50 protein-coding genes (1 of these 50 running past the window's edge) are annotated in these 57,671 nt (G+C 71.6%); 24 read left to right on the forward strand and 26 right to left on the reverse strand.

The genetic code is table 11. The features are described from left to right. From MMF94_RS06845 to MMF94_RS06880, 8 genes are all read left to right on the forward strand, one after another. Positions 1-960: aromatic amino acid lyase (locus MMF94_RS06845; RefSeq protein WP_241035431.1), on the forward strand; the 960-nt coding region annotated here is incomplete at its 5' end. An 85-nt stretch (positions 961-1,045) separates the two neighbouring features. After that, on the forward strand, positions 1,046-2,713 hold the full coding sequence (gene hutU, locus MMF94_RS06850; protein ID WP_241035432.1) for a urocanate hydratase: 1,668 nt from the start codon (positions 1,046-1,048) through the stop codon (positions 2,711-2,713). Next, a complete protein-coding gene (locus MMF94_RS06855; RefSeq protein WP_241035433.1) occupies positions 2,710-4,140 on the forward strand; it encodes a purine-cytosine permease family protein in 1,431 nt (476 codons plus the stop codon). Before hutU ends, MMF94_RS06855 begins: the two co-directional genes overlap by 4 nt. Next, a complete protein-coding gene (locus MMF94_RS06860) occupies positions 4,137-5,369 on the forward strand; it encodes an allantoate amidohydrolase (protein ID WP_241035434.1) in 1,233 nt (410 codons plus the stop codon). Before MMF94_RS06855 ends, MMF94_RS06860 begins: the two co-directional genes overlap by 4 nt. After that, complete coding sequence (locus MMF94_RS06865; protein WP_241035435.1) at positions 5,366-6,709, forward strand: formimidoylglutamate deiminase; 1,344 nt, start codon at positions 5,366-5,368, stop codon at positions 6,707-6,709. Before MMF94_RS06860 ends, MMF94_RS06865 begins: the two co-directional genes overlap by 4 nt. After that, the gene (hutI, locus tag MMF94_RS06870; RefSeq protein WP_241035436.1) at positions 6,706-7,878 is read left to right on the forward strand and encodes an imidazolonepropionase; all 1,173 of its coding nucleotides are present in this window, start codon (positions 6,706-6,708) and stop codon (positions 7,876-7,878) included. The genes MMF94_RS06865 and hutI overlap by 4 nt, the downstream gene beginning before the upstream one ends. Before the next feature lie 124 nt (positions 7,879-8,002). Further along, positions 8,003-8,470 (forward strand): hypothetical protein, encoded by a 468-nt coding sequence (locus MMF94_RS06875; protein WP_241035437.1) that lies wholly within the window; start codon positions 8,003-8,005, stop codon positions 8,468-8,470. Between the two features lie 174 nt (positions 8,471-8,644). Continuing rightward, positions 8,645-9,202, forward strand: coding sequence for a hypothetical protein (locus tag MMF94_RS06880; RefSeq protein WP_241035438.1), 558 nt, complete (start codon positions 8,645-8,647; stop codon positions 9,200-9,202). Between the two features lie 2 nt (positions 9,203-9,204). On the opposite strand, the gene MMF94_RS06885 is transcribed toward MMF94_RS06880, so the two are convergent. From MMF94_RS06885 to MMF94_RS06895, 3 genes are read right to left on the reverse strand one after another with little or no spacing between them, the layout of a single operon-like run. Continuing rightward, a complete protein-coding gene (locus tag MMF94_RS06885; protein WP_241035439.1) occupies positions 9,205-9,957 on the reverse strand; it encodes an SDR family NAD(P)-dependent oxidoreductase in 753 nt (250 codons plus the stop codon). Beyond that, entirely contained in the window at positions 9,954-10,925 is a 972-nt protein-coding gene (locus MMF94_RS06890; RefSeq protein WP_241035440.1) for a DMT family transporter, read from the reverse strand. Before MMF94_RS06890 ends, MMF94_RS06885 begins: the two co-directional genes overlap by 4 nt. Before the next feature lie 18 nt (positions 10,926-10,943). Beyond that, a complete protein-coding gene (locus tag MMF94_RS06895; protein WP_241035441.1) occupies positions 10,944-13,415 on the reverse strand; it encodes a WS/DGAT domain-containing protein in 2,472 nt (823 codons plus the stop codon). A gap of 109 nt (positions 13,416-13,524) precedes the next feature. On the opposite strand from MMF94_RS06895, the gene MMF94_RS06900 reads away from it, so the two are divergent. Further along, positions 13,525-14,682, forward strand: coding sequence for an MGDG synthase family glycosyltransferase (locus MMF94_RS06900; protein WP_241035442.1), 1,158 nt, complete (start codon positions 13,525-13,527; stop codon positions 14,680-14,682). Positions 14,683-14,696: 14 nt separating this feature from the next. On the opposite strand, the gene MMF94_RS06905 is transcribed toward MMF94_RS06900, so the two are convergent. From MMF94_RS06905 to MMF94_RS06940, 8 genes are all read right to left on the reverse strand, one after another. Next, positions 14,697-15,356: a VC0807 family protein gene (locus MMF94_RS06905; RefSeq protein WP_241035443.1), complete on the reverse strand. Its 660-nt coding sequence runs from the start codon at positions 15,354-15,356 to the stop codon at positions 14,697-14,699. A gap of 133 nt (positions 15,357-15,489) precedes the next feature. Continuing rightward, positions 15,490-16,494 (reverse strand): adenosyl-hopene transferase HpnH, encoded by a 1,005-nt coding sequence (gene hpnH / locus MMF94_RS06910; RefSeq protein WP_241035444.1) that lies wholly within the window; start codon positions 16,492-16,494, stop codon positions 15,490-15,492. Positions 16,495-16,496: 2 nt separating this feature from the next. Next, complete coding sequence (gene ispH / locus MMF94_RS06915) at positions 16,497-17,990, reverse strand: 4-hydroxy-3-methylbut-2-enyl diphosphate reductase (protein ID WP_241035445.1); 1,494 nt, start codon at positions 17,988-17,990, stop codon at positions 16,497-16,499. Further along, positions 17,987-19,909 carry a squalene--hopene cyclase gene (gene shc, locus MMF94_RS06920; RefSeq protein ID WP_241035446.1) on the reverse strand — a complete coding sequence of 641 codons (1,923 nt, stop codon included), beginning with the start codon at positions 19,907-19,909 and terminating at the stop codon, positions 17,987-17,989. Before shc ends, ispH begins: the two co-directional genes overlap by 4 nt. Next, on the reverse strand, positions 19,909-20,934 hold the full coding sequence (locus MMF94_RS06925) for a polyprenyl synthetase family protein (RefSeq protein WP_241035447.1): 1,026 nt from the start codon (positions 20,932-20,934) through the stop codon (positions 19,909-19,911). The genes shc and MMF94_RS06925 overlap by 1 nt, the downstream gene beginning before the upstream one ends. Further along, positions 20,931-22,325, reverse strand: a complete 1,395-nt coding sequence (hpnE, locus tag MMF94_RS06930) for a hydroxysqualene dehydroxylase HpnE (RefSeq protein ID WP_241035448.1) — start codon at positions 22,323-22,325, stop codon at positions 20,931-20,933. Before hpnE ends, MMF94_RS06925 begins: the two co-directional genes overlap by 4 nt. Next, positions 22,322-23,233, reverse strand: coding sequence for a presqualene diphosphate synthase HpnD (gene hpnD / locus MMF94_RS06935; protein WP_241035449.1), 912 nt, complete (start codon positions 23,231-23,233; stop codon positions 22,322-22,324). The genes hpnE and hpnD overlap by 4 nt, the downstream gene beginning before the upstream one ends. After that, complete coding sequence (locus tag MMF94_RS06940; protein ID WP_241035450.1) at positions 23,230-24,171, reverse strand: squalene/phytoene synthase family protein; 942 nt, start codon at positions 24,169-24,171, stop codon at positions 23,230-23,232. The genes hpnD and MMF94_RS06940 overlap by 4 nt, the downstream gene beginning before the upstream one ends. Before the next feature lie 119 nt (positions 24,172-24,290). On the opposite strand from MMF94_RS06940, the gene MMF94_RS06945 reads away from it, so the two are divergent. From MMF94_RS06945 to MMF94_RS06955, 3 genes are all read left to right on the forward strand, one after another. Beyond that, positions 24,291-25,535 (forward strand): PucR family transcriptional regulator, encoded by a 1,245-nt coding sequence (locus MMF94_RS06945; protein ID WP_379660289.1) that lies wholly within the window; start codon positions 24,291-24,293, stop codon positions 25,533-25,535. Positions 25,536-25,947: 412 nt separating this feature from the next. Then, the gene (locus tag MMF94_RS06950; RefSeq protein ID WP_241035452.1) at positions 25,948-26,313 is read left to right on the forward strand and encodes an STAS domain-containing protein; all 366 of its coding nucleotides are present in this window, start codon (positions 25,948-25,950) and stop codon (positions 26,311-26,313) included. A gap of 525 nt (positions 26,314-26,838) precedes the next feature. Then, positions 26,839-30,975: a Pls/PosA family non-ribosomal peptide synthetase gene (locus MMF94_RS06955; protein ID WP_241035453.1), complete on the forward strand. Its 4,137-nt coding sequence runs from the start codon at positions 26,839-26,841 to the stop codon at positions 30,973-30,975. Positions 30,976-30,990: 15 nt separating this feature from the next. Here the strand turns inward: MMF94_RS06955 and MMF94_RS06960 are convergent, their stop codons facing one another. Further along, positions 30,991-31,224 (reverse strand): DUF3099 domain-containing protein, encoded by a 234-nt coding sequence (locus MMF94_RS06960; protein WP_241035454.1) that lies wholly within the window; start codon positions 31,222-31,224, stop codon positions 30,991-30,993. A gap of 195 nt (positions 31,225-31,419) precedes the next feature. On the opposite strand from MMF94_RS06960, the gene MMF94_RS06965 reads away from it, so the two are divergent. From MMF94_RS06965 to MMF94_RS06990, 6 genes are all read left to right on the forward strand, one after another. Next, the gene (locus tag MMF94_RS06965) at positions 31,420-31,698 is read left to right on the forward strand and encodes a hypothetical protein (RefSeq protein WP_241035455.1); all 279 of its coding nucleotides are present in this window, start codon (positions 31,420-31,422) and stop codon (positions 31,696-31,698) included. A 50-nt stretch (positions 31,699-31,748) separates the two neighbouring features. After that, a complete protein-coding gene (locus tag MMF94_RS06970; RefSeq protein WP_241035456.1) occupies positions 31,749-32,390 on the forward strand; it encodes an AmiS/UreI family transporter in 642 nt (213 codons plus the stop codon). A gap of 27 nt (positions 32,391-32,417) precedes the next feature. After that, the gene (gene fmdA / locus MMF94_RS06975; RefSeq protein WP_241035457.1) at positions 32,418-33,671 is read left to right on the forward strand and encodes a formamidase; all 1,254 of its coding nucleotides are present in this window, start codon (positions 32,418-32,420) and stop codon (positions 33,669-33,671) included. A gap of 114 nt (positions 33,672-33,785) precedes the next feature. Then, a complete protein-coding gene (locus MMF94_RS06980; RefSeq protein WP_241035458.1) occupies positions 33,786-34,034 on the forward strand; it encodes a hypothetical protein in 249 nt (82 codons plus the stop codon). A 98-nt stretch (positions 34,035-34,132) separates the two neighbouring features. Continuing rightward, complete coding sequence (locus MMF94_RS06985) at positions 34,133-35,371, forward strand: SLC13 family permease (protein ID WP_241035459.1); 1,239 nt, start codon at positions 34,133-34,135, stop codon at positions 35,369-35,371. Between the two features lie 152 nt (positions 35,372-35,523). Further along, on the forward strand, positions 35,524-36,123 hold the full coding sequence (locus MMF94_RS06990; RefSeq protein WP_241035460.1) for an HdeD family acid-resistance protein: 600 nt from the start codon (positions 35,524-35,526) through the stop codon (positions 36,121-36,123). 116 nt (positions 36,124-36,239) lie between these two features. Here the strand turns inward: MMF94_RS06990 and MMF94_RS06995 are convergent, their stop codons facing one another. The 5 genes from MMF94_RS06995 to MMF94_RS07015 all read right to left on the reverse strand — a co-directional run bounded on the left by MMF94_RS06995 (position 36,240) and on the right by MMF94_RS07015 (position 43,149). Further along, on the reverse strand, positions 36,240-37,601 hold the full coding sequence (locus MMF94_RS06995; RefSeq protein ID WP_241035461.1) for an ABC transporter substrate-binding protein: 1,362 nt from the start codon (positions 37,599-37,601) through the stop codon (positions 36,240-36,242). Positions 37,602-37,681: 80 nt separating this feature from the next. Continuing rightward, the gene (locus MMF94_RS07000) at positions 37,682-38,566 is read right to left on the reverse strand and encodes a carbohydrate ABC transporter permease (RefSeq protein WP_241035462.1); all 885 of its coding nucleotides are present in this window, start codon (positions 38,564-38,566) and stop codon (positions 37,682-37,684) included. Then, positions 38,563-39,495: a carbohydrate ABC transporter permease gene (locus MMF94_RS07005; RefSeq protein ID WP_241035463.1), complete on the reverse strand. Its 933-nt coding sequence runs from the start codon at positions 39,493-39,495 to the stop codon at positions 38,563-38,565. Before MMF94_RS07005 ends, MMF94_RS07000 begins: the two co-directional genes overlap by 4 nt. 366 nt (positions 39,496-39,861) lie before the next feature. Continuing rightward, positions 39,862-41,334 carry a lipopolysaccharide biosynthesis protein gene (locus MMF94_RS07010; protein WP_241035464.1) on the reverse strand — a complete coding sequence of 491 codons (1,473 nt, stop codon included), beginning with the start codon at positions 41,332-41,334 and terminating at the stop codon, positions 39,862-39,864. 108 nt (positions 41,335-41,442) lie between these two features. After that, positions 41,443-43,149 carry a choline dehydrogenase gene (locus MMF94_RS07015; protein ID WP_241035465.1) on the reverse strand — a complete coding sequence of 569 codons (1,707 nt, stop codon included), beginning with the start codon at positions 43,147-43,149 and terminating at the stop codon, positions 41,443-41,445. 312 nt (positions 43,150-43,461) lie between these two features. Between MMF94_RS07015 and MMF94_RS07020 the strand changes: the two genes are divergently transcribed. Further along, positions 43,462-44,220 carry a glucose 1-dehydrogenase gene (locus MMF94_RS07020; RefSeq protein WP_241035466.1) on the forward strand — a complete coding sequence of 253 codons (759 nt, stop codon included), beginning with the start codon at positions 43,462-43,464 and terminating at the stop codon, positions 44,218-44,220. Positions 44,221-44,245: 25 nt separating this feature from the next. On the opposite strand, the gene MMF94_RS07025 is transcribed toward MMF94_RS07020, so the two are convergent. The 5 genes from MMF94_RS07025 to MMF94_RS07045 all read right to left on the reverse strand — a co-directional run bounded on the left by MMF94_RS07025 (position 44,246) and on the right by MMF94_RS07045 (position 48,521). Further along, the gene (locus MMF94_RS07025; RefSeq protein ID WP_241035467.1) at positions 44,246-44,932 is read right to left on the reverse strand and encodes a DUF1707 SHOCT-like domain-containing protein; all 687 of its coding nucleotides are present in this window, start codon (positions 44,930-44,932) and stop codon (positions 44,246-44,248) included. Positions 44,933-44,978: 46 nt separating this feature from the next. Beyond that, positions 44,979-45,302: a nuclear transport factor 2 family protein gene (locus MMF94_RS07030; RefSeq protein ID WP_241035468.1), complete on the reverse strand. Its 324-nt coding sequence runs from the start codon at positions 45,300-45,302 to the stop codon at positions 44,979-44,981. Positions 45,303-45,401: 99 nt separating this feature from the next. Next, on the reverse strand, positions 45,402-46,301 hold the full coding sequence (locus tag MMF94_RS07035; protein ID WP_241035469.1) for a LysR family transcriptional regulator: 900 nt from the start codon (positions 46,299-46,301) through the stop codon (positions 45,402-45,404). 52 nt (positions 46,302-46,353) lie between these two features. Then, positions 46,354-47,244, reverse strand: a complete 891-nt coding sequence (locus tag MMF94_RS07040; protein ID WP_241035470.1) for an ABC transporter substrate-binding protein — start codon at positions 47,242-47,244, stop codon at positions 46,354-46,356. A 143-nt stretch (positions 47,245-47,387) separates the two neighbouring features. Next, complete coding sequence (locus MMF94_RS07045) at positions 47,388-48,521, reverse strand: VIT1/CCC1 transporter family protein (RefSeq protein ID WP_241035471.1); 1,134 nt, start codon at positions 48,519-48,521, stop codon at positions 47,388-47,390. Between the two features lie 599 nt (positions 48,522-49,120). On the opposite strand from MMF94_RS07045, the gene MMF94_RS07050 reads away from it, so the two are divergent. From MMF94_RS07050 to MMF94_RS07070, 5 genes are all read left to right on the forward strand, one after another. Further along, a complete protein-coding gene (locus MMF94_RS07050) occupies positions 49,121-49,996 on the forward strand; it encodes an alpha/beta fold hydrolase (protein WP_241035472.1) in 876 nt (291 codons plus the stop codon). 12 nt (positions 49,997-50,008) lie between these two features. Then, the gene (locus tag MMF94_RS07055) at positions 50,009-51,523 is read left to right on the forward strand and encodes an ABC transporter substrate-binding protein (RefSeq protein ID WP_241035473.1); all 1,515 of its coding nucleotides are present in this window, start codon (positions 50,009-50,011) and stop codon (positions 51,521-51,523) included. A 27-nt stretch (positions 51,524-51,550) separates the two neighbouring features. After that, positions 51,551-52,639, forward strand: a complete 1,089-nt coding sequence (locus tag MMF94_RS07060) for a P1 family peptidase (RefSeq protein WP_241035474.1) — start codon at positions 51,551-51,553, stop codon at positions 52,637-52,639. A gap of 119 nt (positions 52,640-52,758) precedes the next feature. Continuing rightward, the gene (locus MMF94_RS07065) at positions 52,759-53,511 is read left to right on the forward strand and encodes a dienelactone hydrolase family protein (protein ID WP_241035475.1); all 753 of its coding nucleotides are present in this window, start codon (positions 52,759-52,761) and stop codon (positions 53,509-53,511) included. Positions 53,512-53,518: 7 nt separating this feature from the next. Then, the gene (locus tag MMF94_RS07070) at positions 53,519-53,776 is read left to right on the forward strand and encodes a DUF6295 family protein (protein WP_241035476.1); all 258 of its coding nucleotides are present in this window, start codon (positions 53,519-53,521) and stop codon (positions 53,774-53,776) included. A gap of 69 nt (positions 53,777-53,845) precedes the next feature. Here the strand turns inward: MMF94_RS07070 and MMF94_RS07075 are convergent, their stop codons facing one another. The 4 genes from MMF94_RS07075 to MMF94_RS07090 form a co-directional block, all read right to left on the reverse strand. After that, entirely contained in the window at positions 53,846-54,967 is a 1,122-nt protein-coding gene (locus MMF94_RS07075) for an NDMA-dependent alcohol dehydrogenase (protein WP_241035477.1), read from the reverse strand. A 76-nt stretch (positions 54,968-55,043) separates the two neighbouring features. After that, positions 55,044-56,264: an MFS transporter gene (locus MMF94_RS07080; protein WP_241035478.1), complete on the reverse strand. Its 1,221-nt coding sequence runs from the start codon at positions 56,262-56,264 to the stop codon at positions 55,044-55,046. Then, positions 56,257-57,612 carry an LLM class flavin-dependent oxidoreductase gene (locus tag MMF94_RS07085; RefSeq protein ID WP_241035479.1) on the reverse strand — a complete coding sequence of 452 codons (1,356 nt, stop codon included), beginning with the start codon at positions 57,610-57,612 and terminating at the stop codon, positions 56,257-56,259. The genes MMF94_RS07080 and MMF94_RS07085 overlap by 8 nt, the downstream gene beginning before the upstream one ends. Then, a protein-coding gene (locus tag MMF94_RS07090) for an ABC transporter ATP-binding protein (RefSeq protein ID WP_241035480.1) crosses the window boundary here: on the reverse strand, positions 57,609-57,671 show its end. It continues 693 nt past the right edge of the window; the window shows 63 of its 756 coding nt (coding positions 694-756); the start codon falls outside the window, past its right edge; it ends in the stop codon at positions 57,609-57,611. The genes MMF94_RS07085 and MMF94_RS07090 overlap by 4 nt, the downstream gene beginning before the upstream one ends.

A 57,671-nucleotide genomic window follows, 5' to 3' on the forward strand; every position in this document is an offset into this window, starting at 1 on the left:
GCGCTGATCAACGGCACCGACGGGATGCTGGGGATGCTGGTGCTGGCGTGCGCGGACCTGCGGCGGCTGTTGCGCACGGCGGATGTCGTGGTGGCGATGAGTGTGGAGGCGTTGCTGGGCACGGATGCGGTGTTCGCGCCGGATCTGCAGGCGTTGCGCCCCCATCCGGGGCAGGCGGAGTCGGCGGCGAACCTGCGGGTGCTGCTCGCCGGGTCGGAGGTGATGGCGAGTCATCGGACGCCCGAGTGCACGCGGGTGCAGGATGCGTACTCGCTGCGCTGCGCCCCTCAGGTGCACGGCGCTGCCCGCGACACCCTGAGCCACGCGGAGCTGGTAGCGGGCCGGGAGTTGTCCGCAGCCATCGACAACCCGGTGGTCACGGAGGACGGGCGGGTGGAGAGCAACGGCAACTTCCACGGTGCCCCGCTGGGTTACGTGCTGGACTTCCTCGCGATCGCGGTAGCGGACCTCGCATCGATGAGTGAGCGGCGCACGGACCGCTTCCTGGACGTGGCGCGCAACCAGGGCTTGCCGGCGTTCCTGGCCGACGACCCGGGCGTGGACTCGGGCCACATGATCGCCCAGTACACGCAGGCGTCGATCGTGGCGGAGCTGAAGCGGCTCGCCGTACCTGCCTCCGTGGACTCGATCCCGACGAGCGCGATGCAGGAGGACCACGTCTCCATGGGCTGGGCCGCCGCCCGCAAGCTGCGCCGGGCGTTGGAGGGGCTGACGCGGGTACTCGGGGTCGAGCTGCTCACCGCCGCCCGCGCCCTGGACATGCGCGGCCCGCTGGCGCCTGCCCCGGCCACCGCGGCCGTGCGTGACAGGCTGCGCGTCGAGGTGGCAGGACCTGGCACTGACCGGTGGCTCGCCCCCGAGATCGACACCGCCGTCCGGCTGGTGGACAGCGGCGAGGCCCTGGTTGCGGCGGAGTCGGTGGTCGGCCCGTTGCGCTGACGGCGCTTGCGCAAGGCGCTCGTCAGGGCACTACTCGTATCGCGAAGGAAAACCACGTCCGACCCGACGAACGAGGAGGAACGCCATGGAGGGCGCCCGTCCCGTCCGAGCCGCCCGTGGCACGACCCTGACCGCGCGGTCCTGGCAGACCGAAGCGCCGCTGCGGATGCTCTGCAACAACCTCGACCCCGAGGTGGCAGAACGGCCCGACGACCTCGTGGTCTACGGCGGCACCGGGCGCGCGGCGCGCGACTGGGCGTCCTTCGACGCGATGGTGCGCACCCTCACCACCCTGGCCGAGGACGAGACGATGCTGGTGCAGTCCGGCCGTCCGGTCGGGGTGCTGCGCACGCACGAGTGGGCACCGCGCGTGCTCATCGCCAACTCCAACCTCGTGGGCGACTGGGCCACCTGGCCCGAGTTCCGCAGGCTGGAGCGGCTCGGCCTCACCATGTACGGGCAGATGACCGCGGGCTCGTGGATCTACATCGGTACCCAGGGCATCCTGCAGGGCACCTACGAGACCTTCGCCGCCATCGCCACGAAGCGGTTCGGCGGCTCGCTCACGGGCACGCTGACCGTCACCGGCGGGTGCGGCGGCATGGGCGGGGCTCAGCCGCTCGCCGTCACCCTGAACGGCGGGGTGTGCCTCGTGGTCGACGTCGACCCGGCCCGGCTGCGGCGCCGGGTCGAGCACCGCTACCTCGACGAGCTGTCCTACGACCTCGACGACGCCGTGGCGCGCTGTGAGCGTGCCCGGCAGGAGGGCACGGCGTGGTCGGTCGGAGTGGTCGGCAACTGTGCGACAGTTCTTCCGGAGCTACTACGCCGCGGCGTAGAGGTGGACATCGTGACCGATCAGACCTCTGCGCACGACCCGCTGTCCTACCTGCCCGACGGCGTGGATCTCGACGACTGGCCCGAGTACGCGGCGTCGAAGCCCGAGGAGTTCACCGACCGGGCACGGGAGTCGATGGCGCGCCATGTCGAGGCCATGGTGGGCTTCCTCGACGCGGGCGCCGAGGTGTTCGACTACGGCAACTCCCTGCGCGACGAGGCCCGGCGGGGCGGCTACGAGCGCGCGTTCGCCTTCCCCGGCTTCGTCCCGGCCTACATCCGGCCCCTGTTCTGTGAGGGCAAGGGCCCGTTCCGGTGGGCGGCGCTCTCGGGCGACCCGGGCGACATCCACGCCACGGACGACGCCGTGCTGGAGCTCTTCCCCGACAACGACCGCCTGCACCGCTGGATCCGGGCAGCTCGCGACCGCGTGGCGTTCCAGGGCCTACCGGCCCGTATCTGCTGGCTGGGCCAAGGCGAGCGGGACCGCGCCGGGCTGCGGTTCAACGAGATGGTCGCCTCGGGTGCGCTCTCCGCACCCGTCGTGATCGGCCGCGACCACCTCGACACCGGCTCGGTGGCGTCTCCGTATCGGGAGACCGAGGCGATGGTCGACGGGTCGGACGCCATCGCCGACTGGCCGCTGCTCAATGCGCTGGTCAACACCGCGTCGGGGGCGAGCTGGGTGTCGATCCACCACGGCGGCGGGGTCGGGATCGGGCGGTCCCTGCACGCCGGGCAGGTCACGGTGGCCGACGGCACCGAGCTGGCCGCCCGCAAGATCGAGCGTGTGCTCACCAACGACCCGGCCAGCGGCGTGCTGCGCCACGCCGACGCCGGGTACCAGCGGGCGTCCGAGGTGGCGACCGCGCACGCCCTGCGCGTGCCGATGGCGGACGTCGGGGCCGATCGGTGAGCGCTCCGTCGCGCATCGAACGCCGGTCCATCGACGTCGTGCCCGACGCCGAACGCCACGGTTCCCCGTTGAGCCAGTTCACGCTGTGGTTCGGGGCGAACATGCAGATCACCGCGATGGTGGACGGCGCACTCGCCGTGGTCTTCGGGGCCGATGCCCTGTGGGCGATCGTCGGGCTCCTGATCGGCAACATCGCCGGCGGGGTGGTGATGGCCCTGCACTCCGCGCAGGGTCCGCGGCTCGGACTCCCGCAGATGATCTCGAGTCGCGCGCAGTTCGGGGTCTACGGCGCGATCGTTCCGCTCGTGCTCGTCGTGCTGCTGTACCTGGGCTTCGCCGCCACGGGCACGGTGCTCGCCGGGCAGGCGATCAACGAGATCGTGAACGTCGACGCCCCTGCGGTCGGGATCATCGTCTTCGGGCTGCTCACCGGGATCGTGGCGATTCTCGGGTACCGCTACATCCACATGCTCGGGCGCGTGGCCACCGTTGTCGGCATCCTGGGGTTCACCTATCTCGCGATCATGCTCGTCACGCAGTACGACGTGGGGGCGTTGCTCGGGGTGATCCCCTTCGACGGCGCGACGTTCCTGCTCGCCATCTCCCTCGGCGCGGCCTGGCAGCTGACCTACGGTCCCTATGTCGCCGACTACTCGCGCTACCTGCCCCGCCACACCAGCGAGAGCGTGACGTTCCATTCGACACTGTGGGGCAGCGTGCTCGGCTCCCAGTGGTCGATGACGCTCGGCGCGCTGATCGCCGCCATCCCGGCTGCTGCCGGGGGGAGCTTCCTGGACCAGCAGGTCGGATTCCTCGGTCAGCTGTCCGGCGGCGCGGTGGCCGCGATCGCGATCTACCTCGTGATCGTGGTCGGCAAACTGACCGTGAACTGCCTCAACGCCTACGGCGGGTTCATGTGCATGCTCACCACGGTCACCTCGATGACACGGGCGTCCCGGGTGTCGCGGGCCGGCCGGGTGGCCTTCATCGTGGGGTTCCTCCTGGCGTCCGTGCTGATCGCGTTGCTCGCCTCGGCGAACTTCCTGGACAACTTCCGCCAGTTCATGCTCGCGCTGCTGATGGTCTTCACGCCCTGGAGCGCGATCAACCTGATCGACTACTACCTGATCTCGCGGGAGCGGGTCGACGTGCCGGCGCTCTACGACCCCGACGGCCGCTACGGCCGGTGGAACGTCGTCGCGCTGGTCTCCTACGCGGTGGGTGTGCTCGTTCAGATCCCGTTCATGGCGCAGTCGCTCTACACCGGCCCCGTCACCGAGGCGCTCGGCGGTGCGGACATCTCCTGGCTCGTGGGCCTGGCCGTCACCGCCGCCGTCTACTACCCGTGGGCCAGGCGGACCACGGACGTGCCCGCCGAGATGACCTACCCGCCCGGAACGCTTGCCGCAGAAGCGGACGTGCGATGAGGGGGCTTGCGAGCGAATCGTCGTCCGGGCAACGCTTCGATGCGCTCTGGGCCGATCTCGAGCGGGTCGGCCGCCAGGGGAGCTCCGGTGGATACCGGCGCTTCGCCTGGACGTCGACGGACGCCGCGTTGCGCGAGTGGTTCACCGGCGAGGCGCAGGAGCGCGGGCTCGACGTCACCAGCGACCGGGCGGGGAACCTCTGGGCCTGGTGGGGCGATCCCGACGCCGACGGGCCCGGTCTGGTGGTGGGCAGCCATCTCGACTCGGTGCCCGACGGCGGAGCCTTCGACGGCCCGCTCGGCGTCGTGTCGGCGCTCGCCGCCGTGGACGTGCTGCGCGACCGGGGATGGAGGCCGCAGCGACCACTGGGCGTCGCCGTGTTCTCCGACGAGGAGGGCGCGCGGTTCGGGGTGGCCTGCGCCGGGAGCAGGATCATCACGGGCGCCCTCGGCGCCGACCGCGCCCGGTCGCTGCGTGACGCCGACGGCACCACCATGGCCGAGGCCATGTCGGCTGCCGGTCACGACCCCTCCCAGGTCGGGCCCGACGAGCGTGCCCTGCGCCGCGTCGCCACCTTCGTCGAGCTGCACGTCGAGCAGGGCAAGGGCCTGGTCGACGCGCACGAGGGTGAGGGCGCACCGGTGGGTGTGGCGAGCTCGATCTGGCCGCACGGCCGATGGCGGTTCGACCTGCGCGGCCGGGCCGACCATGCCGGCACCACCCGGCTGGCCGACCGCGACGACCCGATGCTCGCGCTCGCCGCGGTCGTGGGCACCGCCCGCAGCGCGGCGGAGCGGCATGCCGCGCTGGCCACGGTGGGCAAGCTCTCGGTGCAGCCGAACGGGGTGAACGCCATCCCGTCGGCCGTCACGGCCTGGCTCGACGCGCGTGGGCCCGTGGAGCAGGACGTGCGCGCGGTCGTCGCCGCGGTGGGTCTCGCGGCGGGAAGCGAGCCCGTGGAGGAGTCCTGGACCGCGGCGACCGACTTCGATACGGCGCTGCGGGACCGGCTCGCCGCCCTGCTGGGCGAGGACGGAGCACCGGCGCCCGTGCTGCCCACAGGTGCGGGCCACGACGCCGGGATCCTCTCGGCGGCCGGCGTCCCGACCGCGATGCTGTTCGTGCGCAACCCGACCGGCGTGTCCCACTCCCCGTACGAGCACGCCGACCCGGATGACTGCCATCGTGGCGTCGAGGCTCTCGTGCGGGTCCTGGAGGAGCTCGGGTGACGGTGGCACCGCCGGCGCAGACGTGGTGGTGCGAACACGCCTGGATCGGCGAGGGTCCGGCATCCCGCGTGCGTGTCGGCGTCCGGGACGGCCGGATCACCGCGGTGGAGACCGGCGTGGACCCCGGGCCCGGCGACGAGCGGCTTCCCGGCATGGTGCTGCCCGGGTTCGCCAACGCCCACAGCCACGCCTTCCACCGCGCGCTGCGTGGCCGCACCCATGACCGCGGCGGCACGTTCTGGACCTGGCGGGAGCGGATGTACGCCGTAGCGCGGCGGCTCGACCCGGACTCCTACCTCGCGCTGGCCCGAGCGACATACGCCGAGATGGCGCTGGCGGGCGTCGTCACCGTCGGGGAGTTCCACTACCTGCACCACGGCCCCGGCGGCACCCCGTACGCCGATCCGAACGCGATGGGCCACGCGCTGATCCAGGCGGCCGCGGAGGCCGGGGTGCGGCTCACGCTCCTCGACACCTGCTACCTGGCCGGGGGTCTGACAGCCGCAGGCCACACCCCGCTCGACGACGTGCAGGCCCGGTTCTCCGACGAGGACGCGGCCGGGTGGGCCGAGCGCGTCGACCTGCTGCCGGACGGCGACTCGATGCGCATCGGCGCCGCGATCCACTCGGTCCGGGCGGTGCCTGCTCCCCAGTTGCCGCAGGTGGCGACGGCCGCCCGCGGTCGCCCTCTCCACGCGCATCTCTCCGAGCAACCGCAGGAGAACGAGGCCTGCCTCGCGTTCTACGGCTGCACGCCCACTGCGCTGCTCGCCGGGCACGGCGTCCTCGGGGCCGCGAGCACGGCGGTGCACGCCACCCACCTCACCGAGCAGGACGTCGCCCTGCTGGGCGGCTCGCACACCACCGTGTGCGCCTGCCCGAGCACCGAGGCCGACCTGGCCGACGGGATCGGGCCGTTCCGCGCACTGCGCGATGCCGGGTCGCCGCTGGCGGTCGGCAGCGACCAGCACGTCATCACCGACCTGCTGATGGAGGCGCGGCTCATCGAGTGCCACGAGCGGCTGGCGTGCGGCGAGCGCGGCCGATTCGCGCCGGTGGCGCTGGTCGACGCTCTCACCGCGCACGGCCATGCCGCCCTCGGCTGGCCCGACGCCGGCCGCATCGCCCCCGGGCAGCGGGCCGACCTGGTGGCGGTGCGCCTCGACAGCCCCCGCACGGCCGGAGCCGATCCCGCGCAGGCGGTGCTGGTGGCAGGCGCCGCGGACGTCGACACGGTGCTGGTCGGCGGCGTGCCGGTGGTCACGGGCGGGGTACACCGGCTCGGCGACGTCGGTGCCCTGCTGCGCGCCGCGATCGTGCCCATCTGGAGCGGGACATGACCACTCATGCGGCGACGCTGATCACCGGCCTGGCAGAGCTCGTCAGCAACGACCCGGAGCTGGGGCCGGGGCCACTGGGGCTGATGCGCGATGCGGCTCTCGTGGTGCAGGACGGCACGATTGCCTGGGTGGGTCCGGCGGGTGCTGCGCCCCCGGCTGACGAGCGCGTGGACGTCGGCGGACGGGCCGTGCTGCCGGGTTTCGTCGACAGCCACGCGCACCTCGTGTTCGCGGGGGAACGCTCGGCGGAGTTCGAGGCGAGGATGTCCGGCGTCCCGTACGACGGCGGCGGCATCGCCTCCACCGTGCGGGCCACCCGCGACGCCGGCGATGAGCTGCTGCGATCGCAGCTGCAGCGGGTCGTCGCGGAGATGCGTGCCCAGGGCACCACCACCGTGGAGGTCAAGAGCGGGTACGGCCTGACGGTGGCGGACGAGGCCCGTGCCCTGCGGTTGGCCCGCGAGGTCACCGTGGAGACGACCTTCCTGGGGGCGCACGTGGTGCCGCCGGAGTACGCCGGTCGCTCGGACGAGTATGTGGCGCTGGTCACCGGCCCGATGCTGGCGGCCTGCGCACCGCACGCACGCTGGATCGACGTCTTCTGCGAGCCCGCCTCGCCGCACGCGTTCGACGGCCCGGCGAGCCGTGCCGTGCTGGAGGCCGGCCGGGCCGCAGGCCTCGGCCTGCGGGTGCACGGCAACCAGCTGGGCCCCGGACCTGGTGCGCAGCTCGCCGTCGAGCTGGGCGCCGCCAGCGTCGACCACTGCACGTTCCTCAGCGACGCGGACGTCGACGCCCTCGCGTCCGGCCAGACGGTGGCGACGCTCCTGCCCGGTGTCGAGTTCTCGACCCGCCAGCCCTACCCGGACGCCCGGCGCCTGCTCGATGCCGGTGTCACGGTCGCGCTGGCCACCGACTGCAACCCCGGCACGTGCTTCTCGTCGTCGATGCCGCTCTGCGTGGCGCTGGCGGTGCGGGAGATGGGAATGACGCCCGTCGAGGCCGTGCTGGCGGCAACCCGGGGCGGGGCTGCCGCGCTGCGCCGCGATGACATCGGTCACCTCGGGGTGGGGGCTCGCGCCGAAATGGCAGTGCTGGACGCACCGTCCTACCGATACCTGGCCTACCGGCCGGGTGTGCCGCTGGCGCGCACCCTCGAAGTCGCGTGAACCGCATCGCCACGAGTCACGTTCATGACGGGCAGGCGGCGCGTGAGCGCGGCCTGTCGGTGCCCGGCGACCGGCCGCGGGATGCGGCGGCCCAGGCATCTGGCCAGACGATGAGGAGTCTCGTGTGCGTGCCCGTTCTGCTCGGTTGCTGACCGGCGGCCTGATATTCGCCACCGTCGGGTTGACTGCGGCCTGCGCAGGTCAGCCGGTCGTGTCCGATCCGGTGGCCGTTGTCATGCCGTCCGCGCCGTCGACGTTGGCCGCGCTCTCGGCGAGTGTCCGCGCCCCCATGGCGTCGGCGGCTGACATCGACGGCACGCCGGTGAACTGCGGCAAGGTCGGCCCCACCGGCGGCAAGCAGGTGGACCTGATCGCCGAGGCCACTCCCGCCGGCACGGTCGGATGTACAGACGCGATCGACGCCATCAGCCAGTACTACAAGCGAGCTTCGTCCCCCGTCGCCGGAGATGGCACGGCCCGGATCCGGAAGGTCGGGAAATGGACGTGCTTGATGGACACCGGCCTTCCGGTCAGCCAGCGGTACATCGTCTGCGGCAGCACCGACGGTCTCGCCCTCCACACCCAGCCCTGACGGTCCGGACACGCCCGAGCGCTCGTGACGATCTTCGCCATCCGGTGAACCGGGTCCCCGCGGCCCGCGTTGATCACCAGCGGGTGGCGCGGAACGCGCGGCCCGTCAGTGCACGGCGTAGGACCGCGACCACGCGGAGGCCCGGGCACCTGACCTGACAATGAGGAGTTTGCCGTGGGTGCCCGCTCTGCTCGCCTGCTGACCATCGGACTGATGCTCGCCACAGTCGGGCTGGCCTCTGCCTGCGCAGGCCAGCCGGTTGTGACCGTTGCGCCGACCGCCTCGACCGGGTCGGCCGTTTCCGCACCGGCCGACCCGGTCGAGCCGGCCGTGCCTGCCGCGCACGGCCCGCACGGCGTGCCCGCCGACCCGGCCGTGCCTGCAGGGCCGGACCCCGCTGCCGCACCGGCCCCCGCTGCCGCTCCCGCCCCCGCCGTCGCGCCGGGCGATGAATCGCAGGGGGTGAACTGTGGCAAGGTCGGCCCCGACGGCGGTCAGCAGGTGGATCTGATCGCCGAGGCCACCGACGCCGGCACGGTGGGGTGCACGGAGGCGATCAACGTCATCACGCAGTACTACCACGATGCGGCGGTCCAGGTCCCCGGAGACGGCACGTCGCGCATCCGGGAGATCGGCAAGTGGACCTGCGCGATCGACACCGGCGGGCCGGTCAGCGGCCGGCAGATCGGCTGCGGCACCGACGACGGCTTCGCCATGCACACGCAGCCCTGAGCTCAGACCACCGGAGTGTCGGCCCGCCGATCCATACGCCGCGACAGACGGGCGAAGACGGCGGGCGCCACCCCGTGCACGCGGGCACCGACGGTGAGCCAGCGGGGCACGAACACCTCGGCCCGGTCCCGTCGCACGGCCTCCACCAGAGCTTCTGCCACGCGTTCCGCGCTGACCGGACGCGGGAAGCGCCGGTGGTAGGGCTGCCCTCGCCGTTCGTAGTACGGGGTGGTGACCGCTCCTGGGAGCACGGTGGTGACCCCGACCTCCGACTCCACCCGCAGCGCGTCGGCGAATCCGCGCAGGCCTGCCTTCGTGGCCGAGTAGGTGGCCTCGTACGCCACCCCGATCGCCGCGACGGAGGCCACGAAGACGACGTGCCCGTGCGCGGCGCGCAGTGTCGGTAGCAGGGTCCGGGTGATCTGGACGGGAGCGACGAGGTTGACCGCCAGCAGTTCGTCGACGACGTCGGCCGGCGTCTCCGCCAGGGGACCGGCCGCGCCGACACCGGCCCCGTGGACCAGCAACTCCGCCCAGCCGTCAGCGGCGTCGCACACCGTCTCGACCCCTGCACGGTTGCGCAGGTCCGAGACCACCGCGCGCCCTCCGGTGCGAACGGCGACGGCATCGAGGCGATCCCGGTCGCGGCCCACGAGGAGAAGCCGGCAGCCGTGGTGGGCGAGTTGCTCCGCCACGGCCGCCCCGATGCCGGAGGAGGCGCCGGTGACGACCGCGTTGCGCGGCAGTCGCGTCATCCGGAGATGCGGCCGTGCTGCACGCCGGCGTCACGGCGTGGGGGCAGGTACGTCGGGAGCTGGTTGGCCGCCGAGTCGGCGATGGCCGCCCGATGCCGCAGGATCCGGTGACCTCGCGCGACGATCAGCGCGATCGAGCCGATGACGACAAGGGCGGCGAGGCACTCGCCCGCGAGCTGGGCGGGGGAGGTGTCGAGCTCCTCGCCGAGCCAGCCCACCCCGATGAGGACACCGACCACGGGATCGACGCTGGTGATCACGGCCACGGCGGGGGCCACGAGCTGGCCGGCCTGGAACGTGTTCTGGCTCAGCAGGAAGCCGATCGGGCCGATGATGCAGACGATGTAGAGGACCGGGTGCCGAAAGGGTTCGTCCAGCCCCAGCCGCAGTTGGCCCGTGATGACCTTCATCAGCCCGGCCGTGACGCCGTACAGCACGCCGGTGGCCAGTGCGAGCGCCAGCACGCGCGAGGGGTGCTCGACGCTGGCCGCGTAGAAGATGCAGCCGACCACCACGACGGCGAGGGCGATCGCCAGAGGCAAGCCGCCCCACAGGTCGATGTCACCGTCGGTCGAGCCGGCCGTCGGCCGCGCGAGCAGCAGGAACGTGGAGAGCCCCGCGGCGCAGAGCAGCGCGCCGAGCAGGATCAGCGGATCCGGACGATGGCCGGACATCAGCGCGGCGAACACGGCGGCGAAGGCCACGCCGGTGACGAGCAGCGGCTGCACCACAGCGAGCGGCCCGAACGCCAGCGCCACGATCTGGAAGAAGAGGGCCACGATCGTGGCTACCAACCCGAGCAGCCACATCGGCCGCGCGAGCAGTTCCACGATCAGCCGCGGGCTCAGCGTCGGGGTGACGGCCACCTCATGGGTGGCGCGTTGCTGAGCGGCGCTGGCGAGCCCGAACCCGGCGGCGCCGAGTACGGCGGCCGGCACCGCAATCACCAGCGCGGTTCCCGTGTCCATCGTCACCTCCGCCCCCCGTCAGTCCACACGTTCCTGCATAGCGCTTAACGACGCCCTAACGCGATCGGGAATTCCCCCGATCTCGGGTATGAGTTGTGGATCCGCCGTGATCCCGATCGCTGTTGTGCGGCCCCAGTGGAGGGCCCCGACCGCAAGTCCTACACCGTCGGCCAGCGGGAGAACGGGATATACCTCGCGAATCAACCCGCCGCGCGAGTGCAACGGCCGCCGCGAACCCGGCATCACCGAGGCCAGTGCGTGGAAGAACCGCCGCCCGTAAATCCGACGCACCAGCAGAGCCTGCGCCTCCCAAGGTAACAGCCCGAGGACACGCAGAACTGCGGCCGCGCCTTCGGGCTGGCCCGCGGACGATCCCGCAGCCAGCGCTTTCTCCACCCGTGCGACCCGCTCGGCCGGGCTCATGGGGCCGGTCGGCAGGTCGATGGAGACCGCCGCGGTGCGGTTGCCGAGCGCGCGGCTGCGCACCGCGGCGCTGGTGCGGGTGGTCATCGGAACCATCGTGCGCACCGTGGCGGGCACGCCGCGCGGGTCGCGTGCGGTCAGGAGGGAGTGCAGGGTCTCGGCGACCACGGCCAGCACCAGCACCGTGGTGCCGACGCCGTGGGCCCGGGCCGCCGCGCGGACGCGTGCCCCGTCGAAGCACACGCTGGCGCGGCGGTGGGCGGTGCCGGTGATCGGACCGGCCAGCGGGGACGGCCCGGCCACACCGGCGAGGGCGAGGCTCGCGATGCCCCGGACGACGACCGCGGCGCGGCGTGCCCGCTCGGCCACACCCGGTGCGGGGCCCGGGTCGTCGGGGGTGCGGCCGGTGATCGAGGGCGGGGTCTCGTCGGTCAGCAACTGGATCAACGCGTCGGTGACGGCGAGCCCGTCGCCGAGGGCGTGGTGCACCTTGGCCAGGACGGCGACCTCGCCCGCCGCCCGGTCGCGGGCCACCTGCAGCTCCCACCCCGTCGACACCGGGTCGACCACGGTGGCGAAGAACGTGGTGAGGGCGTCGTCCCAGGTCGGTGAGGCGCCGTTCGCCCCGATCTCGACGACGTCGGGGTGCACGTGCCGGGCGGGATCCGGGTCAGGGTCGACCAGCCAGCGCAACGGGCGTGCCAGGCGGGGGCGTTGCAGCCGGCGGCTGAGCAGCGGGATGTCCGGCACCCGGGTACGGACGAGCTCGGCCAGATGCTCGGGCCAGTCGTCGCGGGCGGCAGGGTCCTCCATCAGGATGCGTGCACCCACCTGCTGGGGTACCTCGGGCGTCGCGGCGTGCAGGAAGAGTGCGTCCTGCGCTCGTACCCGTGGCGCGAGCGGGGTGGGGGAATGCGACCCCAGCCGGGCGAGCGCGGCGACGTCGGCGGTGAGGTCGGTGCCGGTGAGGTGCGCTCGCAGTCGGCGGACGACGGCGTCACGTGGTGCGGCGTCGCGAAGCTCGGCGACCGCCGTGTGCAGGTCCTCCGGCTCCGGGCACACCCGGGCGAGCCCGGCGTCCGCGAGCAGCGCGGCGGTGGCGCGGCCGTGGCCGGGGATCGGTGCGAACAGCAGCAGCGGACGGGCGCAGGCCAGCGCCTCCAGGGTGGTGGCGCCCGCGGCGTTCGTGACGACGATGTCGGCGGCGGCCGTGGCGGCAGCGGGGTCGTCGACCCAGTCCACCACCCGCATCGCCGCGCCGCGGGGGTGCCGGCGCGCGAGCCGCAGCAGACGGAGCCGGACACGGGAGTTGCGTCCGCAGGTCACCAGCACGTCGGCGCCCGCGTCGAGCACGGCCGAGCAGGCCGCTGCGAGGTCGCCGAACGCCATCGAGCCGCAGGACACGTACACCAGCGGGCGGTCCCGCACGGCCTCGACCGCGGGTGGGGCGAATCGGCTCGAGACCGGCAGGGCGGCCACCCGGACCTGTGCGGCCGGTGCGGCACGGCGCACCAGTGCGGCGGCGTCGCTCGTGGACACCAGGTGCAGGTCCAGTGCGGGGTCCACCCACAGCGGGTGCGGCGCCGGGTCGGCCATGACGGCGACGGCGGGCATCGGCAACGCGCCGCGGCGGCGCAGCCTGCCGAGTCCGGTGATCCCCTCGGGGAACGTGGCCACGACGAGGTCGGGGGAGTGCCGGGCGATCTGCGCAGCGAGTCCGCGCCCGCTCCAGGCCCCGATCACCGCGCGGGTACCGGCCCGGAAGGGGAGCACGTGCCAGAGCAGCCAGAAGTAGAGCTCGTAGAGCGACGGCAGCCGGCGCATGCACCCGGCGTAGACGGCCCGGAAGAGCGGGCCGGTGCCCCGGCCCATCCCGTCGAGGGTGTCGGTCCACGCCACGTCGACGTCCGGCCATGCCCGGCGTGCGTGTTCCTCGACAGCGCGTGCGGCAGCGTGGTGCCCTCCGCCGATACCCCCGGTGACCAGCAGAATGCGCCGCGGCGCCTTCGCGGTGCTCGCGGACGAACCGCTCAGCGGGCCGGCGCTCGTGCCGGTGTCGGTGCTCATCGTCTGGTACTCATCGTGCACTCATCCTGGCGTCATCCTGTGCTCGTCAGAGCACGACCGTGGCGTAATCCACCCCACCGGGAGATCGGTGCCGCGCTAGCGTGCCGGTGTGGACCGAGCCGAGAGGGACCGTTTCGACGTGGGTGCAGCCCGTGCGGACGGTCCGTCGCGCGTGCTCGTGCTCTCCGCGCCCGTGGGCGAGGGCCACGTGGCGGCGGCGCGGGCGCTCGCGGCGCGGATGCGCGAGCTCTGGCCCGCCGCCGAGGTGCTGGAGCTGGAGGGCACCGGGCGCGGCGGCTGGTGGAGGGACGTGCTGCTGCGCGTCTCCTACGACCTGACGCTGCGGTTCGTCCCGCAGCTCTACGGGCTGGGCTACGACCTGCTCGTCCGGTTCCCGAAGGTCGCCGAGTTGTTCAAGGCGATGTCCGCAGGTGGCATCGGCCGCTCGCTGGAACCGGCGCTCACGACCCTGGCCCCCGACCTCGTGGTCTCCACGTACCCGATGATCTCCGGAGGTCTGGCGTGGCTGCGCCGTCGTGGCAGGCTGCCCGGGCGCGCCGTGGCGGTGGTGACCGACGTCGCCGTGCACCCGTTCTGGGTGTGGCCCGAGCTGGACGAGACGTGGACCCTGCTGCCCGCGTCGCGGGAGCAGGCGAAGGCCGTGGCCCCGGAGGCGGACGTCCGGTTGGCCCCTGCGGCGGTCGACCGGCGCTTCCATCCGGGCGACCCGGCCGCGGCCCGTGCGGCCACCGGGCTGCGACCCGACGCGTTCGTGGTGTTGGTCACAGGTGGGTCGCTGGGCTTCGGCGGCCTCGAGACGGTGGTCGGCGCGGTGCTGGCCGGTGGCGAGGACGTGCAGGTCGTGGTGTTGTGCGGCCGCAACGAGCGGCTGCGGGCGCGTCTGCTCGCCCGCGGACTCCCCGCGGACCGGTTGGTGGCGCTCGGCTGGACCGACCGGGTGGCCGAGCAGATCACCGCGGCCGACCTGGTGGTCACCACCGCGGGCGGAGTGATCGCCACCGAGGCGCTCGCGGTGGGCCGCGCCGTGCTGTTCGCCGCGCCCATCCCGGGGCACGGCAAAGCGGGCGCCACGATGACAGCGCAGGCGGGGCTCGCGGTGGTCTGCCCGACTGTTGCCGAGGTGACGGCGGCGGTGCGCAGGCTGCGGGACGACCCGGGGGAGCGGGCCGCGCTGGCCGGCCGGGCGGCCGAGTTCGGCCGCGCGGACCTCGACGCGGAGCTGGCTGCGCTCGCCATGCGGGTGTGAACCCGCGCGAGCCGTCAGACCACGGCCGGGGCGGCGCCGATCCGTAGCCGGATGCCCTCGCCCGCCAGCGACCGGCGGAACCACCACAGCGAGAGGGCGATCCCCATCACGACCATCGTGTACGACCCGGCGGTCGACACGACGAGGTAGTTGCCGACCGTCTGGGTGGCGAGCACACAGAGCGTGGTGGCCCCGTTCACCAGGAAGACGAAGGCCCACAGCAGCGACACCCGCTTGAAGAACCGCTTGATGCGCGGGTGCCCGGTGAGCGCCTCGGGGAACGGGCAGAAGTCGTCGGCGAGCTTCGCCAGGAGCGGCCGCTCGAACCCGAGCGTGAGCAGCAAGGCCAGCGCGAAAACGAAGTTCTGCACCGTGGGCTGCAGGAAGTAGAAGAACGCGCTCCCGGTCCACAGCCCGATGGCGGTGCGTGCGATCAGCAGGCCCGTGCTGATCAGCAGCACCGCCGGCAGCCGCCTGCGCAGGACCAGCCTGCGACTGATGGCGAGCGCGGACCACCCGAGCGCGGCGAACAGTCCGGCGTCGAATCCGGCCTGGGTGAAGAGCACCCAGAACAGTGCAAGGGGAACGAGGGTCGACTCCAGCAGCGGGGTGCCGGCGTGGCGGATCAGCGACCCGATCGACGGGAGGTGAACCGTAATTCGGTGCTGCAGCATCCTCTGCCTCTCCGGCCGGCCGCGGGGTGGAAGCAGTGTACTGAGGCCGGTAACGGGGCGATAACGGGCTCATCGTCCGGTTCTGACCGGTCCTGCATCGCCTTCCACCGTGCTCCCCACTATGCCCTTCCCCTCAACTACCCGCTGCGGCCCGCAGGGATTCCCGCAACGAGCCGAGAGTCGCGAAGACGGCAGACGGCTCGTACCCGCAATGAGCCATGCAGTTCGCGCACCGAGGGTCGTTGCCGCGACCGAAGGCGGACCAGTCGGTGTCCTCGATCAGCTCCTTGTAGGTCTGCACGTAGCCGTCGTCGAGCAGGTAGCAGGGCCGCTGCCAGCCCAGGAGCGAGTAGGACGGAATCGCCCACGCCGTGCAGGCGAGGTCGATCTTTCCTTCGAGGAAGTCCAGGAACAACGGAGAGTGATTGAGCCGCCACTTCTTGCGCCGGCCGCCGTCGAAGGCCTTGCGGAACAGCTCGCGGGTCTGCTCGACACCGAGCCAGTGCTCCTGGTCCGGGGCCTTCTCATAGGCGTAGGCAGGCGAGATCTGCATGTTGTCGATGCCGAGCTCGTCGTTGAGGTAGTCGAGAACATCGATCACGTCGTGCGGCGTGTCGGTGGTGAAGAAGGTGGTGTTCGTGTTGACGCGGAACCCCTTCTCCTTCGCCATCTTGATGGCCGCGACGGCCTGGTCGAAGACACCGTCCTTGCACACCGAGGCGTCGTGACGCTCGCGCAGGCCGTCGATGTGCACCATCCACGCGAAGTTCTTGTGGGGCGTGAACCGGTGCAGGTGCTTGGGCAGCAGTACGGCGTTGGTGCAGAGGAAGACGATCTTCCCGCGGGCGAGGAGCTGGCGGACGATCTCGTCGATCTCCTTGTGCATCAGCGGCTCGCCGCCGGCGATGGAGACCATCGGAGCGCCGCTCTCCTCGATCGCGCCCACGGCCTGCTCGACCGACATCCGCTGCTTGAGCAGCGCTGCAGGCTGTTCGATCTTGCCGCAGCCTGCGCACTTGAGGTTGCAGGCGAACAGCGGCTCCAGCTCGACGAGCAGCGGGAACTTCTCGACGCGCTTGATCTTCTGCTTCATCAGGTACGCGGCGAGTCGAATGGACTGGCGCATGGGCATGGGCATGATCAGCTCACCTCCTTGGGCAGGGTGAATGAGACGTCCTCGGTCCCGGTGGTGGCCGTGGTGACGGTCACCGGACCGAGACCGGAGAGGCAGGAGACCACCTCGTCGACGAGGTGGTCGGGCGCGGACGCACCGGCGGTGACGCCGACCCGGCGCACCCCGGCGAGCCAGCGCAGATCGAGGTCGCCGACGTCGTCGACGAGGTGGGCAGGTGCGCCCTCGCGCCCGGCCACCTCGACGAGGCGCAGCGAGTTCGAGGAGTTCGGAGAACCGACGACGAGCACGAGGTCGGCCTTTCGCGCCACCGCGCGCACCGCGCGCTGGCGGTTGGTGGTGGCGTAGCAGATGTCGTCGCGTCGGGGCCCGGCGAGCCCGGGGAAGCGCTCGCGCAGTACCACAGCGATCTCCTCGGCCTCGTCGGCAGCGAGTGTGGTTTGCATCGCGAAGGCCACGTGTTGTGCGTCATGGGGCTGCACCGATCGTGCGGCGTCGACGTCCTCGACGACCATCACCTGCTCCGGAGCCTCCCCGACCGTGCCCTCGACCTCCTCGTGGTCGGCGTGGCCGATGAGGAACACCGTGTCGCCGCGTTCGGAGTAGCGGCGCACCTCGGAGTGCACCTTCGCGACGAGCGGGCAGGTCGCGTCGATCACCGAGAGGTCACGGCCCCGGGCCTGCGCGCGGACGGCGGGGGCGACCCCGTGCGCGGCGAGCACGGCGACGGCGCCGCGGGGGATCTCCTCGATCTCCTGGACGAACACCGCCCCACGCCGCTCCAGACCGCGCACCACGTGGACGTTGTGCACGATCTGGCGCCGTACGTAGACCGGAGCCCCGAAGCGGTCGAGTGCCCGGTCGACGACGTCGATGGCGCGCTCGACCCCCGCGCAGAACGACCGCGGCTCGGCGAGCTCGACCGTGCGTGCTGCGGTGGCGGCCAGCCAGTCGTCCAGCGCGGGCGCAGCGCGGCGCAGGGACCGGAGCGCGCCCAGGCCGTGCACGAGCGTGGAGGGCCGGTACAGCGGCGCGTCCGGCGTGTCGACGACGGCGCGGACCACGGCGAAGGGGCCACCCGCCGCCGCGTCGGCGAGCCAGGCCGACTCCATGTCGACGACCAGCGCTCCGGTCCGGGACAGCTGGGTGCGGCGGTCTCCGTCGACGACGGACGGACTGGAGAAGACCGGTCCGACGTGGACGCGCAGGCCCACCCGGCGCAGCGCGGCGGCCAGCGGCACCGCGCTCGGCACCGCGATCGGTTCCACCCCGTCGCCTCGCACCTCGTCCGCGACCACCAGGTCGCCGGGTCGCAGCCGGGTGTCGAGCGCTCCCGCCACCCCCGCGACGAGGACCGGGCGGGCACCGCCCTCGGCGATCCGGTGCGCGGCGGCACGCGAGCGGCGAGGGCCCAGACCCGTGCGGACGACCTGGGCGGCGGGCCGCCTTCCGACGGCGATGCGCTCTGCCCGGAGAGGGGTGCAGACGACGGGGCTCCTCATCGGTCCGCGTCCAGGTAACGGCCGAGCGCGGAGACGGGGAACACCATCCGGTAGAGGTGGTAGTTGATGTAGAAGGCACCCGGGAACCCGGTGCCGGTGAACTCGGGCTCGTCCCACGAGCCGTCCTCGAGCTGCGTGTCGACCAGCCACTGCACACCGCGCTCGACGGCAGTCGACCGCTCGCCGGCCGCAAGCAGCGCAAGCAGCGCCCACGCCGTCTGGGACGCCGTGGAGGTGCCATGCCCGATCCACTCCGGGTCGGCGTAGGAGCGCAGGTCCTCGCCCCAGCCGCCGTCGGGGTTCTGGTGCAGCTCCAGCCAGCGCACCGCGGCGCGGATGGCCGGTGACGACTCGGGCACCCCGGCGGCGATGAGGGCAGGCACGACCCCGCCCGTCCCGTACACGTGGTTGGCGCCCCACCGGCCGAACCACGAGCCGTCGTCCTCCTGGGAGGCGAACAGCCACGCGACGCCGCGCCGGCATGCCTCGGAGCCGGAGAGGCCCTCGGCCGCGAGCATCTCCACCATGTGCGCCGTGACGTCGGCGGACGGCGGGTCGATCACGGCGCCGAAGTCGCAGAAGGGCAGCTTCGTGATGATCTCGCGGGTGTTGTCGGCGTCGAACGCGCCCCAGCCGCCGTCGTGCGACTGCATGCCCACCGCCCAGTCGACCCCGCGGTCCACGGCGGCCCGCAGCCGTTCGGGCTCGGGGTGGGCGACGCGGCGCAGCGCCAGCACGACCTCGGCCGTGTCGTCGACGTCCGGGTAGCCGTCGTTGTCGAACTCGAACGCCCACCCGCCCGGGGCGAGCTGCGGCCTGCGCACCGACCAGTCGCCGGTGACGCGGATCTCCTCGGCGAGCATCCAGTCCGCGGCGCGCACCACGGCCTGGTCGTCGGGGGCGACGCCGGCGTCCAGCAGTGCCGTGACGGCCAGGCAGGTGTCCCACACGGGCGACTGGCACGCCTCGAGCCTGCGGACCCATCCGTCGGGCGTCTGCTCGCGGACCAGGAACCCGTCGAGCCCGGTGATGCCGGCCTTCATCGCGGGATGGTCCATCGGGTAGCCGAGCAGGTGCAGGCAGAGCAGCGAGTACACCCACGGCGGCTGGATGCCGCCCCATGACCCGTCGGCCTCCTGGCGGGCGAGGACCCACTCGGCGGCCCGGCGCATCGCGAGCCTGCGCAAGGGCCGCACGGGGCTGCGCGAGTAGCGGTGCAGCACCTTGTCGAGCCGCTGGAACGCGCCCGGCCAGGACCACAACGGTGCCCGGCGCGGCCGGGCCGCCTGCCGCTGCCCCGGGGTGAGCCGTTCCTGCGGGCAGCGCAGCTCGTCGATGCCGAACGGCAGGGGGCGCGCCGGCCGCAGGGTGGCGACGACGGTCAGCGGGACGACGGTCTGGCGTGCCCAGCAGGCCCAGTCGTAGACGTTGAGCGGGAACCAGCGCGGCAGGAAGATCATCTCCGGCGGCATGTCGGGCAGGTCGTCCCACGACCACAGCCCGAACAGGGCGAGCCAGATCCGGGTGAACACCCGGCTGTTCTCCACCCCGCCCCAGGCGAGCACGAACTTCTGCGCGCGCTGCATGTGCTCCGCGTCCGGCGAGTCACCGGCCAGCCGCAGCGCCACCCAGGCCTCGATGGTGGTCGAGAGGTCTCCCGGACCACCACGGAAGTTCGCCCACGTGCCGTCCGCACGCTGCTGGGAGCGGATCCAGCGGGCGGCCTCCTCGGTCTCCTGGTCCTCGCGGATGCCGAGGAACTCCCGCAGCAGCAGGTCCTCGGCGTCCATCGTCACGTTGGTCTCGAGCTCGCCCTTCCACCAGCCCTGCTGATCCTGCTGGGTGCGCAGGAAGCCGACTGCGGCGTCAAGGGCCGAGTGCAGGCTGCGGGAGGTGGTCTCGGGCGCCGTGAGGGTCATCAGAACTCCCGGTCGGTGAGGTGGCGGCCGAGGGCGACGAGCTCGGCACGGGCGACAGGGGGGATGTCGACGCCGGCGAGGGCCTTCTCCGCCAGCGACATGCGCCTTCGCGCCTCGGCGGCGGCCCAGTCGCGGCCCCCACCGGTCTCGACGAGCGCAGCCGCCCGTCGCAGGTCGTGCTCGTCGTCGCCGCTCCCGTTGAGCCAGCACGCGAGCTCCACCCCGGCCGCGCCGCCGTGGTGCACCGCGTATGTCACCGGAAGCGACTTCTTGCGCGAGCGCAGGTCTGACAGCACCGGCTTGCCGGTGACCGTCGGGTCCCCCCAGATCCCGAGCAGGTCGTCGACGAGCTGGAACGCGGCGCCGACCTCCGCACCGAAGGTGCGCAGCGCCGCGGTGACCGTCGGACAGGCACCCGCCAGCAACGCCCCGACCTCGGCGCTCGCGGCCAGGAGCGATCCGGTCTTCCCGGAGGCCATGGCCAGGCACTCGTCCACGCTGACGTCGCCGCGCCGCTCGAACGCGACGTCCTCCGCCTGGCCGCGGATGAGCTCGCGTGTGGTGCGGGCGATCAACGAGGCCGCGGCCGCCGCGTGCGGCGACTCGGACTCCAGCAGGATCTCCACGGCCAGGGCGAGCAGCGCGTCGCCCGTCAGGATCGCCGACGGGGCGCCCCACTGCGCCCACACCGTGCGGCGATGCCTGCGCTCGGTGTCGCCGTCCATCAGGTCGTCGTGCAGGAGCGAGAAGTTGTGTACGAGCTCGACGGCCACCGCACCGGGCAGCCCGACGGCGGCCGGGGAGCCGGCGGCTTGCGTGGAGAGCAGGGCGAGCGCGGGCCGCACGGCCTTCCCGCCGCCGTTGCCCGGGGAGCCGTCGAGCTCGGTCCAGCCCAGGTGGTAGGAGGCCTGCTCGCGGCTCGCGGGATCCAGCCGCTCGACAGCGCCCTGCAGCGCAGGGGTGACGAGATCGCGGCAGCGCCGCAGCGCGTCCACGGCGGTGGTCGAGGTGGCGGAGGCGGTCATGTCGCGACCTCCGCCGTGCGCACCGGTGCACCCGCAGCGGAGAGCAGAGCGTCGGCGGCGGAGTTCCCGCTGCGCACCGCGCCCTCCATCGTGGCGGGCCACCCCGTGCCGGTCCACGACCCGGCCAGGAAGAGCCCGGGGGTGCGTGTCGTGGACGGTGGTCGGAGCGCGCCGCTGCCTGGGGACGCGCGGAACGTCGCGTGCGGCTCCCGTGTCACGAAGAAGTCCAGGACCCGCGCCTCACGCGCCGCGGGTAGCAGGGCGGCGAGCGCCGGCAGCATGTCCTCGCGCAACCGTGCCGCCGGCGTACGGATCAGGTCGTCGGCGGCCGACAGGGAGACGGCCAGGTACTGCGCGGGAGCCGGGTGTGTGCGATGCAGGCCGGACTGCTCCGTGCGGTCGAAGACCCACTGCACCGGGGTGTCCACGCCCGCCACGAACGGCACGTCGAGCACCGTGCGGTCGTAGACGACGTGCACGTTCACGATCGGAGCGCTGCCCAGCGTCGTGGACCAACCCTGCGGCAGGTCGAGCGCCGCCGCAGGCAGCAGCCGCTCCGCCACCGTGGGCGGTACGGCGCAGATCATCTGGTCGACCACGGTCTCCTCCACCCTCTCGCCTTCACGCTCCGAGCCGATCTGCCATCCGTCTCCCGTGCGCTCCAGGGAGCGGACCTTCGTCGAGGTGTGCACCTGGACTCCGGCCTCGCGCAGGCGGCGCGCGGCCGCGTCGTCGTGCAGCCGTCCGAGCGGCACCCTGGCCCAGCCGATGTCGCCCGCCGCCGCGTCCGTGAGCAGCCCGAGCCGGAAGACGGTGGCGGCCGGTGCGAGCGACGCGGAGTCCGCCGTGGCGTTGAGCGTGGCCACCCCCACGAGATCCCACAGCGCGTCGACGGCCCGGCGGCTCTGGCCGTGCTCGGCGAGCCATGAACCGAAGCTGACGGCGTCGGTCGCGGGGTCGGCCGGATCCACCTTCCGCAGCGCGAGCGCCGCCCCGACCAGTCGCAGCCGGTCCGGCACCGACAACGGACGGTGACACACCAACGCCCCCGCGAGGTGCAGGGGCGCGGGCAGCCGGGACCGGCGCAACCGGCCGGGCCGCTGCCCGGGCATGCGTACCGGGATGTCCAGCCGATCCTGGAGTGTCACCAGGTCGGTCACCCCTAGCCGGTCGAGCAGCGTCCTGTAGGCCGTGCAGCAGCGCAGGAACACGTGCTGTCCGTTGTCGACGTCGAGCTCGCCGCGCCGGAAGGAGGACGCGAGGCCCCCGAGCCGCGGCCGCGCCTCCAGCAGTGTCACCGCGAACCCGGCGTCGGCGCACCGGAGGGCAGCGGTGATCCCGGCGAGCCCGCCGCCGATCACCCCGACCCTGGCGCCCGTAGCGGCGCTCATGAGGTCGGGGCTCCCACGGGTGATCGGCCGGAGAGCGCCCGTGCCGCCACCGCTGCCTTCTGCCAGCCCGACAGCGACCGTCGCTGGTGGTACACCGAGGGCGGGTCGGCGGCGATGTCGTCGAGCAGCTTGCGGTAGATGCCGGACATCGCGGTGACGCAGGCGGCGCTGCGCCGGTCGAGCAGTGGCACGAGCTTGAGGCCCTCGGCGTACCACTCGCGCGCCCTCGCGGCGCTGAACGTGATCAGCTCCGCGAGGCCGCCGGTCTTGTCGATCAGCACCTCGTGCTCGTCGAGCACCAGTTCGACGCCGAACCGCTCCAGCTCCGCCCGGGGTAGGTAGATGCGCCCGTTCTGCAGGTCCTCGCGGATGTCGCGCAGGATGTTGGTCTGCTGCAGCGCGATGCCCAGCACGTCGGCGTAGCGCGAGGCCTCGGGGTCCGGGCGCGAGCCGAAGATGCCCAGGCAGAGCCGCCCTACCGAGCCTGCGACACAGCGGCAGTACCCGACCATGTCGTCGAACGACTCATAGAAGCAGGTGGCGGTGTCGGACCGGGCGTCCATCGCGACATCCGCCTCGACCCCGTCGACGAGCTCGTCGAACGCGCCGAGCGGGATCGGGTAGCGCGCCACGGCGTCGGTCACCGCGACCAGCACGGGGTCGGCCGCGTCGGGAGGCTGCCGCAGCGACTGCCGCAGTTCGGCGAGCGCGGCCACCTTCTCCGCGGTGGGCAGGTCGCCGTCGCCGATGTCGTCGATGCGCCGGGCCAGGGCGTACACGGCACAGAGCGCCGAGCGTTTCGCCGGTGGCAGCAGGCGGATGCCGTAGTAGAAGTTGCGGGCCTCCCGCCGGGTGATGGCGTCGCACGCCTCGTAGGCGGCATCGAGCGGGGTCCTTGGCGGGGTCACAGCGTGCTCCGGATCAGGTCGGGGACGAGGTGCCGGACGACGTCGCGTCGCCTGGCGGCCGGCGAGCCGGCCAGCACGTCCCACTCGGCGCGACGCAACGCGTCGGCCGCAGCCCGGCCACCGGCCACGTAGCCGGTGACGGCGAGACGGGCCCAGCCGTGCAATGTGCCGCTCATCGCCGCGGCGCCCTGGTCGAGGAGCGCCACCGCCCGAGCGGTCTCGTGGGCGATCAGTCTGCGCAACGCGGGCGGCGTGCTGGCCGCCCCGAGATCTCCCACGTTCAGCCGAGCGTGGTCGACGGATGAGGAGACGACATCACTCGAAATGGTGATACCGAAGCGCTCGAGATCCTCGATGGGCAGGTAGACGCGGCCGCGGTCACGGTCTTCGGCCACGTCCTGCCAGTGCTCGAGCAGCTGCAGGGCCGTGCAGACCTGGTCGCTCCCGCGTTCGACGGCGCTACCGGGCGGGGCGTCGACCTCGAAGATCGCGAGCACGAGTCGTCCGATGGGGTCGGCGGACAGCCGGCAGTAGCCGAGCAGGTCGTCCCAAGTGGCGTACCGCATGACCTGTTGGTCCTGCAGGTTCGCCGCGATGAGCCGGTCGAACGGCTCGCGCGGCAGGCCCCCGTCGCGGGCGACGGGAACCAGCCGCTGCAGCACCGGCGCGCGGGGGCCGGGCCCATCGCGTTTCCAGACCGCGGCGAGATCGTCGGAGAATGCGTGCAATTCGGACAGTCGATCCCCTGTGGACTCGTCACCGAGGTCGTCGATCGTGCGGACCACGTCGTAGACCGCACGCAGCCGGGTGCGCAGCCGGGCGGGGAGTATCCGCAGCGCTACCGGGAAGTTCTCGGCCTGTTCCGCGCTGCGCAGCCGCGTCTCGGCGCCAGGCAGCGGCCCGGCGGTCGCGTCCTGTGTCGACGACGGTTCGGCCATGAGGCGATGTTGCCCGGGAACCGTCCACTGTCTCTGCGCATCTGTGGTTAATTATTTGGGGTCAATTTTGTCAAACTCGTACAACACGGCCCCTGCTCGTGCCCTGACAGGCGTACAAGATGTGTGTGGACGATCGAGATCCGTCGCTGGCCGGCTTGGTGCCGGCCCTGATCGACCGCCTTCCCGTGCTGCTGGACGAGGTGCGTCTGGCGCTGGAGGAGGACTGGCCCGACTACGCCCGGTTCCTGGCCGCCAACAGTGCGGAGGTGGGGGTGGCCGCCGACGCGGCCCTGAACCGGCTCGTCACGCTCGTGACGACCAGCGGCGCCGACGGTGGCGTCGAGGGTGAGCTCTTCGAGGAGATCGGCCGCATCCAGTGGCGGCAGGGGAGCGACCTGACCACGCTGTTGTCCGCCTACCAGATGGGAGCGCGCGTCTTCTGGCGCCATGTGTCGGCCGTTGCCGTCGAGCAGCGTGTCGAGCCGCGCACCGTGGCGGCACTGGCCGAGGCGGTCTTCCTCTTCGTCGACAAGCTCTCCTCGTCCTCGGCCCGCGGCTATGTCCTGGAGCAATCGGAGGCCGCGGTCACCCGCGAGCGTCTGCGTGAGGAGCTCGTGGGGCTGCTGCTCTCCGACCGGGCCGACCAGGCGGCGGTGCTGGCCGCGGCGGAACGGGCCGAGTGGCCGTTGCCGGATGAGATGGCAGTGGTGCTGGTGGAGCCCGACAGTCCCGCCTCGCACCAGGCTCTCGCGCGTCTCGACCCGTCGAACATCGTGTTCAGCCGCCCGCCGCTACTGGGGGCGATCGTGCCGAACCCGTCGCGGCGGAACTTGCGCAGGCTCGCCACCGTGCTGCGCGGCACGCGGGCGGTCGTCGGTGTGGCGGTGCCCGCCGACCGGCTCCCGGCCAGCCTGCACATCGCCGAGACCGCGGCGCGCCTCCAGCGCAGCGGCGTGCTCGTCGACGATCCGGTGTTCACCGCCGACCACCTTGACGCGATCATCGTGCACCGCGATGCGGGGCTGCTCGACGCGCTGCGGACCCGTGTGCTCGGTCCGCTCGCCACCTCCTCACCGGCGTCGCGGGAGCGGCTGTCCGAGACGCTGCTCGCCTGGCTGCGGCACATGGGCGACCGGCGGGCGATCGCCGCGGAGCTGCACGTGCACCCGCAGACGGTGCGCTACCGCCTCGCGAAGCTGCACGAGCTGTTCGGGGAGGACCTCGATTCGCCCAGTACCCGGGCGCAACTGGTGCTCGCCCTCGCGTGGGGACCGCCGCAGCCCGTGCGGCCGGCGGCAGGAGCGATGCCGCCCGGCACGGTCGGGCAGCCGCCCCGCACGGACTTCACGGCACCGCGTCGCTGACCCTGCATACGAGCGCCGGGATCGTTTGCTTCCGGCTGCGTTGAATCCTTCGTCCCGTTTGTGGGCTTCTGGTCCCGAATCTGCCGCCGCGTTGCTCGACGGAGTTGCACCCGCCCGGCCGGACGAATTGCCGAGGTTGCGTTGTGGTCATCACATGTAACCGGCGCTACACCCCCGCCATTCTGTCGACACTTGGGGTCGGCACGGTCGTACCGTTGAATCAACATCTATTGCAGGAAGGTCCGGGGAATTGCAGGAGGATATCCGGTTCGCGGGGATCGTGCCGGCTGCGCGAGCGGCGGCTCGCGACCGGCGATCGATCTGACCAGCAGCAGCGGGGCACGGCCGTGGGGGTGGCCGTCCCGGCCCGTCGTGGCGCTCCGCTGACCCGACCACCGTGAAAGGACGAGCAGTGCTCGAACGTTCTTCGTCTGACTACCTCGCGAGCGACCCCGGAGTGCTGCCCTGCTGGTGGCGCATGGTCGACCGATGGGACGGCGTGCACCTGCTGGTCGGGGGAGAGCTCGACAGGGCGAGTTCGGATCTGCTCGACGAGGCGCTCCGGTTGCTGGAGATCTTCCCGCGCACGTCGCACGTCGACCTGTCCGCTGTCACCTTCGCCGACCCCGACGGCCTCGAGCCGCTGGCCGCCAGCGCGCGACGGCGTGCGCAGAACGCTCTCCCGCCCCTGGATCTGGCCGGCGCGAGCCGTCGTGTGCAGCGAACCTTCAACCGATTGGTCGCTGATCCGCAGCGCGACCACGCGGCAGCGGGCTGAGGAGCGGCAGCGGGCTGAGGAGCGGCAGCGGGCTGAGGAACGGGAAGGCCGAACCCGCCGCCAGCGATCGGGGCGAGTTGCCGAGGCGGGTGCCCTTGCGGCGTGATCACGCCACCGGGCCCGGTCATCGTGCTCACCGGGAGCGAGCGACGGCCGACGCTCCGCATTTTCCGGCGTCGCCATCGCCGTAATCGTGCCGTTACGCGTGCCGGCGACTGTCGGCAATTTCGCATGTCCGGGATTCCGGCGCTGCGCGGGTTAGGGTCTCCGAGGTGCGCGCCGGAACCCCGCTGGGCGTGGCACCAAGCTTCAGAGTTTGAGGAATCAGCGAACCTTCCTCGCCGTTGACACGTAGTAACCACAGAGAGACGGTCACACCGGCGGTCGGCGCAGCGTCGCGGCATATCCCCGGTCTGCTCTCCAGGCTAATTCTCATACGGTGCGTCGGCTCGGCGACGTGCCGCAGATCAGTGCGCCTTTTTACCGCCCCGACAGGTCAGAAGTCGTTTCGTTCGAGGAGACATCGTGAGCACGCTGCTACGGGGGCCCGGCCCTCTGCCCACCCCGCGGCCGCCGGGTCTCGTCCTGGTGGCGGCCGATCACACGCAGGGTTCGCGGACCCACAGCGGCGAGCGTCTCCATCACGTCTTCGAGGATCAGGCCGATCGGATGCGTTCCTCCGGAAAGGAGGATCACCTGGCCGTGGACGCCGGTGAGATCACGCTCACTTTCACGGAGCTCGACGAGCGTGCCAACCGGCTGGCCCGTTTCCTGATCGCACAGGGTGCCGGCCCGGGTGACCGTATCGCGCTGCTGTTCGACCAGGCGGTGCATTCCTACATCGGGATGCTCGCCGTCCTGAAGATCAACGCCGCTTACGTGCCACTGGACGTCGGGTTTCCGTCCGACCGGATCGCCTACATCATTTCCGACGCGGGCGCGCGAATGGTGCTGTCGCTCTCGCACGTGCGGGACCGCGTCGACGACCTGGAGGATTTCGCGCCCGGTCTCGTGTACGTGGATCAGGCTGAGAACGCCATCGCGCAGCAGAGCCCGGAGCGGCTGTCGGACGCAGAGCGTGGTGAGCCGGTGGAGGATCTGGCCTACCTGATCTACACCTCCGGCACTACCGGACGGCCCAAGGGCGTGGCGATCGAGCACGCCGGCATCTGCAACTTCGTGCGGGTGGCCGCGGAGGTCTACGGGATCTCGGCCCAGGACCGCGTCTACCAGGGGATGACGATCGCGTTCGACTTCTCGGTCGAGGAGATCTGGGTGCCGTGGACGGCCGGGGCGACCCTCGTCCCGAAGCCCGCCGGGTCGACCCTGCTCGGCTGGGACCTGCACGACTTCCTGACCGAGCGGCACGTCACCGCCCTGTGCTGCGTGCCGACGCTGCTGGCCACCGTCGAGGAGGATCTGCCGGAGCTGCGGTTCCTGCTGGTCTCCGGCGAGGCCTGCCCGCAGGACCTGATCGCCCGTTGGCACAGGCCCGGCCGCCGGTTCCTCAACGTCTACGGGCCCACCGAGGCCACGGTCACCGCCACCTGGACCACGCTGGACCCGAACCGGCCGGTCACGATAGGGCAGCCACTGCCGACCTACAGCACTGTCATCCTGGACCGCGACGACCCGCGGCACGCCCTGCCGCACGGCTCGGTCGGGGAGATCGGCATCGCGGGGATCGGCCTGGCGGCCGGCTACCTCAACCGCGACGACCTGACGCGGAAGGCCTTCATCCCCGACTTCCTCGGCATCCCGGGCAACCCCTCGGGACGGATCTACCGCACCGGCGACCTCGGCCGGGTCAACGCGGACGGTGAGATCGAGTACATGGGCCGGATCGACCTCCAGGTCAAGATCCGCGGCTATCGCATCGAGCTGACCGAGATCGAGTCGGTGCTGCTGCAGGTGCCGGGCGTGGCCGCGGCCGTGGTCGACACGTTCGAGCCGACGCCGGGCGCCACGGAACTGGTGGCCTACTACAGCCTGCGTTCCGACACGGCTGTGCTGGACCCGGAGGAGATCACGGCGCATCTCGAGGAGCGCCTGCCCACCTACATGGTCCCGGCGTACCTGGAGCAGCTCGCCGCCATCCCGATGACCCCGCAGGACAAGGTGGACCGCCGGGCCCTGCCCGCGCCCGCCGCGCGGCGCGCCGCCTCCGGAGGCGCCGAGCACGTGGCCCCGGCGAGCGAGACGGAGCAGCTCCTGGCCGGTGCGCTGGCACGGACGCTGGGCGTGGACCAGGTCTCGGTCGAGGACGACTTCTTCGACGACCTGGGCACCAACTCGCTGCTCATGGCCCAGTTCTCGGCCAGGGTGCGCAAGGAGACCGATCTGCCATCGCTGTCGATGCGTGAGATCTACCAGCACTCGACGGTCCGTGAGCTCGCCGCCGCAGCGGGCGGCTCGATCCCGGCGGCCGAGCGTTCCGCCGAGGCCGGCACCGTGGTCCGCACCAGCAGCGTCGGCTACCTGGTGACAGGTGCCCTCCAGTTGCTGACCTTCCTGGTCGTCACGTTCGTCGGCTCCGTCGTCGTGGACCGCGTGTTCACCTGGGCGTCCGACGGCACCGACCTGCTGCAGGTGTTCACCCGGTCCGCTGTCGCCGCCGCGGTGGTCTTTCTGGCCACGACCCTGCTGCCGATCGTGGCGAAGTGGGCTCTGGTCGGACGCTTCACGGAGCGGGAGATCCGGCTCTGGAGCCTGGGCTACTTCCGGTTCTGGCTGGTCAAGACACTGATCCAGGTCAACCCGATGGCGCTGTTCGCCGGGTCCCCGGTCTACAACCTCTACCTGCGGGCCCTCGGTGCGAAGATCGGGCGCGGTGCCACGATCCTGTCGCGCAGCGTCCCCGTCGCCACCGACCTGATCAGCATCGGAGCCGACTCGATCATCCGCCGCAACGTCCTCTTCAGCGGCTACCACGCGGCAGGCGGAGTGCTGCGCACCGGACGGATCACCCTCGGCCGCGACGTCTTCGTCGGCGAGACGAGCGTCCTCGACATCGGCACGACGATGGGTGACGGCGCACAGCTGGGCAACGCATCGTCGATGCACGAGGGGCAGGTCGTCCCGGCCGGTGAAGCCTGGCACGGCGTTCCGGCCGAGCCCGCCACCACGAACTACCGGGTGGTCGCGCCGGCTGCGCGCGGCACGCTGCGCCGGTTCGTCTTCGGCACGGCCGAGATACTGGGCTCGCTGGCGCTGCTGTCGGCGCTGTCGGGCGCGGTGATCACGCTGCTCACCGCCGTTCCGCAGGTGGAGAACTTCTTCGAGCCCCCGGTCGCCGCGCTCGCCGGTCCGTCGTACTACCTGTCGCTGGTGGCGCTGTCGGCGGTGGTGTTCTTCGGCGGCCTGATCGTGTGGCTCGCAGTGATGTTCGTGGTGCCGCGCCTGCTCACCCCGATGCTCCGGCCGGGCAGGACCTACCGGCTTTACGGGTTCCACCACGTCGTCGCGTCGCTGATCACCCTCCTGAGCAACTCGCCGTTCTTCATGACGCTGTTCGGCGACTCGTCGGCGGTCGTCGGGTACGCCCGCGGCCTCGGCTACGACCTGTCGGAGACGGAGCAGACGGGGTCGAACTTCGGCACCGAACTGCAGCAGGACTCGCCGCTCCTGACGAGGATCGGGACCGGCACGATGGTCTCCGACGGCCTGTCCGTCCTCAACACCGACTACTCGAGCAGCTCATTCAGCGTGTCGCGGATCGCGATCGGCGAGCGCAACTTCCTGGGCAACGGCATCGTCTACCCGGCCGACGCGAAGATCGGCGCGAACGTCCTGCTGGCCACGAAGGTCCTGGTGCCGATCGACGGCCCGGTCCGGGAGGATGTCGGCCTGCTTGGGTCGCCCGCCTTCGAGATCCCCCGCAGCGTCGCCCGTGACAGCGAGTTCGACGAGCTGAAGTCCCCGGAGGTGCTGCGGCAACGGCTGCGTGCCAAGCTCCGGTACAACCTCGGAAGCATGGCCACGTTCCTGCTGGTCCGTTGGGTGCAGCTCGTGGCGCTGGTGGTCCTTCTGGCGGTCAGTTCGGAGTTCTACCCGCGCTTCGGTGCCGTCGCCACCGTCGCCGGCATTCTCGCCGACCTGGTCTTCGGCGCCCTCCTCGGAGTGTTCGCGGAGCGCGCCGTGATGGGATTCGGGAAGCTCAGCCCGAAGTTCGTCTCGATCTACGACCCGTACTTCTGGCGCCACGAGCGGCTGTGGAAGCACAACATGATGTTCGGGATGGCGGGCACCCCGTTCCGCACCGTCCTCTGGCGGCTGCTGGGTGTGCGGGTCGGCAAGCGGCTCTTCGACGACGGCGGCTCGATCCCCGACAAGACGCTGGTGACCATCGGCGACGATGTCGTGCTGAACAGCGGCAGCGTGATCCAGTGCCACTCGCTCGAAGACGGGACGTTCAAGTCCGACCGCACGGTGATCGGCTCGGGCGCCGCCATCGGCGTCTCCGCGTTTGTGCACTACGGCGTCACGATGGGCGAAGGCACGGTTCTCGAAGCCGACTCCTTCCTGATGAAGGGCGAGGAGACGGCATCGTTCACCCGCTGGGGCGGCAACCCGGCCACGGAGCTGCGGCCCGTCACCCCGGCTCTCACGGTTGCGGCTCCGGCGGTCCCGGCCGACGCTCTCGAGCAGGCTCTCGCCGCCTGACCCCGGTCGTGCGGGTCAGTGCCGGGGGCGGGTCGCGGCGTTCGCCAGCAGGACCGCGATCCAGGGCAGCACGCCGGTGAGCACGACGGCCACGACGCCGGCGACCGGCGTCCAGAGGTAGAGCGGGTAGGACGCCGCGAAGCCGATGAGATGGACGACCATCAGGATGACGTACGTGCGGCGGCGGTGCGCCTGCTCCTCGTCGAGGGACGGTGCGGCGTCGGTGATGACCGGTGGTCTGGTGGACATGAAGACCTCCCGGGAAGCCTGTCGACGCGACTCCCCGACAGTAGAACGCGGGGGCGTCGACGTGCCGTCCCGCGCTACCGAGATGCCGATCATATGGCCTGTGATCAGCGCAAACGCCAAATCGACCACGGCCGTTCGGCCCTATCCGGTCCGCTGCAGCCGGGCTTACGCTGACCCGGTTCGGAGGCCCCGGACATGCTGCGAGATGTGATGGCGACGTACCAGTTCCGCTGCCCGGAGTGCGACCCGCGGGTCGCCGCACCTCCGGTCCGGACGGCGCGATATCGCGCCGCCCGTGGCGGGCGGGGGGCGCGTCGGCAGTCCGCGCGCATCCGCACGAACCAGGGACTCGACAGGCACCGGCTGCGCGAGGACGCAGTCTGGGACGTCCCCGAGGTGCCCGCTGCGATCGCACCGGGCACCCGTCGCCGCCCCAGCTCCGCGCTCCGCTTCACCGCGCTGCCGCCGGCCTGATGAGCGACCGGCGCCACGCGCCGGGTCATGGCGCAGCGAGGAGGACAGAGATGGCCATTGTCGGTCTGCTGTACGTCGGAGCGGTGCTGTTCATCAACGGGCTGCTGCTCGTCGGGGCCGTAGACCCCAGAGCGGCCGCGCCGATGAACCTCTTCGTCGGTGCGCTGCAGGTCGTCACACCGACGTACCTGATCTTCACGTCGGGCGGCGACCCGGCGGTGATCCTTGCGGCGTCGGGCCTGTACCTCTTCGGCTTCACGTACCTCTACGTCGGCATCGGGCTTCTGGCGGGGCTCGATACGACCGGAGTCGGGTGGTTCTCCCTGTTCGTCGCCATCACGGCGCTGGGCTACTCGGTCGCGAACTTCCAGCTCCTGGGTGACCCCGCGTTCGGCGTCATCTGGCTCTACTGGGCATTCCTGTGGGCACTGTTCTTCGTGGTACTCGGCCTGAAGCGCGACTCGCTCACCAACTACACCGGCTGGGTGACGATCATCCAGTCCTGGGTGACGGCAGCGATCCCGGCGATGCTGCTGCTCACCGGTCTGTGGCGCAACCCGACCGCGATCGCGATCGGGCTCGCCATCGGCGGCGCCGTCGTGTTCGGCGGGCTGTACCTGCTCGACCGCCGTCGCGCCCGCCGTGCACCGGCACCGACCCCTGCACCGTCCGTTCCAGCGGCGACGGGGTGACCGACCAGATCCGGAAGGAGATCCACCATGCCCGAAGTGGTATTCACCGTCGACCAGTCGAAGTCGATGCGCGACCAGGCGGTCCCGGGGCACAACCGGTGGCATCCGGATGTGCCTGCGGCGGTCACGGTCCGGCCGGGACAGCAGTTCCGGGTGGAGTGCAGGGAGTGGACCGACGCCCAGATCGGCAACAACGACTCGGCGAACGACGTACGTGACGTCGACCTGACGTCGTGCCACATGCTGAGTGGTCCGATCGCCGTCGAGGGGGCCGAGCCGGGTGACCTGCTGGTCGTCGACATCCTCGACCTGGGGCCGGTGCAGGCTCCCCAGGAGTTCGGCGACGCCCCCGGCCAGGGATGGGGCTACACCGGCATCTTCGCCAGGGCGAACGGCGGCGGGTTCCTGACCGACTACTTCCCGGACGCCTACAAGGCGATCTGGGACTTCTCGGGGCAGGTGGCGACATCCCGGCACCTCCCGGGCGTCCGCTACACGGGGATCACGCATCCCGGCCTGTTCGGTACGGCGCCGTCCGCCGAGCTGCTGGCTCGCTGGAACCGGCGTGAGCGGGCCTTGATCCAGACGGATCCGGACCGCGTGCCACCGCTGGCCCTCCCGCCGCTGGAGGAGAACACGCTGGGCGGAACGGCGACCGGCGACGTGGCCGGAGGGATCGCCCGGGACGGGGCCAGGACGGTGCCCGCCCGGGAGAACGGTGGCAACCACGACATCAAGAACTTCACCCGGGGTTCTCGGGTCTTCTACCCGGTGCACGTGCCCGGCGCGTTGCTCTCCGGCGGAGACCTGCACTTCAGTCAGGGCGACGGCGAGATCACCTTCTGCGGCGCGATCGAGATGGGTGGTTTCATCGACTTCCACGTCGACCTGATCAAGGGTGGGATGGAGACCTACGGGGTCACGACGAACCCGGTGTTCATGCCGGGCAATGTCGAGCCCCGGTACTCGGAGTTCATGACCTTCATCGGGCTGTCGGTCGACCGCGAGAGCGACGAGAACTACTACCTCGACGCGACCGTCGCCTACCGGCGGGCCTGCCTCAACGCCGTCGAGTACCTGAAGAAGTTCGGGTACTCGGGCGAGCAGGCGTACCTGCTGCTGGGTTCGGCGCCGATCGAGGGCCGCGTCAGCGGCGTCGTCGACATCCCGAACGCGTGTTGTTCGCTCTACCTGCCGACCGCGATCTTCGACTTCGACATCAAGCCGTCGGCGCAGGGACCGGTGAGGCAGGACAGGGGCCAGTGCGCAGTGACCTCCTGAGTTCCGCCGATCAGTGGGTGGCCCGCGCGCCGTCTCGGTGCGCGGGCCATTCCGCGGCACGGACCCGTCGTCCCACGTAGCCTCGACGTACGGGTTCGTCCCTGGAGGCCCTCGATGACCGACGACACGTCAGACCTGCCCCCGGTCCACCCGAAGCACCTGGCGCGTGAACGCTTCGGGAAGGGGGCGTTGCACGCCGCGCACGACATCACGGAGGCGCTCGCCGAAGCGGGCGTCGACGACGACGGCGTGGTGGTGCTGCGTACCGACGGGCCGCGCCACAGCTTCGCCCAGCTCGAGGCGCTCATCGACGAGGCTCTCGCGGAGGAGGCGGAGCACGGGGAGGAGCCGAAGGCCCCGTAGGCCCCGGTCAGGTCGGGACTAGCCTGTCGGATGACGTTCGACACCGGTAGGGCGCTTAGCGCAGCCGGATCGGCGGAGCGAGACGACGCTGGGAGAACGTGGAAGAGCTGGTCGCCGGCATCATCCTGGCGTTGGTACTCCTGGCGGCGATCCGGCGGCCGTTCGGGTGGAACGAGGCTGCGGTCGGTGTCCCGGCTGCTGCGCTCGTCATGGGGATCGGCCTGGTGCCGGTGGAGGCCGCGCTGGCCACCGCTCGGCAGCTGCTCCCGACCGTGCTGTTCCTGGCCGCGATCCTCGCGTTCGGCCACCTCTGCGCCTCGGCGGGTGTGTTCGACCATCTCGGCGCACTCGCCGGACGGGCATCGGCCGGGCGGCCGGCCCGGCTGCTCCTCCTGACCGTCGGCCTCGCCGCGGTCACCACCGCCGTGCTGACGCTGGACGCCACGGTGGTGCTGCTGACCCCGGTCGTCTGGCGCACGGCTCAGCGGGTCGGCGCCCCGCGACGTCCGCACCTCTACGCCTGCCTGCATCTGGCGAACGCCGGGTCGTTGCTGCTGCCGGTGTCGAACCTGACGAACCTCCTGGCGTTCACCGCGTCCGGGCTGTCGTTCGGCCGGTTCGCCGCCCTCATGACGCTGCCGTGGCTCGTCACCTGCCTGCTCGAATGGCTGGCCCTGCGCGCCTTCTTCCGCCGTGACCTGCCGGATCCCGACCGCGACAACGCCGTGGCCGTCGTGCCGCACGATCCGGCCCCCCGCTACGCCCTCACTGTTCTCGTGCTCACCGTGGTCGGTATCGGCGTCGCCTCCGCCCTCGGCGTCGCGCCGGCGGTCGCCGCAGCCGGCGGGGTGCTCCTGCTGGCCGTCCCGCGCCTCCTACGTCGTGAGCTCACGCCGCGCGCGCTCGTGCTGTCGGCCAACCCGGGTTTCTGCGTCTTCGTCATCGCCCTGGGTGTGGTCGTCGACGCCGTGACGCGCCACGGGCTCGGCTCTGCGCTGGAGAACGCCCTGCCCGACGGTGAGGGCCTGGCTGCGCTGCTGGTGCTGGCGTTCGTCGCCGCACTGCTGGCGAACGTCGTGAACAACCTCCCGGCCACGCTGCTGATGCTGCCCGTCGTGGCGGGCCATCCCATCGCGGTGCTGGCCGTCCTGCTCGGGGTGAACATCGGACCGAACCTGACTTACGTCGGATCGCTCGCGACCCTGCTGTGGCGCCGGCTGCTGCCGTACGCCGATCGGCCGCGGGGCGGGCAGTTCCATGCGCTCGGCGCGCTCACCGTGCCCCCGGTGCTGGCGGCGGCAACGGTCGCGCTGTGGGCGTCGGCATTGCTGCTGTAGCGCGTGGGCCGCGCGCTTCTGGTTGCACACCGTAAATGGGTGGATCCGCCGGAAAACCACCGATCTGCCCCGTTCAGGGGCTCGACGGCGGCCCTGTCGCAGGTACCGTGACAATTTCCAGAATGCGGTTGACCGGCTGATAGGAGCCGACAATGACCACCTACGAACCCCAGGCGGCGGCGTTGCGTGGCGTGTGGTGGCTCGTGCTGATCCGCGGGATCCTGGCCATCCTCTTCGGTCTGTTCGCGCTCTTCTCACCAGGAACGGCGCTGCTCGTGCTGGTGTTCGTCTTCGGCGCGTACGCGATCATCGACGGCATCACCGCGCTCGTCGCCGGTCTTCGGCACCGCAAGGAAGAATCGCACTGGGGCTGGCAGGTCTTCCAGGGTGTCATATCGGTGATCGCCGGTATCATCGCTTTCGTCTGGCCGGGCGTCACGGTGCTGGCGATCCTTTTCGTGATCGCTTTCTGGAGCATTGTCAGCGGCGTCGGGCAGATCGTCGAGTCGTTCACGATGCGCAAGCGCGGACTGTCGTCGTGGGGGTGGACGCTCGCCGGCGGGATCGTGAGCGTGCTCTTCGGCATCGTCCTGCTGGTGTGGCCCGGTGCGGGGCTGATCACGCTCCTGTGGCTGGTCGGCGTGTTCGCCCTCGTCTTCGGTGTGATCTTCGTGGTGTGGGCCCTGCGGCTGCGGAAGCTACCCGCGGCCGGTGACCGAACGGGCTCGCAGCAGACGACACCGACGGAATGAGCTCGGGCAGTGGCCCCCCCCCCGGGGCCGGGCCCCCCCCCCCCCCCCCCCCGCGGGGGGGGGGGGGGGGGGGCCCCCCCCGCGGCCCCCCCCGGGGGGGGGGCCACTGCTCGCGGCTACAGGTTCGGCTTGACGTCCTGGTCGTAGATCCCGGACAGGGTCTTCTTGAGCGCGTTCATCTCCGTCTGGACGTCGGCCTGCTGCGTGAGGATGTTGGCGCAGGACTTGCCCATCTCCTGGTCGGCGCCAGGGAAGAACACCCGGGCCCGGTCCTGCACGCGGGTGACGGCCAGCTGGTCGATCGCCACCTTGCTCTGCGGGGTCTTCGCCACGAGGCTCGACACGTCCGCCGACTTGCGCACCGGCATGTAGCCGGTGGCGCCGGCGAAGCTCACGGTGTTCTCCGGCGAGGTCAGGAACTTCACGAAGGTCGCCGCGGCGAGCTGGTTCTCCTTCGGGATCGCCTTCGGGATGCCGACGCCCGCGCCACCCGTGGGGCACACCGGCGTGCTGGCGACCGGCCCGCCGGGCAGTGGACCCGCTCCCACCTCGAACTTCGAGGCCGTGAGGATGCCGACCAGGCTGCCCGTGGAGCTCACCGTGGCGCTGACGGCACCGGCCGAGAGGTCGTTGGCCGAGTCCGTGCTGGCCACACCGGCCCAGCCGTTCTTGTACACCGAGTCCTGGAGGAACTGCAGGGCGGCGACGGACTGCTGCGAGTCGCAGGTGATGTCCCAGTCGTTGCTCCAGGCGCCGCCCCAGCCCCAGAGGTTGTTCTGGAAGGACCAGCCCGCGTACCCGGCGAGAGCCGGGTGCTGGAAGGCGTGCTGGACGCCGGTGCCGGCGGACTGCAGCCGCGGCGCCCACTCGGCGAACTCGGCCCAGGTGGTCGGGGCGCGGTCGGGGAGCCCGGCGGCCGCCCAGTGCGCCTTGTTGTAGTAGAAGAGCGGGGTCGAGCGTGCCCACGGGATCGCCCACTGGCCGCCGTTGTACTGGTAGTCGGCCAGCAGCTGGTCGCGGTAGTCGCCGGTCTCGATGCCGACGGTCTTGATCAGCGAGTCGAGCGGGATGATCGAGCCCAGCATGTAGTAGCGGAACCACCACACGTCCGAGAGCACGACGAGGTCGGGCAGGGTGCCGCCGGTCTGAGCGGTCTGGAACTTCTGCGCGATCTCCTCGTAGTCCTTGCCCGCGGTCACGAGGTTGACCTTGATGTCGGGCTGCGACGCGTGGAAGGCGTCGATGATCTGCTGGGACACCGCCTGCGAGCTGCCGGGGTTGTTCGACCACCAGGTGATCTGGGAGGCGGGCTTCACGCCGGTGTAGTCGATGTCCGCCGGCGCCGTCGCCGGTGCCGAGCCGGACGTCGTGGCGGGGCCGCCGCACGCGGCGAGGGCCGCCGTGACGCCGACCGCCGAGGCGAGCCGCAGGAAGCCGCGCCGGTCGAGAGCGGGGGAGTGGGCGTGGCGAGCTGACATGAAAGGTCCTTCTGATGGATGGGGGAGGGGTCGGAGAGGGCTCGCCGCTGCGGGGTAGCGGCTGCGTTCGCAAGCTCCGCTCAGTCCTTCACGGCGCCCTGCGTGAGGCCCGCGATGACGTAGCGCTGGAGCGCGGCGAACACGATGAGGACCGGCACGATGACGGCGACGGAGCCCGCCATGAGGACCCCGTACTTCGCCACGCTGGACTCGCTGTTGGACAGCAGGGTGAGGCCGACGGGCAGGGTCATCATCGAGGGCTCGGAGACGATGACCAGGGGCCACAGGTAGTCGTTCCACTCGAAGACGATGCTCACCAGCGCGACGGTCACGATGCTGGGCGCGGAGATCGGCATGACGATGCGGGTGAGCCTGCGCCAGTGCCCGGCTCCGTCGATCTCGGCCGCCTCCAAAATGGACGCCGGCAGCGTCATGAAGTGCTGGCGGAGCAGGAAGGTGCCGAAGCCGGTGCCGAGGCCCGGCAGGATGATCCCCCAGTAGGTGTCCGTGCCGCCCATGCTGCTGATGAGGATGTAGTTCGGCAGGAGCGACACCTGCGGCGGCACCATGAGCGTCACGAGGATCAGAGCAAAGATCAGCTTCTTGGCCGGGAAGCGGACGAACACCAGCGCGTAGGCCGTGAAGACGGCCAGCAGCACCTTGATCCCGGCACCGACCACGGTGACGATCGCCGAGTTCAGGAACAGGCGTGCGAAGGGGATCTCACGGGCGGCCTCGACGTAGTTGGTGGGCGCGAGGCTGCTGGGCAGGAGCGTGGAGAGGTCGCGCGTCAGCAGCTCGGTCGGCGTCTTGAACGACGAGAGCACCATCCACACGAGCGGCAGCGCGACGACCACGACGGCCAGCACGAGCGGCAGGTACGAGCCTGTGGCGGCGGCGGCGAGGTTGCGCGGTGCGAGCGGATGTGCGCGGGCGACGGGCCGCTGCGCTGTTGTGACGGTCATCGGTAGTGCACCCGCCGCTCGAGGACCAGCATCTGGATCGCGGTGAACAGCACCAGCAGCGCGAACAGCACCGTCGACACGGTGGCGGAGTAGCCCGCGCGGTTGTACCCGCCGAAGGCCTGCAGGTAGGCGTCGTAGATGAGGGTGGTCGTGCCCCGGCCGAGCGGGGTCATGATCCGGATGATGTCGAAGGCCTGAAGCGAGTTGAGCACGCTCGTGACCAGCAGGAAGAACGTGGTCGGGGAGAGCAGCGGCAGGGTGATCGACCAGAACGTCCGCAGCCGGCCCGCCCCGTCGATGGAGGAGGCCTCCGTCAGGTCGCGCGGGATGGCCTGGAGCCCGGCCAGGTAGATCACCGCCGCGTAGCCCATGTTCTTCCAGACGTAGACGATGATCACCATGAGGAGGCTCAGCGTCGGGTCGTTGAACCACTGGGGGCTGTCGAGGCCCACGGCACGCAGCACCGCGGCGAACACGCCGAGCGTCGGGTCGAACATGAACACCCAGATCAGCCCCACGCCGACGCCGGAGAGCACGAACGGCGAGAACACCGCGGCTCTGGCGAAGCCGACGCCGCGGACCTTGCGGTTGAGGGCCAGCGCGATCAACAGGCCCAGCAGCATCGATCCGCCGACCGTGGCCACCGTGAAGATCACGGTCACCCGCGCGATCTCGCCGGTGTCGGGCGAGGTGAAGAACCGCACGTAGTTGTCGAACCCGACCGGCACGGCCGTCGCCGCGCCGAGCGTCCAGTTGAGCGTGGAGTAGTAGATGTTCGATAACAGGGGCCGGTAGGTGAAAGCGACGATCAGGAGGATGTTCGGTGCGGCGAAGGCGAGGAACACGAGGAAGTCGTGCCGCTCGCGGGCTCCGAAACGACGTCGCGGCGCCGGTGCCGGCCGGGGTACGGTCGCCCGCGGTGCAGTCACCGGTACGGACGTTATGGATGCCATTCGCGCACTCCGCAGCCTCTCTCCATAGCGGGGCCGCGGAGGCCCGCGGCTGCGCAGACCTTGGCAATCGGACATGAGCGGTTGATGATCCGCAGTCGGCCGCCTCACCAACAGCAGACCACCGGTCGGCGCAGGTTGACGGCTCTTCTGACCCGTGAGTGGCATGGGCGGGACCGACGATCGTGAGGAAACGGTCCGCCTCAGCGCCTCGGCGGACGCGAACGGCCGACTCCCGGGCACAGAGGGCGACTCCCGCAGTTTCTCCACGCCCGGTGTCGGCTGCGCCGCGCACGGGGACACGGGGGACTCACAGGCGGGAAGTGCGACTCGCGGGTGGTGCGGTTACTCGCGCGTGGAGTGGGGCGGGCGGATGATCGGCTGGGTTGCCGCCGAGATCGACGAGGAGATGTCGTTCCGCGCGTCGGGTGCGGGGGGTTCCCCGGGTGAGACCGGCATCCCGTAGGCCGGGAGCCCACCGGTCACGATCGGGATCGGGCTGGTGGCGACGTCGGCCATGGCGGGGTCGAGTACGGGCGCGGGACCCGACGGCCCGCCGGACGAGCGGCGCGGCCTGAGCCGGCGAGTGATGAGGATGACCGCGGCGACGACCGACTGGCCCACGAGCAGGGCGACCCCGACACCGGTGAGGCCCATGAGGGGCATCAGGATCCAGGAGAGCGGGATCACGACGACCGCGATCATCGCCGGCACGCCGAACTGGATGATCCGGCGCTGCCGGACGCGTGCGGCGTTCACGGTCGCGAGCGACACGACGTTCGGTATCGCGGAGAGCGCGCTGAGCGTCAGCAGCATGGTGCCGGTCTCGGCGTAGTGCTCGCCGAAGATCGAGAGGATCAGCCCCGCGCCCGGCACGATCACGACCACGGCGGGCACGATCAGGGTGAGCGCCTTGCGCACCATGCCGCGGTAGGCGGCATCCAGCCGTTCCGGGTCTGCCGACACGTGCGCCAGCAGCGACTGGCCCATCCCGTTCGAGACCAGGTAGAGCGCGAAGGCGATCGCCCAGGCCACGCCGAACGTGGCGGCGGCGTCCGCACCGAGGCGGGCCAGGACGAGCAGTGGCAGACCGAAGTTGACCGACAGTGAGAAGAGCGTGCCTGCCCAGTCCGCGGACACGAACCCGACGATCGTGCGAGCCTGGAACGCCTCGGCGTTGTCCGCGGTGGCGGTGCCGTGGGCCGGGAGGGCGCGCCATAGCCAGACGCTGACCACCACCACGAGCACCGCGGTGGACACCGCCCAGGAGACGGAGATCGCGGTGAACATCGCGAGAAGGGCGCCCACCGGCAGCAGGACGATCTTCATGACCGCGAAGACGAGGTTCTTCACCGGCACGAGCGTGGCCCGCTTGATCGCCGTGAGCGCGTAGTCCTGCATGACCCATATCGACCACACGGGGGTGGCCAGCACGAAGAACGCGAACAGCGGTCCCCGTCCGACGGTGTCGAGCAGTTCGGGCGCCCACAGCTGCGAGCCGAGCGCGAACACGGCACCCGTGAGGCAGGCTGCCGCGATGCTGACCGCGTAGCACTTGACCACCAACGACCGGGCCGAGTTGCCCACCGTGGGCACGAAACGCAGGAGCGCGTTACCCAGGTTGAGCTGGGCCGCGCTGCCGAGCAGCGTGAGCGTCGAGGTCATCGTCGAGTTCACGCCGACGGTCTCGGGGTCGAACAGGCGGGCAGCGACGACCCAGTACAGCAGGCCGATCCCCGAGGTCACCGCGGAGCTGAGTACCAGGGCCAATCCGTCACGGTGCTGCGGGGCCTTCCAGCTCGCCAAGGCATTTCTCATCTGGCCCCGCTCCTCATGGGAGGGCACAGTAAGGCAGGCGGTGAGGCGTGCACTGATCGCCCCAAGCCCCGGTCGGGCATAACGTCCCCTATGTCCTTGTCGTGCCGATCAGGCTGTTACGGACTCCGCTTCGGCGGGGTCTGCCACCGTGTCCGGGCCGACGACGCGGGTGGGTGCGGTGGCGGGGTCCTCCGCCGCGAGCGGGGTGTTGCCGAGGATCATGTCGGCCGCCTTCTCCGCCAGCATCAGCACCGGGCCGTAGGTGTTGGCGTTGGTGAGCGAAGGCATGATCGCGGCGTCGACGATGCGCAGACCGTCCAGGCCACGCACCCGCAGCGTGGTGGGATCCACCACGGCGCCCTCGTCGGTGCCCATCCGGGTGCTGCACGAGAGGTGCAGCCCCACACGAGCGGTGCGGGCGACCCAGTCGAGCACCTCGTCATCGGAGCGGACCTCGGGTCCGGGGAGGCTCTCACCGCCGTCGAGCCGTTCCATCGCCGGCTGTGCCAGCAGCTCCCGTCCGATGCGGACGGCGTCCACCCAGCGCTGCCGATCCTCCGGCCCGGTCAGGAAGTTCAGCTGGATCGCAGGGTGCTGCGACGGGTCCGGCGAGGTGATCCGCACCGAGCCGCGAGCAGATGACCGCATGACGCCGACGTGCATCTGGTACCCGTGCTGGCCGATCGGGATCGACCGCTCGGAGCTGTGCATCGCCAGCGGGGCGAGCAGGAACATCAGATCGGGGTGGCTCTGGTCGGGGGTGCTGCGGACGAACCCGCCCGCCTGCATCGGATTGCGGCTTCCCGGACCACTACCGAGCAACAGCGCCTCGGCGACGATCCCCGGCCAGTTGACCTTGCGGCGGACGGCGGCCATGGACACCGGTTCCCGGCACAGGTGCTGCAGGTGCACCGCGAGGTGATCTTGCAGGGACTCGCCCACACCGGGCAGCTCGTGGACCAGGGGGACGCCGACCTGGGACAGCCGGCCCTCGTCGCCGATCCCGGACACCTGCAGCAGCTGGGGCGTGCCGATCGCGCCCGCGCACAGGATGATCTCGCGGGCGGTCACCACGCTCTCGGCGCCACTGCCCTGCCGGTAGCGCACTCCGACAGCGCGGCCGGCGTCGACGTGGATGCGCGTGACCATCACCCGCGAGCGCACCTCGAGGTTGCGCCGCCGCCGCGCCGGATGCAGGTAGGCCCGTGCGGCGGACTCCCGTCTGCCCCCGCGCACACCCTGGTCCAGCGGCGCGAAGCCCTCCTGCTCCGCACCGTTGAGGCTGGGCAGCACCGCATGGCCTGCCTGCTCGGCGGCGGCGAGGAACGCCGCGAAGATCGGCCCCTCGGCAGGTCCGCGGGAGAGCGTGTGCGGGCCGCCGTGGCCCCGGTACGCGTTGTCCGCCTCGTCGATGCAGTTCTCCAGCCGCCGGAAATAGGGCAGACAGTGCGCGTAGTCCCACTCGGCGGTGCCGCACTCGGCGGCCCAGCGGTCGAAGTCCGCCCGGTGGCCGCGCTGGTAGATCATCCCGTTGATCGAGCTCGAGCCGCCGAGGCCCTTGCCCCGGGGATGGTGCAGGCGCCGCGACTGCAGCCCCGGTTCGGGCTCGGACTCGTAGAGCCAGTCGTGGTGCTCGTCCCCGACGGGCATCCCCATCGCGATCGGCAGCTGGATCGGCAGGTCCCACCAGTAGTCGGGCCGCCCGGCCTCCAGCACGATAACTCGGATGCGCGGGTCGGCGGTGAGGCGGTTCGCCAGCACGCAGCCGGCTGTGCCGCCGCCGACGATCACGAAGTCGAACGGTCTCTGCGCCATGGAGGGTTCGCCCTTCGGGTGTCTGCAGCAAGGGGTGTGGGGGAGCGGCGCCGGTGAGGAATATGAGCTGAATGGATCTCCGGCATTGCTCCGATCGGCGGAATCCTAGCTGCCGGGGCGCCGCGGTCGTCTCAGGGCGTGCCGACGCTTCCCCTGGTCGGGTGAGGCCTTGCACGAATCACCACGGAATCGCGCGCTGAACCGCTCCCGCGATCCCCACCGCCCGGTTGATCCTGGCTGTGCCATGGTCCGCGCCGCCGCGACCTGCATCGGCCGGACCCGGCGACGACGAACGTCCAGGGAGGCAGCGCGATGGGGTCGATGACCGGCAGGGCGGGAGTGGTGACGGGGGCGGCGAGCGGGATCGGGCGCGCCACCGCGATCCGGGCGGCGCAGGAAGGCGCGCGGGTGCTCGTCGCGGACCTCGAGTCGGCGCGGGTGGGTGGCGAGGAGACCGTCAAGATCATCCGTGACGCGGGTGGCGAGGCGGATTTCCAGGCTTGTGACGTGTCCCGGGCCGCTGACCACGAGGCGCTCGTCGCAGGTGTCCTCGACCGGTTCGGGTCACTCGACTTCGCCCACAACAACGCGGGGATCCCCGGCGGAGGGAAGCTCCTGGCCGACGTCGAGGACGAGGATTTCGACCGCGTCATCGCCGTGAACCTGCGCGGGGTGTTCCTCGGGATGAAGCACCAGATCCGCCAGATGCTGCGCGGGGGAGGGGGCTCGATCGTGAACACGGCCTCCAACGCCGGACTGCGCGGCGTGAAGCGGCTCGGGCCCTACACCGCCGCGAAGCACGGCCTGGTCGGTCTCACCAAGAACGCCGCGGTCGAGTACGCCGAGGACCACATCCGCGTCAACGCGGTCGCCCCGGGCACGATCATGACGGGTTTCGCGCGCGGGGCGACGCCCGAGCGGCTGGCCCAGATCATGAAGCCGCAGGCGATGCAGCGCATCGGCGAGGCCGAGGAGGTCGCGGCGGCCGTGGTCTGGCTGCTGTCCGACGACGCGTCGTTCGTGACGGGTGTGACGCTCCCCGTCGACGCCGGTTCGGTGGCGGGCTGGTGAGCGGGAACGGTCCTGCGGCGCGGCTCTAGTCGTCGTCCGAGTCGTCGTCGGAGTCGTCGTCCCAATCGCGGTCTCGATCGCGGTCGCGGTTGCGGTCGGTGATGGCGGCACGGTCGAACTCGCTCTGCCGCATGATCGAGACACTTCCGAACGCGCCGTCGGCCTCGACCGCCACCTCGCGGAGGTTGGGGCCGGTACGGCAGGCCTCGTTGCAGTTGGTGCTGCCGAAGACGACCGTTCCGGAGGGCCGCACGCTGACATCGTCCGGCACGATGACGCGGACGCTGCCGAACATCATGCCGACCTCGACCCGCTGCTGGCCGCTGCCGACGTTCACCGTCTTGCTGCCGAAGACGGAAGCACCGTCGTCGGCGGAGAGAACCTGGATGCCGACGAAGATGCCGCTGCCGATCACCGCAGCGGTGACCAGCCCGCCGATGGCCCGGCCGAGCATCCCGGAGTCAGGTGCGGCCGGGGCGGCGGGCGCGGCCGTCTCGAGAGCGACGGTCGGCTCGGACGGGGGCGGCTCGGGCAGGTCCACGATGAGCGCGTTCAGGTCGCTGCGGGTGCGCGCGGCCCAGCAGAGCGCGGCGCGCTCGTCGTACTCGGCGAGCGTCAGCATCCCGTCGGCCAGCGCCTCCTGGAGGCGGGCGTCCACCTCGCGCCGCTCACGGTCGCCGATACGCATCTCGGGCGGGGGCGGTGGTTCCACCAGGCCATCCTGACGGGTCAGGCCCTCACGTGGCGAGGTTGGTCCCTCATGCGCGGATCGTCATCCGGGTGACCAGGTCGTCCTGCACCCGGAACGAGAAGTGGCTCGGACCGTTGAACCCGTCGCCGCCGACCTGCGCGGTCACCGTCACGACTCCCTCTTCGTCGACGACCTCGGTCGGGGTGAGAGAGACGCGCACCCCGATGAACTCGGCGTCGCTCCACGAACGGATCCGCGGCCGGCCCCGGAACTCCCGGCCCCAGTCGTCCACCACGCCGTCGGGGGTGAAGCCGTTCAGGAAACCCTCGATGTCACCGCTGTTGGCGGCATCGAGCAGCGTGCGGACGGGGGCGGGAAGGGAGGTGCTCACGTCTGCTCCGATCAACGGGCGATGTCGTACGGGCTCCATGATGGTCGGCCGCGCCCGGTGCAGCCGCTTCGGCTCTGTCCCGGTTGGGCGAAACGGCGGTCAGGGTGCCGACAGCTTCCGTAACCAGGCCGCGAGCTCGTCCGTCGTGCTCGACCCCGGGTGGTCGCTGCGCCGTACGAGGCCCGCCTGCACCGTGGTCGGTCGGCCCTCCACGTCCAGCAGTGCGAAATCGGCGGACAGCGCCTCGCGCGCGTGGTCGGGGACGAACGTGGCCATCACGCCGAGCCCGGCGGCGGCAGCGAGGAAGCGGGTCTGCATGCCGTCGACCTCGATCACGGAATGGTCGCCGGTGAGCCCGAACTCGCGGAGCACCTCACGGTAGAAGCTCTCCTCGACGCCGATGAACGGCGCCGTGATCAAACCGGCTTCGGCGATGTCGCACACCGCGATGTACCGCCTGCCGGCCAGTGGGTGGTCGCGGGATGCGACGAAGGTCAGCCGCAGGTCGTGGAGGAACTCGAACTCCGCATCGGTCGGCAGGTGCCAGCGCATGACGTAGGCGAGATCGAGCTGGCCGTCCACCACGGCCTGTGCCTGCCGGGGGCTGTGCCCGAACCGCACGGACAGCTGCGTGCCCTCGTGCCTGCGGCTGAACGGCCCGATCACGTCCTCGAAGAAGTACCGCTGCTCGAACGCCATGCTCACGCCCAGCCGGACGCGACCTCGTCGCCCGTTCCGAAGATCTCCCAGCGAGTCCTGCAGGCGGTGCTGCTCCGTGAGCATCACCAGCGCGGCCTGGTAGACCTCCCGGCCGGCGGCGGTGAGATGGATTCCGCGGTCCCGGTACTGCAGGAGCTCGGCGCCGCAGGCGCGTTCCAGCTCACTGACGTGACGGGAGACCGAGGGTTGAGCCAGGTTGAGCCGGCGGGCGGCGGCGGAGTAGCCGTTGCGGTCCACGACGGTGACGAAGACCTGCAGACGGAACAGATCCAGGTTCACGACCCGTCCTCCTTCCCCGCCCGGCGCCCCCCACCGGCTCCATCTCTACCTGTCAGACCAGGACGACGCTCGCGTAGGCGGAGTCCTTCCCGGGTGCGACCTCCAGGAGGCCGTGCTCGTGCATCCACTGCTGCGTGACGTCGTACATCTCGCGCGTGTACTGCTCGAACACGATGCGCTCACCCGCCCCGAACCGGCGGACGTCGACGAGTGCCGCGATGTCCTCGGGCATCTCGCGGGTCCAGTACTGCAGGTACCGCTGCGGATGCAGGTCGATGGCCACCTGCGCCTTCTGCAGGGCCCGGAAGTACCTCTTCGTGTCGTCCAGGTCGGCGTCGGCGGCGACGAGGAAGCCGATCGCGAACGTGGCGTCGGCGAGCTTGCGGTAGCCGAGCTGCTCGGCCACGTAGCACTGCGCGCCGAACAGGCTCGCGGCCTGCGCCTCTCCGCGCAGGAGCCGGCGCAGCCGGTCGTTCGGCAGGCCCATGAACGACAGCGAGATCTGCTCGAAGGGGATGAACGGCTCGAGCGCCTGAATCGTGGAGTAGTGGCTGCCGGAGTGGTAGCCCACCGCCACGTCCACACCGGCGAGGTCCTCGGGACGGTGCAGGTCGGAGTCCGGCGGGACGAAGACGCCCGAGGGCGTGATCGAGTAGGCGTGGCCCCACATCTTGCCCACACCCGTGCCGGCCACCGCGTTCACGGCCCAGTGACACGCGGCCGACACGTCACAGGCGCGTTCGTTCGACATGTCCTCGAATGCGCCCTTGCGGACCTCGGCCGGGATGCTGTCGGCGGAGCGCACCGCCGAGGTGGTGTACGCGCCGCTGGACAGACCGTCGGTCTGGAACTCGTAGTCCAGGCCCTCTTCCGTGAAGTAGCCGTGCTCCTGCGCGACCCACTCCTGCAGCCGGGTATGGGGCTGAATCGTGAATGTGCCCATCGTGTCCGCTTCCCCTCGATGCGTCGATCGGTTTCTCCTGATCGACGCTAAGGTCGCACCGGTCCGCCGACAATGCGCTGCGGTCGATAGCGTTATCGCGCCTTTCTATAGTGACCGCCGCAGCAGCAGCGCTGATGGGACGGTCAGCCGACCGCTGCGCCGACCAGCAGGCCCAGTCCGTAGGTCGTGGCCGCCGCGCCCATACCGATCGCGAGTTGGCGCAGCGCCCGGCGCAGCGGGGGACCACCGGACAACACGCCCACGGTGGCGCCGGTGAGCATCAGTGCAAGCCCGACGAGGACCCCCGCAACGATGACCGCCGATGCGCCGCCCAGCCCGAACAGGAACGGGACGACCGGCACCGCGGCTCCCGATGCGAAGAAACAGAAGCTCGACAGCGCCGCGCTCAAGCCGGTGCCGACCACGTCGTGGCCGCCGTCGTCCGCCCCGTCGGGCCCTCCCAGCGACCGCGGGTCGCCGCTGCGCAGCACGGCGGCAGCGCGACGGTCGGCCTCCGCGGCCGGCACCCCTCGCGCGCGGTAGACGAGCGCGAGCTCGTTGGCGTTCACGTCGAGCTCCCGCAGCAGGGCGTGCGCGTCGCGGACGTCGGGGGCGGAGGCGGCGAGCAGCTCGCGCTGCGACCGCACGGACACGTACTCCCCTGCCCCCATCGACAGGGCCCCGGCCAGGAGCCCGGCCACACCGGTGAGCACGACGGTGCTGGGGGAGGCACCACCGCCGATGACACCGAGCACGAGGGCGAAGTTGCTGACCAGCCCGTCGTTCGCGCCGAAGACAGCGGCCCGGAAGGTGCCCGAGACACGTGCGCGGCCGCGGGCGGCGAGGCCGCGAACGACCTCTTCGTGGACCCGCTCATCGGCGGCCATGGCGGCCGTCGCGTCGGCGTCGGACCGGTAGGGCGACCGCGTCTCGGCGCGCTGCGCGAGGGCCAGCACGAACACCGAGCCGAACCGCCGGGCCAGGAACGCGAGCAGGCGCATCCGGGCGGCCCCGCGGCGGACCCGCCCGGCCTCGTCGCCCAGCAACCGCATCCAGTGCGCGGCGTGCCGCTCCTCGGCCTCGGCGAGCCCGAGCAGGATCTGGCGCTCCTCCCCGGTGCGCCGGGTGGCGAGGTCGCGGTAGACCTTCGCCTCCTCACGCTCGTCCGCCAGCCGGCGGCGCCAGCGGCGCACGGCCGACGGTGCGGGCGCCCTGGCGGCCGGATCCGGTCCATCCGGCCCACGGTTCTCCGCGCCTCGGGGCGATGGGGTAGCCACAGGCCCATTCTCCCTGACCAGACGGGGTGTGGCGGGGTGGTGGAGCGACGCTGCCGGCGGGTGCCCACCGACGGTGACAGTCCGAACGTCGGAGGATGACCTCCGCTGTTCGTGGTCGCCCGGCCGCGGCGCGGCATGGATCACATCACGCGCCGGAGTACGGCCGTGGTCGCGGGCGCGTCGGCGTGGTTACATCCCTTCATGACCTCGGCCGGCGGAATGTCTGGCGCGCCCCACGATCCTTTCCGGATGGGTCGCCGGGGGGATCAGTTCGATCATTCCCGCCACTGATTCCCGCCGTCTGCCGCGTGGTTCCCGGGCAGGCGAACCGCCACCGTTTCCCCGCCGAGGTCGCCCTATGACAGTGAGCCCCGACCCGGACACCGACCTGCGCGCGGCCTCCGGCAGGAACGCGCTGGTGACCTGGCTGCGCTCACACCCGCGGGTGGCAGAAAGATGGAGGGCCGACGTGCCGGCCCGGCGCGCGTGAGGAGCACACCGGGCGGGGTGTCAGCAGTCTGGTCCTGTGCCACCCGGCAATCGTCGGAGCGATCGGCGGCGCCGACGAGGCAGGACAGAGCGCTATGGGGGAGATCGGCATGATCAGAGGGTGGCTGACGGGTCGCCGGGGCCACATCCACGTCCGGCGGTGGGTGCCCTGTGTCCAGCCGACGGCCGTGCTGATGCTGCTGCACGGTCTCGGTGAGCACAGCGGCCAGTACGCCCCGCTCGCCGAGGCCGCGGCCGAGGCGGGCATCGAGACCTGGGCCCTCGACCACGCCGGGCACGGCTTCAGCGACGGCGAGCGCGTGCTCGTCGAGCGCGTCGACGATCTCGTGGCCGACGCCGAGACACTCCTCGGACGCATCACGGGCGCCCGGCCCCGGGTGCCTGTGGTGGTGGCCGGGCATTCGCTCGGGGCAGCGGTTGCCACGCTGCTGGTGGGGGAGATCCGCACCGGGGCGGCCCGCCCGGGGATCGGGGCCGCGGCCCGGCCCACCGACCCCGCCGCCGACATCGCAGGCCTGGTCCTCGCAGGTTCCTCCCTGCTCGACGGATCGCGGGGACTCACCACGCAGGCGGTGTCCGACCGGCACCCGGTGCAGCCGAACGAGAACCCCTCCGGGCCGGTGTACATACCCGAGCAGGCCCGACGGAGTCGGGAGGACCCACGGGCGTGCGAGGGTGGGCTGCGGCCCCGGACGGTCGCGGCGCTCGCCGCGGCCGCCGCGCGCACCCGCGCGCTGCTCACCGACGGGGCACTCGACCACGTGCCGGTGCTGCTGCTGCACAGCGCGGAGGATGGCATCGCGCCCGCATCGGATGCCGTCGCCATGGCCGGGCTGCTGCCGCGGGCGCGGGTCGTCGTGTTCCCGCACGATCGGCACGACGTCCTGCACGAGCTAGACCGGGCCGACGTCCACGCCGAGCTGCTGCGGTTCGTCGCCACCGTCACGTCCGTCCCGACCCGGTAAGGAGAGACCCCGATGCGGGTCAGACGACTCGTTCCCCTGCTACTCGCTGCGGCGGTGCTCGCTGCGGGCTGCAGTGGCGAGGCGCCCGGTGGTGGCGACGGCGCGGCCGCCGACACCACGCTCGACGTGCGGCTCGTGCTGGAACCGACCAGCCTGGACATCACCTCCGTCGCGGGCGTGGCCCTTCCCCAGCTACTGCTGGACAACGTCTACGAAGGGCTGCTGACCCGGGACAGCCACGGCATGATCGCACCGCGGCTCGCCGAGCGGTTCGACACCTCGGCCGACGGGCTGACCTACACGTTCCGGCTGCGCGACGGCCTGACCTTCGCCGACGGCTCTCCGCTCACCTCCGCCGACGTCGTGTGGTCCTACCGGAAGGTGATCGCCCCGGGCTCGAAGAACCCGAACAGAGCGGACTTCGCGGCGGTCAGCGACATCAGCGCCCCCGATGCGGAAACGGTGGTGATCACACTCCGCCAACGGGACGCCAACTTCACCTACGGGCTCACCAATCGGGCCGGGGTGGTGTTGAAGCAGGGCACCGACCCCGCGACCCTCGCCGACACCACGAACGGGAGCGGACCCTTCGTGGTCCGGTCCTGGCAGCGCGGGTCGTCGATCACGCTGGCGCGCAACGAGCACTACTGGGGCGACCCGGCGCAGCTCGCCACGGTGGTGCTGCACTACATCCCCGACACGGCCACGGCCACCGACGCAGAGCTCACCGGCGAGACCGACGTGCTGACGGGGCCGGAGCCGACCGCGCTGGCGCCGTTCCAGAACAACCCGGACTTCACGGTGGCCCAGGGCGTCACGAGTGACAAGTTCGTGCTGGGCATCAACAACAGCCGCGGCCCGCTCGCCGACGCCCGGGTACGGCACGCGATCCGGCAGGCGATCGACAAGGACGGGCTGATCCGCGTGGCTCAGGCCGGCAAGGGCCACCGGATCGGGAGCGATGTGGCACCGACCGATCCGTGGTTCGACCCCGGCCTCACAGCGATCGACCCCTACGACCCTGCTGCGGCGCGGGCGCTGCTCGCCCAGGCCGGCTACGCGGGCGGGCTCGACCTGAACCTCGTGATGCCGAACATCTACAACTCCGTGATCGGCCAGTACGTGGCCTCGCAGCTCGGCCAGGTGGGGATCCGGGTGCGCTACGAGTCCGTGGAGTTCCCGACCTGGCTCGACCGCGTCTACACCAAGGGGGACTACGACCTGTCGATCGTCGACCATGCCGAAGCGCGCGACATCGCGACGTACGCCAATCCGGCGTACTACTGGCACTACTCCGACGCGCAGGTGCAGGAGTGGGCCGCTCAGGCGGCCATGGCCCCGAGCGACGGCGAGCGCGACGAGCTGTATCGGAAGGTCGCACGGAAGATCTCGGAGGACGCCGCGAGCGACTGGCTCTTCAGCTCGAGCGGCCTCGTCGTGCTCCGGAAGGGCGTCAACGGGTTCCCCACCAGGGAGACGAACTCGCGGCTCGACCTCGCGCACGTGTCGGCGACACCCGCGCAGTAGCGAGACGGTCGTGACGGTGGAGCAGGTATGAACATCAGCGTGCCGTTCACCGCGCCCGTTCCCGGGCCCCACAACGCGATCACGGACGTCCCCGGTGTCCGGGTCGGTCACGTCACACGCATCGGGGACGGGTTCCTCACCGGCACCACCGTCGTGCTGCTGCCCCCGTCCGGGGCCCCGGCGGCCGTCGAGGTGATCGGTGGCGGTCCGGCGACCTGCGACACCGCCGCTCTGGATCTCCGGTCGGGCGGCGCCGTCGCCCATGCCGTGGTGCTCACGGGCGGGAGCGCGTACGGGCTGGCGGCGGCGGGCGGCACGCTGGACTGGCTCGCGGCCCACTCCGGTGGGGCACGGGTGAGCGCCGCGCCGGACGTCCTGGTCCCGCTGGTCCCGGCGGCGGCGCTGTACGACCTCGGCCGCGGAGGGCTGTTCACAGCGCGGCCCGATGCCGCGTCCGGCCGCGACGCCGCTCAGGCTGCGGCGGACTCACCGCCGTTCGCCCCGGTCGAGCAGGGGTGCGTGGGGGCCGGCACCGGAGCCGTCACCGCCGAGATGAAGGGCGGGATCGGCACGGCCAGCGACGTGCTCGCGGGCGGCACGGTCGTGGGGGCTCTCGCGGCCGTCAACGCGCACGGTTCCACCCTCGACCGGACCACCGGGCTACCGCTCGCCCTCGACGCCGGGGCCGACGGCGAGTTCGCGATCGCCCGGCCGTCCTCCGCTGAGCACGCGGCGGCGCAACGCCGGCTCGCCGAGCCCGCCCGGGGACGCAGTGGCCTCGACCTTCCCAACACGGTGATCGGCGTGGTCGCCACGGATGCCCCGCTCGACGCCGCTGCGCTGCGCCGGGTGGCGCTCGCCGGGCAGCGCGGGATGGCCCGCGCGGTGTCCCCCGCCCACGGGATGACCGACGGGGACACGGTGTTCGCGCTGTCGGTGCCCGGCTCCGCAGGCACGGCGGCCGACCCGCTGCACGCCGTGCTGGCAGCGGCCGAGGCGGCGTTCGCCCGCGCGATGGTGCACGCCGTGTTGCATGCGGAGTCGGTGGTGACGCCGTTCGGCCACATCGCCTCCTACCGCGAGCTGTACCCGCACGCGACGGCTGGGCCGGCCTGACGGGCGTCCACGTAGCGGACGAGAGGCCTCCGCAACGCGGCAGTCGGCCACGGCGGTATGAAGGGGACCGTGACCCGGCGTCCCGCCGGGACCGCGACCGATCGAGGGAGAAGTGCTCCGTGCGCTATGACGCCGTGCTCGCCGAAACGGTGGGCATCCAGGGTGCCGGCAACGACGAGATCGAGGCCTACGCGGCCCGTCCCATGGACGGCGCGAGCCGTGGTGGCGTGCTGGTGATCCACCACATGCCCGGTTACGACCGCGAGAGCAAGGAGATCGTGCGGCGGTTCGCCGTCATGGGCTACAACGCCATCTGCCCGAACCTCTACAGCCGTGAGGCCCCCGGCGCGGAGCCCGACGACGCCGCGGCCGCCGCGCGCGCCAGCGGCGGCGTACCCGACGCCCGGTTCGTGGGCGACGCCGCAGGCGCGGTGCGCTGGCTGCGCGCCCTGCCGAACTCCAACGGCAAGGTCGGCACCATCGGCTACTGCTCCGGAGGGCGCCAGGCGTTCCTCACCGCCCTGGAGCTGGACATCCAGGGCGCCGTCGACTGCTACGGGGCGTTCGTCGTCGGCACGCCGCCGGAGGGGTTCCCGCTGCAGGTGGCGCCGCTCGCCGACCGGGTGGCCGAGGTGCGCGCCCCGGTGCTCGGGCTGTTCGGCAACGAGGACTCCTACCCGTCGCCCGACCAGGTCGACGAGCTGGAGAAGCTGATGCAGACGAACGGGAAGGAGTACGAGTTCCACCGCTACGACGACGCCGGGCACGCCTTCTTCTCCGTCGACCGGCCGGCCTACCGCCCGGCGGCGGCGGCCGACGGATGGCAGCGGGTGGAGGCCTTCTTCACCAAGAACCTGTCCGGGAAGGACTGAACCCGCCATGTGCACGTACAGCACCGAGAAGATCGACGTCGCGGCCAGCAGCGGGAAGGGACCGGACGGCTGGTTCCCGCTGCGGACGGCGACGGTCTACTACGACCACCCCGTACACGCGCCGGACGCGCACACGGTGAACATCGACTTCCTCAACCCGGAGCGGGGCCCGGCGGCGCGGGTGGCCGTGGAGCTGAGCCTCGACTCGGCCCGAGCTCTGCTCGAAGCGCTGCAGGTCACCGTGGAGCGCGCCAAGCACCACTGACCGCGCTCCACGCGATCGGTGCGGTCCTCGCAGAGCTCGAGGGATCTGCGAGGGCCGCACGGCGCGTGCTCAGCCGCCCAGCGTGAGGATGCCGCGGATGTTCTTGCCGTCGAGCAGGTCGCGGTAGCCCTCGTTGATCTGGTCGAGGGAGTAGCGCCGGGTGATCAGCTCGTCGAGCCGCAGGTCGCCGGCCCGGTAGAGGCCGAGCAGCCGGGGGATGTCGTAGAGCGGGTTGCACCCTCCGAACAGAGCGCCCTGCACCTGCCGCTGGTAGGCCACGATCAGGGCGTCGTAGGCGACGATCTGGTGCTCGCCGTAGCGTCCCATCGCTGTGACGGTGACCCGCCCGCCCTTGCCGATCATGCCGATGGCGTTGCCGACGACCTTCTCGTCGTTCACCCCGACCGTGATGATGGCGTGGTCGGCGTACTGGCCCCGGGTGGCGGTCTTGACGAACTCCCGGGCGTGCTGCGGGTCGGTGAAGGTGTGGGTGGCACCCACCTCGCGCGCCTTCTCCAGCTTGAACGCAACCGGGTCGACCACGACGACGTGCTCGGCCCCGGCGTGCGCGGCACCCTGCACCGCGTTGATGCCCACCCCGCCGCAGCCGAAGATCACCACGGTCTGCCCGGCCTGCACCCCTGCGGCGTAGACGGCGCTTCCCCAGCCGGTGGGGACGCCGCAGCTCACGAGGGCCGCGACGTGGAACGGGATGTCGTCGTCGAGCTTGACGCAGGAGAACTCACTGACCACGACCCGCTCGGAGAAGGCGCCGACCGCGCACATGCCGCCGATGTCACGTCCGTCGGGGCTGTGGTACCGGAAGGTGTCGTCCTGCAGCATGCCGCTCACGGCGTTGCGGCCGGAGTCGCACAGGTTCTGCCGGCCGGTCGAGCAGTAGCGGCACGTGCCGCAGACGGGGATGAACGAGCACACGACGCGGTCGCCCACCCCGACACGGCGCACCCCGGCTCCGACCTTCTCCACCACGCCGGCGGCCTCGTGCCCGCCGACCATCGGGTAGCGGACGGGCATGTCACCGGTGCGGATGTGGTCGTCGGAGTGGCACAGGCCTGCCGCCTCGATGCGGATCAGGACCTCGCCGTCCTTCGGGTCGTCGAGGTCGAGCTCGACGACGTCCCACTGCTGGCCGGCCTCCCACATGACGGCGGCTCGCGTGGTGGTGGGCATGAGCAACTCCAGGAATACGGTCGGTGGAACCGGGGCCGAGGAATGATCGGCTCTCGGCCCCTCGACCGTAGCCCGATCAGCCCGGCCGGGGCCCGGGGAGCCGCTTGGGCACCCAGCGGGCCATCACCCCTGCCCCCACGGCGGCCAGCCCACCCATCGACAGGGCCGCGGCACCGAGCGCGGCCGCCGCGCTCACCACCGCGATCGCGGCCGGACCGGCGAGCATCCCGAGGTCGTGACACAGTCGCCAGGCGCCGAGGAACTCGGCTCGGGCGTCCGCGGGTGCGGCGTCGGCGCCGAGGGTCATGATCACCCCGTTGCTCAGCCCGTTGCCGACCCCCATCAGCAGAGTGACGGCGCCGAGCGTCATCGCGGTGGTCGCCAACGGCAGAGCGACGTGGGCGGCCGCGAACGCCAGCAGCGAGGCGACCGCCACCCCGCGCCGTCCGCGCCGGTCCATGAGGCGCCCGGCGGGATAGGACAGCGCGACGTCGACCGCGGCCCCGATCCCGAACAGCAGGCTCGTCGATACCGCGTCCAGGCCGATGTGGTCGGCCCAGAGCGGCAGCACCGCGGTGCGCGACGCCCGTGCGGCTCCCATCAGCAGGGCCCCGACGCCCAACGTGCGCAGCACGCGGCTGTGAGTGGTGACGACCGTCCGCAGCGAGATCCCCGGCCGCCGCCCGCGCCCGCCGGCCTCGTCCGGACCGTGCTCGAGCCGCGGGAGGCCCGCCATCAGGGCCCCGGACGCGATCACCGCCACCAACTGCACCAGGAAGCCCCCGCGGGTGCCGACAACGTGCACCACCGCGGCGCCGAGGAACGGGCCGAGCAGGAACCCCAGCCGCGACAGCCCGGCCATCGCCGACAGCGCCCGCGCCCGCATCGCCTCGGGCACGGCGTCGATGACGTAGGACTGGCGGGCCAGCCCCCACACCGCGCTGGCCACCCCGAACAGCCCGACGCCGACGCCGAGCAGCACCACCGACGGCGCCACGAGGCTCAGCGCGACACCGATCAGCCCGACGGCGCTGCCGAGCAAGACGGCGTTGCGCTCGCCGAGCCGCGCCACGATCCGCCCGGCGGGGAGGTCACCGAGCACCTGGCCCAGCCCGAGCAGCGCGACGATCACCCCCGCCGCGGCCACCGAGCCACCGAGCTCGCGGGCGCTCAGCGCCACCACCGGTGCGGCGGCGCCCTGCCCGATCCCGAACACCGCGGCGGGCAGGAACGCGGGGACGACGAGCCGGCGTAGCGGCCGGTCGGCGGTGACCGGGGTGGGCAACGGGCTATGCACTGACCGCTGGTGCGGTGATCCGGCCGGCCGGTCGGGGGAGTCCGAAGTGGTCGCGCAGCGTATGGCCCGTGTACTCGGTGCGGAACAGCCCGCGGTCACGCAGGATGGGCACCACGGCCTCGGCGAAGATCGTCAAGCCGCCAGGATAGTACGGCGGCATCACGTTGAAGCCGTCTGCCGCGTTCGACCGGAACCATTCCTCGATCGTGTCGGCGACCTGTTCCGGCGTGCCGGCGAACACGCGGTGGCCGCGTGCTCCGGCCAGACGGTGCAGCAGCCCGCGCACCGTCGGCCGTTCCCGCTCGACGATCCCCGCCACCACCTGCAGGCGGCTGCGCCCGTTGTCCGTGACGTCCCCGGCCCCGGCGAACAGCGCCGGTGGCACGGGTGCGTCGAGGTCGAGGTGGTTCAGCGACGCGCCGGTGATCCGTTCGAGTTGGAGCAGCCCGTACGCCGGCACCGTGAGCTCGTTGAACTCACGTTCCAGGGCGCGGGCCGCCGTCTCGGTGCCGGCGATGAACGGGCTGATCCCGGGTAGGATCTTCACGTCCTCCGGCCGGCGACCGAAGCCCGCGGCTCTGGCCTTGATGTCGGCGTAGAAGGCCTGGGCGTCGGCCAGCCGCTGGTGCGCCGTGAAGATCGCCTCGGCGTACCGGCCCGCGAAGGCGCGCCCGTCGTTGGACGCGCCGGCTTGTACGAGCACCGGGTGGCCCTGGGGCGGGCGCGGCTGGTTGAACGGGCCTCGCACGCGCACGTACTCGCCTGCGTGGCCGATCTCGTGGATCTTGCTCGCGTCGGCGTAGATCCCCGCTTCGCGGTCGAGGACGACCGCGTCGTCCTCCCAGCTGTCCCACAGCGCGATCACGGCGTCGACGAACTCCCGGGCACGCGCGTACCGCTGCGCGTGCGGAGGGTGGGCGTCGAGGCCGAAGTTGGCCGCCGCGGCGTCGTTGCCGGTGGTGACGATGTTCCAGCCGGCGCGGCCGCCGGAGATGTGGTCGAGCGAGCCGAACAGCCGCGCGAGGTTGTACGGCTCGTAGTACGTCGTCGACGCGGTGGCGATGAGCCCGATCCGCTCGGTGGCCGCGGCGATCGCCGTGAGGAGCGTGATCGGTTCCAGCCGGCCCACGGCGTTGTGCGCGACGTCGCCCTGCAGCGCAGGCCCGTCGGCGAAGAACACCGCGTCGAGCGTGGCGGCCTCGGCGGTGCGGGCGATCTCCTGGTAGTACGACGCGTCGTAGATCCGTTCCGCGGCGCTCGCGGGGTGCCGCCAGGCCGCCTCGTGGTGCCCCGCGGGGTAGATGAACGCGTTGAGGCTCAGCTGACGCCGGGGCGCACGGTCGCTCACCTGTCCACCCCCAGCGCCGCGAGCAGGAACTCCCGGTGGGCGATGAAGGCGGGATCGCG

The sequence above is a fragment of the Pseudonocardia alaniniphila genome, from assembly GCF_022524485.1.
Classification (GTDB): domain Bacteria; phylum Actinomycetota; class Actinomycetes; order Mycobacteriales; family Pseudonocardiaceae; genus Pseudonocardia; species Pseudonocardia alaniniphila.

Coding starts and splice junctions, on each gene's coding strand:
- hutU (WP_241035432.1), top strand. CDS start 1,046: ATGGAGGGCGCCCGTCCCGTCCGAGCCGCCCGTGGCACGACCCTGACC.
- MMF94_RS06860 (WP_241035434.1), top strand. CDS start 4,137: ATGAGGGGGCTTGCGAGCGAATCGTCGTCCGGGCAACGCTTCGATGCG.
- hutI (WP_241035436.1), top strand. CDS start 6,706: ATGACCACTCATGCGGCGACGCTGATCACCGGCCTGGCAGAGCTCGTC.
- MMF94_RS06885 (WP_241035439.1), bottom strand. CDS start 9,957: ATGACGCGACTGCCGCGCAACGCGGTCGTCACCGGCGCCTCCTCCGGC.
- MMF94_RS06890 (WP_241035440.1), bottom strand. CDS start 10,925: ATGGACACGGGAACCGCGCTGGTGATTGCGGTGCCGGCCGCCGTACTC.
- MMF94_RS06895 (WP_241035441.1), bottom strand. CDS start 13,415: ATGAGCACCGACACCGGCACGAGCGCCGGCCCGCTGAGCGGTTCGTCC.
- MMF94_RS06905 (WP_241035443.1), bottom strand. CDS start 15,356: ATGCTGCAGCACCGAATTACGGTTCACCTCCCGTCGATCGGGTCGCTG.
- hpnH (WP_241035444.1), bottom strand. CDS start 16,494: ATGCCCATGCCCATGCGCCAGTCCATTCGACTCGCCGCGTACCTGATG.
- ispH (WP_241035445.1), bottom strand. CDS start 17,990: ATGAGGAGCCCCGTCGTCTGCACCCCTCTCCGGGCAGAGCGCATCGCC.
- shc (WP_241035446.1), bottom strand. CDS start 19,909: ATGACCCTCACGGCGCCCGAGACCACCTCCCGCAGCCTGCACTCGGCC.
- MMF94_RS06925 (WP_241035447.1), bottom strand. CDS start 20,934: ATGACCGCCTCCGCCACCTCGACCACCGCCGTGGACGCGCTGCGGCGC.
- hpnE (WP_241035448.1), bottom strand. CDS start 22,325: ATGAGCGCCGCTACGGGCGCCAGGGTCGGGGTGATCGGCGGCGGGCTC.
- MMF94_RS06940 (WP_241035450.1), bottom strand. CDS start 24,171: ATGGCCGAACCGTCGTCGACACAGGACGCGACCGCCGGGCCGCTGCCT.
- MMF94_RS06945 (WP_379660289.1), top strand. CDS start 24,291: ATGTGTGTGGACGATCGAGATCCGTCGCTGGCCGGCTTGGTGCCGGCC.
- MMF94_RS06960 (WP_241035454.1), bottom strand. CDS start 31,224: ATGTCCACCAGACCACCGGTCATCACCGACGCCGCACCGTCCCTCGAC.
- MMF94_RS06965 (WP_241035455.1), top strand. CDS start 31,420: ATGCTGCGAGATGTGATGGCGACGTACCAGTTCCGCTGCCCGGAGTGC.
- MMF94_RS06970 (WP_241035456.1), top strand. CDS start 31,749: ATGGCCATTGTCGGTCTGCTGTACGTCGGAGCGGTGCTGTTCATCAAC.
- fmdA (WP_241035457.1), top strand. CDS start 32,418: ATGCCCGAAGTGGTATTCACCGTCGACCAGTCGAAGTCGATGCGCGAC.
- MMF94_RS06980 (WP_241035458.1), top strand. CDS start 33,786: ATGACCGACGACACGTCAGACCTGCCCCCGGTCCACCCGAAGCACCTG.
- MMF94_RS06990 (WP_241035460.1), top strand. CDS start 35,524: ATGACCACCTACGAACCCCAGGCGGCGGCGTTGCGTGGCGTGTGGTGG.
- MMF94_RS06995 (WP_241035461.1), bottom strand. CDS start 37,601: ATGTCAGCTCGCCACGCCCACTCCCCCGCTCTCGACCGGCGCGGCTTC.
- MMF94_RS07000 (WP_241035462.1), bottom strand. CDS start 38,566: ATGACCGTCACAACAGCGCAGCGGCCCGTCGCCCGCGCACATCCGCTC.
- MMF94_RS07010 (WP_241035464.1), bottom strand. CDS start 41,334: ATGAGAAATGCCTTGGCGAGCTGGAAGGCCCCGCAGCACCGTGACGGA.
- MMF94_RS07015 (WP_241035465.1), bottom strand. CDS start 43,149: ATGGCGCAGAGACCGTTCGACTTCGTGATCGTCGGCGGCGGCACAGCC.
- MMF94_RS07020 (WP_241035466.1), top strand. CDS start 43,462: ATGGGGTCGATGACCGGCAGGGCGGGAGTGGTGACGGGGGCGGCGAGC.
- MMF94_RS07040 (WP_241035470.1), bottom strand. CDS start 47,244: ATGGGCACATTCACGATTCAGCCCCATACCCGGCTGCAGGAGTGGGTC.
- MMF94_RS07050 (WP_241035472.1), top strand. CDS start 49,121: ATGATCAGAGGGTGGCTGACGGGTCGCCGGGGCCACATCCACGTCCGG.
- MMF94_RS07055 (WP_241035473.1), top strand. CDS start 50,009: ATGCGGGTCAGACGACTCGTTCCCCTGCTACTCGCTGCGGCGGTGCTC.
- MMF94_RS07060 (WP_241035474.1), top strand. CDS start 51,551: ATGAACATCAGCGTGCCGTTCACCGCGCCCGTTCCCGGGCCCCACAAC.
- MMF94_RS07070 (WP_241035476.1), top strand. CDS start 53,519: ATGTGCACGTACAGCACCGAGAAGATCGACGTCGCGGCCAGCAGCGGG.
- MMF94_RS07075 (WP_241035477.1), bottom strand. CDS start 54,967: ATGCCCACCACCACGCGAGCCGCCGTCATGTGGGAGGCCGGCCAGCAG.